Origin of the sequence: Paenibacillus melissococcoides (assembly GCA_944800085.1) — a bacterium.
Classification (GTDB): domain Bacteria; phylum Bacillota; class Bacilli; order Paenibacillales; family Paenibacillaceae; genus Paenibacillus_B; species Paenibacillus_B melissococcoides.
Map to the genome: position 1 here is coordinate 493,198 of CALYLO010000001.1, position 57,671 is coordinate 550,868.

46 protein-coding genes and 1 pseudogene (2 of these 47 only partly in view) are annotated in these 57,671 nt (G+C 57.0%); 39 read left to right on the forward strand and 8 right to left on the reverse strand.

Annotated features, from left to right (window positions below):
- The 7 genes from OCY70_RS02340 to OCY70_RS02370 form a co-directional block, all read left to right on the forward strand.
- Nucleotides 1-37 carry the end of a sensor histidine kinase gene (locus OCY70_RS02340; RefSeq protein WP_213426148.1) on the forward strand. 1,709 nt of this gene lie to the left of the window's left edge, so 37 of the gene's 1,746 nt are visible here — the last part of the coding sequence; the start codon falls outside the window, past its left edge; the stop codon is at nt 35-37.
- The gene (locus tag OCY70_RS02345; protein WP_213426149.1) at nt 34-1,650 is read left to right on the forward strand and encodes a response regulator transcription factor; all 1,617 of its coding nucleotides are present in this window, start codon (nt 34-36) and stop codon (nt 1,648-1,650) included. Before OCY70_RS02340 ends, OCY70_RS02345 begins: the two co-directional genes overlap by 4 nt.
- Before the next feature lie 248 nt (nt 1,651-1,898).
- Complete coding sequence (locus OCY70_RS02350; RefSeq protein WP_213426150.1) at nt 1,899-3,227, forward strand: extracellular solute-binding protein; 1,329 nt, start codon at nt 1,899-1,901, stop codon at nt 3,225-3,227.
- Nucleotides 3,228-3,396: 169 nt separating this feature from the next.
- On the forward strand, nt 3,397-4,281 hold the full coding sequence (locus OCY70_RS02355) for a carbohydrate ABC transporter permease (RefSeq protein WP_213426151.1): 885 nt from the start codon (nt 3,397-3,399) through the stop codon (nt 4,279-4,281).
- Complete coding sequence (locus OCY70_RS02360) at nt 4,274-5,107, forward strand: carbohydrate ABC transporter permease (protein WP_213426152.1); 834 nt, start codon at nt 4,274-4,276, stop codon at nt 5,105-5,107. Before OCY70_RS02355 ends, OCY70_RS02360 begins: the two co-directional genes overlap by 8 nt.
- A gap of 44 nt (nt 5,108-5,151) precedes the next feature.
- Entirely contained in the window at nt 5,152-6,534 is a 1,383-nt protein-coding gene (locus OCY70_RS02365; RefSeq protein ID WP_249724425.1) for a sulfatase-like hydrolase/transferase, read from the forward strand.
- 160 nt (nt 6,535-6,694) lie between these two features.
- Nucleotides 6,695-8,020, forward strand: coding sequence for a glycoside hydrolase family 125 protein (locus OCY70_RS02370; RefSeq protein ID WP_213426153.1), 1,326 nt, complete (start codon nt 6,695-6,697; stop codon nt 8,018-8,020).
- 411 nt (nt 8,021-8,431) lie between these two features.
- Here OCY70_RS02370 and OCY70_RS02375 read toward each other — a convergent pair whose 3' ends face one another.
- Nucleotides 8,432-10,486 carry a methyl-accepting chemotaxis protein gene (locus tag OCY70_RS02375; protein ID WP_213426154.1) on the reverse strand — a complete coding sequence of 685 codons (2,055 nt, stop codon included), beginning with the start codon at nt 10,484-10,486 and terminating at the stop codon, nt 8,432-8,434.
- 470 nt (nt 10,487-10,956) lie between these two features.
- Between OCY70_RS02375 and OCY70_RS02380 the strand changes: the two genes are divergently transcribed.
- Entirely contained in the window at nt 10,957-11,433 is a 477-nt protein-coding gene (locus tag OCY70_RS02380) for a chemotaxis protein CheX (RefSeq protein ID WP_213426155.1), read from the forward strand.
- 82 nt (nt 11,434-11,515) lie between these two features.
- Nucleotides 11,516-12,292, forward strand: coding sequence for an SDR family NAD(P)-dependent oxidoreductase (locus tag OCY70_RS02385; protein WP_213426156.1), 777 nt, complete (start codon nt 11,516-11,518; stop codon nt 12,290-12,292).
- Between the two features lie 126 nt (nt 12,293-12,418).
- Here the strand turns inward: OCY70_RS02385 and OCY70_RS02390 are convergent, their stop codons facing one another.
- Nucleotides 12,419-12,673 carry a DUF2573 family protein gene (locus OCY70_RS02390; protein WP_213426157.1) on the reverse strand — a complete coding sequence of 85 codons (255 nt, stop codon included), beginning with the start codon at nt 12,671-12,673 and terminating at the stop codon, nt 12,419-12,421.
- 341 nt (nt 12,674-13,014) lie between these two features.
- On the opposite strand from OCY70_RS02390, the gene OCY70_RS02395 reads away from it, so the two are divergent.
- The 7 genes from OCY70_RS02395 (at nt 13,015) to OCY70_RS02425 (ending at nt 22,055) form a co-directional block, all read left to right on the forward strand.
- Complete coding sequence (locus OCY70_RS02395; RefSeq protein ID WP_213426158.1) at nt 13,015-14,298, forward strand: DEAD/DEAH box helicase; 1,284 nt, start codon at nt 13,015-13,017, stop codon at nt 14,296-14,298.
- A gap of 185 nt (nt 14,299-14,483) precedes the next feature.
- A complete protein-coding gene (locus OCY70_RS02400) occupies nt 14,484-15,977 on the forward strand; it encodes an ABC transporter substrate-binding protein (RefSeq protein WP_213426159.1) in 1,494 nt (497 codons plus the stop codon).
- 127 nt (nt 15,978-16,104) lie between these two features.
- The gene (locus OCY70_RS02405; RefSeq protein WP_261944645.1) at nt 16,105-17,514 is read left to right on the forward strand and encodes an ABC transporter substrate-binding protein; all 1,410 of its coding nucleotides are present in this window, start codon (nt 16,105-16,107) and stop codon (nt 17,512-17,514) included.
- A gap of 331 nt (nt 17,515-17,845) precedes the next feature.
- Nucleotides 17,846-18,205: a hypothetical protein gene (locus OCY70_RS02410; RefSeq protein WP_249724428.1), complete on the forward strand. Its 360-nt coding sequence runs from the start codon at nt 17,846-17,848 to the stop codon at nt 18,203-18,205.
- A gap of 149 nt (nt 18,206-18,354) precedes the next feature.
- Nucleotides 18,355-19,761 carry an ABC transporter substrate-binding protein gene (locus tag OCY70_RS02415; RefSeq protein WP_213426160.1) on the forward strand — a complete coding sequence of 469 codons (1,407 nt, stop codon included), beginning with the start codon at nt 18,355-18,357 and terminating at the stop codon, nt 19,759-19,761.
- Between the two features lie 267 nt (nt 19,762-20,028).
- Entirely contained in the window at nt 20,029-20,814 is a 786-nt protein-coding gene (locus OCY70_RS02420) for an ABC transporter ATP-binding protein (protein WP_213426161.1), read from the forward strand.
- Nucleotides 20,802-22,055, forward strand: coding sequence for an ABC transporter permease (locus OCY70_RS02425; RefSeq protein WP_261944562.1), 1,254 nt, complete (start codon nt 20,802-20,804; stop codon nt 22,053-22,055). Before OCY70_RS02420 ends, OCY70_RS02425 begins: the two co-directional genes overlap by 13 nt.
- 84 nt (nt 22,056-22,139) lie before the next feature.
- On the opposite strand, the gene glpX is transcribed toward OCY70_RS02425, so the two are convergent.
- Nucleotides 22,140-23,156: a class II fructose-bisphosphatase gene (gene glpX, locus OCY70_RS02430; RefSeq protein ID WP_213426163.1), complete on the reverse strand. Its 1,017-nt coding sequence runs from the start codon at nt 23,154-23,156 to the stop codon at nt 22,140-22,142.
- A 253-nt stretch (nt 23,157-23,409) separates the two neighbouring features.
- On the opposite strand from glpX, the gene OCY70_RS02435 reads away from it, so the two are divergent.
- The 4 genes from OCY70_RS02435 to OCY70_RS02450 all read left to right on the forward strand — a co-directional run bounded on the left by OCY70_RS02435 (nt 23,410) and on the right by OCY70_RS02450 (nt 26,084).
- Nucleotides 23,410-23,583, forward strand: coding sequence for a GapA-binding peptide SR1P (locus OCY70_RS02435; RefSeq protein WP_197258928.1), 174 nt, complete (start codon nt 23,410-23,412; stop codon nt 23,581-23,583).
- Nucleotides 23,573-24,469, forward strand: a complete 897-nt coding sequence (locus OCY70_RS02440; protein WP_213426164.1) for a phosphoenolpyruvate protein kinase — start codon at nt 23,573-23,575, stop codon at nt 24,467-24,469. Before OCY70_RS02435 ends, OCY70_RS02440 begins: the two co-directional genes overlap by 11 nt.
- 115 nt (nt 24,470-24,584) lie before the next feature.
- Nucleotides 24,585-25,238, forward strand: coding sequence for a helix-turn-helix transcriptional regulator (locus tag OCY70_RS02445; protein WP_213426165.1), 654 nt, complete (start codon nt 24,585-24,587; stop codon nt 25,236-25,238).
- A gap of 24 nt (nt 25,239-25,262) precedes the next feature.
- On the forward strand, nt 25,263-26,084 hold the full coding sequence (locus OCY70_RS02450) for a pyruvate, water dikinase regulatory protein (RefSeq protein ID WP_213426166.1): 822 nt from the start codon (nt 25,263-25,265) through the stop codon (nt 26,082-26,084).
- Nucleotides 26,085-26,396: 312 nt separating this feature from the next.
- On the opposite strand, the pseudogene OCY70_RS02455 reads toward OCY70_RS02450, so the two are convergent.
- Nucleotides 26,397-27,189, reverse strand: a pseudogene (locus OCY70_RS02455) (Gfo/Idh/MocA family protein).
- Nucleotides 27,190-27,271: 82 nt separating this feature from the next.
- Nucleotides 27,272-28,567, reverse strand: coding sequence for an aminotransferase class I/II-fold pyridoxal phosphate-dependent enzyme (locus tag OCY70_RS02460; protein ID WP_213426167.1), 1,296 nt, complete (start codon nt 28,565-28,567; stop codon nt 27,272-27,274).
- A gap of 248 nt (nt 28,568-28,815) precedes the next feature.
- Between OCY70_RS02460 and OCY70_RS02465 the strand changes: the two genes are divergently transcribed.
- Nucleotides 28,816-29,601: a helix-turn-helix domain-containing protein gene (locus OCY70_RS02465; RefSeq protein WP_213426168.1), complete on the forward strand. Its 786-nt coding sequence runs from the start codon at nt 28,816-28,818 to the stop codon at nt 29,599-29,601.
- 77 nt (nt 29,602-29,678) lie between these two features.
- On the opposite strand, the gene asd is transcribed toward OCY70_RS02465, so the two are convergent.
- Together asd and OCY70_RS02475 are read right to left on the reverse strand one after the other, a co-directional pair.
- Nucleotides 29,679-30,497: an archaetidylserine decarboxylase gene (gene asd / locus OCY70_RS02470; protein ID WP_213426169.1), complete on the reverse strand. Its 819-nt coding sequence runs from the start codon at nt 30,495-30,497 to the stop codon at nt 29,679-29,681.
- 162 nt (nt 30,498-30,659) lie between these two features.
- Nucleotides 30,660-31,748, reverse strand: coding sequence for a YheC/YheD family endospore coat-associated protein (locus tag OCY70_RS02475; RefSeq protein WP_213426170.1), 1,089 nt, complete (start codon nt 31,746-31,748; stop codon nt 30,660-30,662).
- Nucleotides 31,749-31,942: 194 nt separating this feature from the next.
- Between OCY70_RS02475 and OCY70_RS02480 the strand changes: the two genes are divergently transcribed.
- The 18 genes from OCY70_RS02480 (at nt 31,943) to OCY70_RS02565 (ending at nt 57,303) form a co-directional block, all read left to right on the forward strand.
- The gene (locus tag OCY70_RS02480) at nt 31,943-33,091 is read left to right on the forward strand and encodes a glycosyltransferase family 4 protein (RefSeq protein WP_213426171.1); all 1,149 of its coding nucleotides are present in this window, start codon (nt 31,943-31,945) and stop codon (nt 33,089-33,091) included.
- A gap of 142 nt (nt 33,092-33,233) precedes the next feature.
- A complete protein-coding gene (locus OCY70_RS02485) occupies nt 33,234-41,594 on the forward strand; it encodes a WIAG-tail domain (RefSeq protein WP_261944563.1) in 8,361 nt (2,786 codons plus the stop codon).
- A gap of 537 nt (nt 41,595-42,131) precedes the next feature.
- Entirely contained in the window at nt 42,132-42,941 is an 810-nt protein-coding gene (locus OCY70_RS02490) for a glycosyltransferase family 2 protein (protein ID WP_249724431.1), read from the forward strand.
- A 4-nt stretch (nt 42,942-42,945) separates the two neighbouring features.
- Complete coding sequence (locus OCY70_RS02495) at nt 42,946-44,145, forward strand: glycosyltransferase family 2 protein (RefSeq protein ID WP_249724434.1); 1,200 nt, start codon at nt 42,946-42,948, stop codon at nt 44,143-44,145.
- A gap of 117 nt (nt 44,146-44,262) precedes the next feature.
- The gene (locus OCY70_RS02500) at nt 44,263-44,994 is read left to right on the forward strand and encodes a sugar phosphate nucleotidyltransferase (protein WP_213426173.1); all 732 of its coding nucleotides are present in this window, start codon (nt 44,263-44,265) and stop codon (nt 44,992-44,994) included.
- Nucleotides 44,991-45,983 (forward strand): dTDP-glucose 4,6-dehydratase, encoded by a 993-nt coding sequence (rfbB, locus tag OCY70_RS02505; RefSeq protein ID WP_213426174.1) that lies wholly within the window; start codon nt 44,991-44,993, stop codon nt 45,981-45,983. The genes OCY70_RS02500 and rfbB overlap by 4 nt, the downstream gene beginning before the upstream one ends.
- 77 nt (nt 45,984-46,060) lie before the next feature.
- The gene (locus OCY70_RS02510; RefSeq protein WP_249724436.1) at nt 46,061-47,107 is read left to right on the forward strand and encodes a GT-D fold domain-containing glycosyltransferase; all 1,047 of its coding nucleotides are present in this window, start codon (nt 46,061-46,063) and stop codon (nt 47,105-47,107) included.
- 24 nt (nt 47,108-47,131) lie between these two features.
- Nucleotides 47,132-48,508, forward strand: a complete 1,377-nt coding sequence (locus tag OCY70_RS02515; protein ID WP_213426175.1) for a glycosyltransferase family 2 protein — start codon at nt 47,132-47,134, stop codon at nt 48,506-48,508.
- A 162-nt stretch (nt 48,509-48,670) separates the two neighbouring features.
- Entirely contained in the window at nt 48,671-48,958 is a 288-nt protein-coding gene (locus tag OCY70_RS02520; RefSeq protein ID WP_261944564.1) for a nucleoside-diphosphate sugar epimerase, read from the forward strand.
- Between the two features lie 19 nt (nt 48,959-48,977).
- Nucleotides 48,978-49,316, forward strand: coding sequence for a restriction endonuclease subunit S (locus OCY70_RS02525; protein WP_213426177.1), 339 nt, complete (start codon nt 48,978-48,980; stop codon nt 49,314-49,316).
- Between the two features lie 6 nt (nt 49,317-49,322).
- Nucleotides 49,323-49,622: a hypothetical protein gene (locus tag OCY70_RS02530; RefSeq protein WP_213426178.1), complete on the forward strand. Its 300-nt coding sequence runs from the start codon at nt 49,323-49,325 to the stop codon at nt 49,620-49,622.
- Nucleotides 49,623-49,627: 5 nt separating this feature from the next.
- Nucleotides 49,628-49,918: a hypothetical protein gene (locus OCY70_RS02535; RefSeq protein WP_213426179.1), complete on the forward strand. Its 291-nt coding sequence runs from the start codon at nt 49,628-49,630 to the stop codon at nt 49,916-49,918.
- A 221-nt stretch (nt 49,919-50,139) separates the two neighbouring features.
- Nucleotides 50,140-51,279: a CgeB family protein gene (locus OCY70_RS02540; RefSeq protein WP_213426180.1), complete on the forward strand. Its 1,140-nt coding sequence runs from the start codon at nt 50,140-50,142 to the stop codon at nt 51,277-51,279.
- Between the two features lie 94 nt (nt 51,280-51,373).
- A complete protein-coding gene (locus OCY70_RS02545; RefSeq protein WP_249724438.1) occupies nt 51,374-52,915 on the forward strand; it encodes a glycosyltransferase family 4 protein in 1,542 nt (513 codons plus the stop codon).
- A gap of 151 nt (nt 52,916-53,066) precedes the next feature.
- Nucleotides 53,067-54,221 carry an ABC transporter ATP-binding protein gene (locus tag OCY70_RS02550; protein ID WP_261944565.1) on the forward strand — a complete coding sequence of 385 codons (1,155 nt, stop codon included), beginning with the start codon at nt 53,067-53,069 and terminating at the stop codon, nt 54,219-54,221.
- Nucleotides 54,214-54,927, forward strand: a complete 714-nt coding sequence (locus OCY70_RS02555; protein WP_213426182.1) for an ABC transporter permease subunit — start codon at nt 54,214-54,216, stop codon at nt 54,925-54,927. Before OCY70_RS02550 ends, OCY70_RS02555 begins: the two co-directional genes overlap by 8 nt.
- 7 nt (nt 54,928-54,934) lie before the next feature.
- A complete protein-coding gene (locus OCY70_RS02560) occupies nt 54,935-56,317 on the forward strand; it encodes a GldG family protein (RefSeq protein WP_261944566.1) in 1,383 nt (460 codons plus the stop codon).
- Nucleotides 56,314-57,303 carry a DUF4340 domain-containing protein gene (locus OCY70_RS02565; protein WP_213426184.1) on the forward strand — a complete coding sequence of 330 codons (990 nt, stop codon included), beginning with the start codon at nt 56,314-56,316 and terminating at the stop codon, nt 57,301-57,303. Before OCY70_RS02560 ends, OCY70_RS02565 begins: the two co-directional genes overlap by 4 nt.
- 48 nt (nt 57,304-57,351) lie before the next feature.
- Here OCY70_RS02565 and OCY70_RS02570 read toward each other — a convergent pair whose 3' ends face one another.
- Nucleotides 57,352-57,671, reverse strand: the 3' end of a protein-coding gene (locus OCY70_RS02570) for a ketoacyl-ACP synthase III (RefSeq protein ID WP_213426185.1). The gene runs 682 nt beyond the window's last position; only the last 320 of its 1,002 coding nucleotides appear in the window; its start codon lies off the right edge, out of view — the gene reads right to left on this strand; its stop codon occupies nt 57,352-57,354.

Sequence of the window (57,671 nt, forward strand, 5' to 3'; positions counted from 1 at the left end):
CCAGCCTTGGCGATACGGGGAGGGCAAGCCAGCATGAACAGGGATAGGATCAAAGTTTTGATCGTTGACGACGAGTTGATTATCCGCAAAGGGATACGAACTTCAATCGATTGGGAGGAGCTGGGAATCGAGATCGTCGGCGAAGCGAAGAACGGGCAGGAGGCGTTGGCGCTGTCCGGCTGTCTGGAGCCCGACATCGTCATGACGGATATCCGGATGCCGGTCATGGACGGACTCGCTTTGGCGGCGGCGCTGCGCGAACGGCAGCCGCATGTCAAGATCATTATCGTATCGGGCTATGATGATTTTGATTATGCGCGGCAGGCGCTCAAAATCGGCGTCAGCGAATATTTGACCAAGCCGGTCGGCGCCGAGGAGCTGACGAAGCTGATGCTCAAGCTGGGCGATCAGATTCATGAGGAGCGGGACCGATCGGATGACGAGCGGAACAAGGGCATGCTGCTGCGGGAGAGCCTGCCGTTCATCCAGAGCAAATGGCTGCTCCGGCTCCTGCAGGGAGAGGCGAAGCTCGATCAGGAGCTGCTGGACCGGGCGCGCCAGCTTCACATTACGCTCGAAGGCCCGGAATATGCCGTCGCCGTCGTCGATATTGACGATTATTTGCTCTTGATGGGGCAGGCGTCCGACCGGGAGAAGGAGCTGCTGATGTTCGCGCTATATAATGTAGCGGACGAGCTGCTGACGGAACGGTACCCGAGCGCCCTCTGCCAAATGGATGAAAGCTCGATCGCGATTCTGCTCAACGTCAACAGGAAGAACAGGCACCGGATTCTATCCGTGTGCGGGGAACTGAGCGACTCCATCCGCCGCTTCGTCAAAGTATCCGTCACCATCGGCGTCGGAAGCGTCGTTCCTGCGCTCCATCAAGTGAACGAGAGCATGAACGAAGCGCTTAGCGCCCTGTCGGGCAAGGCGTATCGCGGCAAAGGGCAGGTTATCCTCTTCCAGCCGGAGAAGCATGGGGACAAGGATGAACCGGTATTTGTCTCCGCCAAGGAGGAAGCCGAGCTGCTTCAATGCCTGACGGCGTTGGATACCGCCGGCATACAGGAACGGCTCGACACCTGGTTCCGGCATTTTGCGGAAGCGGGCGCATCCTATCCGCATGTCCGGTCGCTGTGCGTGAAGCTGATCGTGCTGGCGACGAATCATGTGGAGCAGATGGGGGTGCGGCGCAGCGAGCTGGAGCCGGCGCTGCTGCGGCCGTACGAGGAGGTTCACAAGTACGAGACGATCTTCGATCTGCGAAGCTGGGTCAGCCGCATCTTCGATTCCTTCATCGATCATCTTACCCGTCACAAGACCGGGCGCTACCGCAATATCGTCGCGGTGGCGATCCAGTATATGCAGGAGCATTATGCCCAGGATCTGAAGCTGGAGGACGTGGCGGGCCAAGTGTACGTCACCCCGAATTATTTCAGCCGCGTCTTCAAGGAAGAGACCGGGGAGCATTTCTCGGAATGGTTGAACAAGCTCCGGGTCGAGAAGGCGAAGCAGCTGCTGAAGGATGTCGGGCTCAAGGTATACGAGGTCGCCGAGCGGGTAGGCTATAATGACTATAAATATTTCGCGCATATCTTCAAAAAATATACCGGCATCACTCCGAAGCAGTACCGCAATGAATTGTAGCGGCAGGAGAAATGATGCAGCCGATAGGACAGAATACAATAAGGCAAGGCTGGCGGCGGCGCCGGCTTTGCCTTATTTTTGTCTTCCGGTGGGCTCCTCGGCCGCGATTCCGCAGGAGACGGGAAGAAGGTTAAAAAATCGGATAATTTGATATAATCCTCTACTTACGATCCGGGTCCGATTACCTATACTTAAGATGTAAACGGTCGCACACATAATGATTGCACAACTTAAAGGGGTGTACACAAATGAAAAAAGGCATCAAACGTTGGACCTCCATTCTGCTGATCAGCTGTCTGGCGGTAGCGGTAGCCGGCTGCGGCTCGTCCAAGCCGGCTGCGGAGACGGGCAAGGACGCAGGTCCGTCCGATCCGATTACGTTCATGCACATGTTCGATAAGAACGCCGAAGGCGGAGGGCTCCATCAAGCGGAGCTGCTCGACAAGTTCACGGCGGAGAATCCGGACATTCAGCTGGATCAAGAGATTCAGTCGCATGACAACTACGAGACGAAGATCAAGACGCTGGCCGCTGCCAACGAGCTTCCGGACGTGTTCTTGATGAAGAGCTCGATGGTCACGACCTTCGTCGAGAACGGACTGGTAAGACCGGTTGACGATCTGTTGGATAAAGATCCGGATTGGAAGAACGGCTTCGTAGACGGCGCGCTGGATACGTACCAAGTCGACGGACAAACATACGGCATTCAATTCTCGGGCGGACCGACCCATGTTATTTTTTACAACAAAGATTTGGTTGCCAAAGCCGGCTTCTCCGAATTCCCGAAAACATGGGATGACTTCCTGAAGCTGATCGATAACCTGAAAGCTCAGAACATTACGCCGATTGCCTTCGGCAACAAAGGCAAATGGCTGGCGAACTCCAGCTACATGTCGACGCTGGGCGACCGCTTCACCGGAACGCAATGGTTCGAGAGCCTCGCGAACCACAAGGGCGCCAAGTTCACTGACCAGGAGTTCGTGCAAGCGTTGGAATTGTTCCAGGATCTGGCCAAGCGCGGCGCGTTCAAAAACGACATGAACTCGATCGACAACAACCAGATGAAGACGCTCTACTATAACGGCAAGGCGGCAATGTTCATCGAAGGCGCCTGGGCGAGCAACGCGGTGGAGACCGGCGGCCCGCAAGAGATTCTGGACAAGACGGAATTGGCTGTCTTCCCGGCAATCGACGGCGCCAAAGGCGACCAGAACGGCGTATCCGGCGGCGGCGGATGGGCCTATGCCATCAATGCCAACATCGACGAGTCGAAGCTCGACGATATCGCCAAGCTGATGAAAACCCTGTCCGACAAGGAAGCGGCCAAAGTCATTCTGAAATACGGCGACATTCCGTCCAGCAAAGTGGACAACATCAACGAGCTTGATCTGTCCCCGCTCACCAAAAAAATGGTGAAGCTGCTTGAAACGACGAAATATGTTCCTATCTACGATTCCCGTCTCTCCCCAGGTCTGACGGAAGCGATGAACTCCGCGATGCAGGAAATGCTCATCGGGCAGCTGACGCCGGAAAAAGCGGCCGAAGTGATGCAAAAGGAATACGAGAACGAAATGTAATCCCGGCTTGGAAGACAAGCTGGCTCATAACAAAGATCCGAACAAGATACAAAGATAGAGATGCAGCAGTCGGATAGTAGACGGACGGACCCTTCTCCTGAACGCCATGTTCGGGAGGAGTCTGTCTTGTCTGCCGTTCTGCATATGCAAAAGAGAGGAGAGAGCCGTGATGAATAACTCCGCGATTCGGCCCAAGCGCTGGACATTTTTCGCCTATTTGCTGCCGAGCGTGCTGCTGTACGCATTCATGGTCCTTGTTCCGTTGGTGCTCGCCTTGCGGTACAGCTTCTATAAATGGTCGGGCGGACCGAAGATGGAATGGATCGGGCTCCGGAACTATGAGGTGCTTCTTCAAGATGCGAAATTTTGGGGCGCTTTTCTCAACAACTTAATTATTGTCGGCTTCAGTGTCGTCGGCCAGATCGGGATCGCGTTCATCATCGCGGTATTCCTGTTGAACAAATGGGTGAAGTGGCGCGAATTCCACCGGACCGTCATCTTTATCCCGGTCGTCCTGTCCTCGGTCGTCATCGGGTTCCTGTGGTCGATGATCTTCAACAATGACGCGGGACTGCTGAACTGGCTGCTGACTTCTCTGGGGCTCGAATCCTGGATCAAGCCTTGGCTGGACGATCCGAACGTCGTCATGTACTCCGTAACAGCACCGATTGTGTGGCAATATATCGGTTTCTACCTGATTATATTTATGGCTTCGATGCAAAGCATCAACGGGGAAGTGTACGAGATGGCGGAGATCGATGGAGCCACCGGCTTCAAGAAGACGATGTACATTACGCTGCCCCTGCTGAAGGATACGATGAAAATTGCCGTGATGCTCTGTATTGCGGGGAACATGAAGGCGTTCGACAGCATCTTCGTCATGACGGGAGGCGGACCGGGCAATTCCTCCACGGTCATGGCGCAATATGCATATGACACGTCGTTCAAAGCGTTCAAGCTTGGATACGGCAGTGCGATCTCCATCGGCATAATGGTGCTCAGCGTCTTCCTTATCCTGTTGAGCCGTCTGATTGGAGGGAAGAACAATGACTAAAACGATGCGGTTCATTCCGCGGTTCCTGATCAACCTGTTCCTGTGGATCATGTCGTTGTCCTGCATATTCCCGGTCATCTGGATGATCTATTCCTCGCTGAAAACCCAGCAGGAATTCAATCTGAATATTATTTCATTGCCAACGTCGCTCAATTTCCAGAACTATGTTGACGCCTTCCGCATCGGGAAAATGGATACGTATTTCGTGAACAGCGTATTCGTCACGGTGCTGACGGTCATCTTCACGGTCGTCCTGAGCTTCCTGGCCGCTTATATTTTGGCCCGCTTCGATTTCCCGGGGCGCAATCTGGTCTACTTCATGTTCCTGGCAGGGATGCTCATTCCGATTCACGGGCTGCTTATCCCGGTATTCGTCGAGTTCAAGACGCTGGGGCTGCTCGATCAGCGGATAACGCTCGTGCTGCCGTATGTCGCCTTCAACCTGTCGATGGGGATATTCCTGTTCGAGAACTTCATCAAATCGGTTCCGCTCGAGGTCGAGGAAGCGGCGGCGATTGACGGAAGCAGCACGACGCGGCGCGTGCTTACGATCGTGCTTCCGATGTGTCTTCCGGTCATCTCGACGGCCATCATTTTGTATTTCCTGGGCGCCTGGAACGAATTCCCGTTCGCGCTCGTGCTGATTAAGAGCCCGGAGCTGCGGACGCTGCCGGTCGGCCTGACGAATTTCAACGGACAGTTCACCGTGAACTATCCGCAGATGATGGCGGCGATGGTCATCGTCGTATTGCCGGTCATTTTGACTTATCTCGCATTCTATAAGAAAATTATGCAAGGAATGACGGCGGGGGCCGTCAAAGGCTGACGGCTCCCGTCTATCGAACATAATGAGCAGACAGGGGCGGATGAATGATGGACAAGCATTCCGCGCGGCGGCCGAATGTGATCGTGCTCGTCGCCGATGACCACCGGTATGAGTCGATTCGGGCGCATGGCAATCCCGAGGTGATGACTCCGACGCTGGACCGATTGGCCGAGAGCGGTGTCAGCTTCCAGAGCACGAACATCATCGGCGGGATGGACGGGGCGGTATGCTCGCCATGCCGGGCCTGCCTGAACACCGGCTCCTCGATATTCGGGGCGACGGTGAAGCAGGACTTGGGTGACACGGTGGAGAAGATGACGCTGTCTCCGGAGAAGCGCACCTTGGGCGAGACGTTCCGACGGCACGGCTATTATGCGTATGCGGTCGGGAAATGGCATAACGACACCGCCAGCTTCAACCGCAGCTTTGCCGGCGGCAACCGCATTTTCTTCGGCGGAATGAGCCATCATCGCGAGGTCCCTGTCTATGCCTATGATCCGACGGGAACGTATTCCTCCTCCCAACGCACCGTCGAGAGCACGTTCTCGACCGAGCTGTTCACGGATGAAGCGGAGGCGTTCATCCGAAGATATGACCGGGAGGAACCGTTTTTCCTCTATGTGGCCCATACCTCTCCTCATGATCCGCGGACGGCGCCCGAGCCGTACGCGTCGCAGTATGAGGGCGACCGCGTCGCCGTGCCCGGCAATTTTTTGCCGGAGCATCCTTTTGACAACGGAGAGATGCATATCCGCGATGAGGGGCTCGCGGGCCGGCCGCGCACGAAGGAAGAGGTTCGGCGCCATATCGCCGATTATTACGTGATGATCACCCATATGGATGCGCAGATGGGACGGCTGATGCAGGCGCTGGAGGAGACCGGGCGAATGGACGACACGATCGTCGTCTATACGTCTGACCACGGGCTCGCCGTCGGGCAGCATGGCTTGATGGGCAAGCAGAATCTGTATGAGCACAGCATCCGCATCCCGTGGATGGTGGCCGGGCCTGGCGTGCCGGCCAAGGGGCTGATCGGCGGACAAGTGTATCAGATGGACATTTATCCGACCTTATGCGAGTTGGCCGGCATTCCTGTTCCGGCATCCGTGGAAGGGCGCAGCATGGCGGACCTGATGCGCGGCGAAGCCGGCGCGGAACGGAGCACTGTCTATGCGCTGTACAAGGACACGCAGCGGATGGTGAAGGACGGCCGCTACAAGCTCATTCGCTACCGGAAGTCCGGCGTTACCGGCGAAGGTGCGGACATGGCGCAGCTGTTCGACCTGCTCGAAGATCCCGGGGAGCTGCGCAATCTGGCGCAGGAACCGGAGATGCGGCAGCATATTCGCCGTCTGGACGAGGCGATGCAGGCATGGATGAGACAGGTCGGCGACCCGTACGCGGACTCCTTTGCGATAAGCGGATGAAGTTCCGGAGCAGAGGGTAGCGGTAACCCGCGTTTGCATGTAAACTAAGAAGAGCCGCGGGCAGGACAAGGCAGAGGGACGGATTCGCTTGTCCCGCTGTCCATGCCGGCGCATATCATCCCATATATACATCAAGTGGAACAGGTGGAGGATACCCAAGATGGAACAATTCCGATTGCCCAAAATCGACGTGCCGAAGTTCGAGCTTCCCCAAGCGGTGAAGCAGGTGCTGGCGGAGGCCGAGCAGAAGCTGGCGCATCGCCCGAAGCTGTTGAAGCAGTTCAAGAACTGCTTCCCGAATACGCTGGAGACGACGACGAAGCTGCTGGAGGACGGCACGACCTTCGTGCTGACCGGAGACATTCCGGCGATGTGGCTGCGCGACTCGGTGGAGCAAGTCATTCACTATGTCCCGTTCGCCAAGGATGACGCCGATCTGCAGCGCATTATCGGCGGCCTGATCAAGCGCCATATGTTCTATATCAATATCGATCCGTATGCGAACGCATTCAATGAAGGCCCGAACGACTGGCACTGGGATGCGAATGACCAGACCGATATGTCCCCATGGGTATGGGAGCGCAAATATGAGCTTGATTCGATGTGCTTCACGATTCGTCTCGCTTATATGTATTGGAAAGAGACGGGGCGCACCGATATTTTCGATGCGAACTTCAAATCCGCCATGCGCAAAATCGTCGGCGTCTGGAAGACGGAGCAGCGCCATTTCGAGCAATCGCCGTACCGCTTCATGCGCGAGAATTGCCCGGATATCGACACGCTGCGCAACGACGGCCTTGGCATGCCGGTCAACTATACGGGGATGACGTGGTCCGGCTTCCGTCCGAGCGACGATGCCTGCGACTTCCATTACAATATTCCTTCCAACATGTTCGCGGTCGTCTCGCTGCGCCAGATGCAGGAGATTGCGAAGTACGGCTTCCGCGACGAAGCGTTCGTGAAGGAAATGCACAAGCTCGAAAAAGAGATCGAGCATGGCATTCAACTGTACGGCACTTACAATCACCCGACCTGCGGCAAAATGTACGTGTACGAGACGGATGGCTTCGGCAACTTCTGCCTGATGGACGATGCGGGAACGCCGAGTCTGATGTCGATTCCGTATCTCGGCTATGCGGACGCCGAGGATCCGGTCTACCAGAATACGCGCCGCTTCATCCTGAGCAAGGAGAATCCGTACTACTTCGAAGGCAAGGCCGCATCGGGGATCGGCAGCCCGCATACGCCGGACGGCTATGTGTGGCATATGGCGCTCTCGATGCAGGGCTTGACGTCGATCAGCGATGAGGAGATCGTGTCGCTCATCGCCACGTTGGAAGCGACCGATGCCGATACCGGCTTCATGCATGAAGGCTTCCACGCGGACGATCCGGCCATCTTCACCCGCCCTTGGTTCGCCTGGTCGAACAGTCTGTTCTCCCAGCTCGTGTGGAAGGCGATGCAGCGGGGATTGCTGGACAAATAAAGGACAAGCCGAAGTTCATGCGATACGGACAAGGGGAGTGTCTCACAGGCACTGCAAAATGATGGAGATGACGAGGTAACAGAGAATGTGGTGCGGGAAAAACGGCTGCGCGGAAAACGGTGGAAGATGGATGAAGCAGTGAAGTGCTGCGTGGATGCATCCATTTCTGCTCTTTCAGCCGCTCTTTGATGAAATTCCTGCAAAATTACATGATGTTCATCGTTTTTTATCTTTTATCGATTGGATAGTCAGAAATTGATGCCGTTTTGCAGGATTTCCTGTAACGGAGTACACATCATAAAGGAAAAGTGCATTTTTGCAGTTTTTCGGCGAGTCGAGCTTTGAAAATCAGGGGGGCTGTCTCACTGTAGTGAAATACTACTTTTGGGACACCCCCCTTGCTGCGTTCTCTTACATTTTATACCGGCTTATCATCTCGTTCAGCGTTTGCGCCATTTGATTCAGCTGCTCCGCGTTCTTCAGCAGTGTGCCCATATCGACCAGCTGCTGATCCGTGAACTTCACCAGCTTCGTGGCATGCTCCGCGTTCTTCTCGGCGATATGCGCGATTTCATTCACGGAAGCAAGCACTTCCTCGGAGCCGGCGGACATTTCTTCCGTCACCGCCGATGTATCCTGAATCTGGCCTGCGATATCCGTAATATCCGTTAAGATGCGTTCGAAGGTCGCGCCCGAATTTTGCACTTTTTCAATGCCGTCGGCGACGCTATCCCGTACGAGATCCATCGACTCCACGGCTTTGCGGGCATCCATTCTCGTCTCCTCGATCAGATCGGAGATTTCACGGGCGGATTCGGCCGAGCGTTCCGCCAGCTTCCTCACTTCATGGGCGACGACGGCAAAGCCTTGGCCATGCTCCCCGGCCCGGGACGCTTCAATCGCTGCATTGAGCGCAAGCAGGTTCGTCTGCGACGCAATCTGGGTGATGACATCGACGATGTGGGCCATCTGCTCGGACCGCTCGCCGAGAGTCTGCACCAATCCCCCAGAATGCCTTACCGATTCATCGATCGTATTCATCTGCCGCACCGCTTCCTGGAGCAGCATATTCCCCTGCTTCGCCTGGTCGGCCGTATCCAGCGATGTCTCGGATATGCTGGTTGTGCTTTCGGCGATGCGCTGAATGCCGATAGCCATTTCTTCCATCGCCTTGGCCCCTTCTTCCGTGCCCCGCATTTGCGTGTCGGCGCCGCTGGCGACGATCTTGACGATCGAGTCGACTTCCTGAATCTGAGCCGTGCTTGCGGCCGTGTGGGCGGACAACTGCTTCGACGAATCGGCCAATGTATTCGCGGCGCTGCGTATCTCGCCGACGAGATGGCGGATGGAGGCTTGCATCACTTGCAGCGATTGCCCCAGTACGCCGACCTCGTCCTTTTTCCGCTGAATCGAGGCTGGAACCTCGCCCGTGAAATCCCCGGCGCTGATCGCCTTCAGATTGGCGACGACGGTCTGAATCGGCTTCGTAATGTTCAATGCCACCCCAAGCGCCAGCAGCACGGCTAACACGGCGCAGATCGAGCTGGTAATCAAATTGATCATTCCGATCTTGTCGGCTTCCCGCGTCAGCTCGCTTTTTTCCACGATGGACAAGTATTTCCACCCGGTTGCCTGGGACGTATACAAGTTGGTCATATAATCTGTGCCATCCACTTGAATCTCGAAATGATCCGAGGTTTTTTCTTTGATATCCGCAAATTCGGGCACGCCGATATCCGCGATATTTTTGGAGATCAGCTCCGGATTGCGGGGATCAGCGAGAATCGTCCCGTCTTTGGATAGCAGCACGACATAGCCGGTCTCCCGGATTTTGATGCTCTGAAGCTGTTCGGCCAGCTTGCCGAGGCTCGTATCCAGCCCGAGTACGCCCAGAGGCTTGCCGTTGGCGTCGTGTACGACCGCTACGCTGCTCATATTCAAATTGCCGGTTACCGAATCGACATACGGATCGGTAATGGTAACTTGGTCCGGATTCGACATTGCATTCGCATACCAAGGGCGGGTGCGCGGGTCATACTTGGCGGCCATTTCTTTTTCCGGCCACTGGACGTAACCGCTATGGGCAGCCCCCAAAAATACGGTAGAGGTGTTCGGATGCGTCTGGGCAAAGCGCTCAAATTCCCGATAGATTTCACTTTCAATGCCGCCGTTTTGAGCGAGTGTCGATTTTTTGTTCTCCGTCAGCTTCATGTATGAGGTGATGCTGTCATCAGCTTGATTGATGATCGGGCTGTCCGCCAGAAACTTCACATTCTCTTTCACCGTGTCGAAAAAAAGCGCCATTCGGCCGTCCACCTGCGCGACTTCGTTGGTCGTCGACGTCACGAATTCATCGGTGATTTCTTTGATCATACTATTATTAACAATAATGCCAATAATAGAAATCGGAATCAGGATCGTAACTAAAAAAGCAAGAACCAGTTTCATTTTAATGCTTTTTAACATAGCTGCCCCTCCTCTAAGATGCTTTCATAAATAGAATCGACATTATTTAAGGAAATTCGACATCCTCTCTATTCTATTTATCGCCCAAAAAAAGGTCTTTCTTAATACCTATTACAAATAGAAGGAAGTTTACTGCTGAATATTTTTTTTGCATTCGTATTTTCATATAGCGTTAGGTCTTTGGTCATAAACGTTAGCTTGAAAGGAAACAGCGGCATTCTCTTCAAAGCAGCGTCATTCGCGAGCATAAGCAAAAGCCATCGGCTTTGAGGCAACAATGAAGCTGTGTGATTAGTTCTTTATGCTCAAAAATATATAAATATACAAAATGAATGAAATTCAGAGAAATGTTTTAGTGATCGGCGCGATCGTTTTTAGTATAATAGTCATATAAAAGTGGGTATGTAGGACGTTCGAATGAGGTTCGGACATTACTCCCTTACTGTCGGAAAGGGGCGAAAGATACAAAGATGAAAGCCGAGTGGATTCATCCTTTTTTGCAATCGGCGTGCACGGTTATCGAACAAGTCGTGCAAGTCCGTCCGGAACGGGGAGAGCTTGAGATGTTATCTTGGAGCGGATCTCATGATTTACGCATCCAGATAGGGATGACGGGGCAATTATCGGGCCATGTCGCGTTCGGGTTAAATGAAGATGTCGCCATTAAGATGGCTTCCGCGATGATGGGAGGCTTCCCGCTGGAAGCGCTGGATGCCATTGGGGAAAGCGCGATTTCGGAGCTGGGGAATATGATTAGCGGCAATGCGACCACGTTGATGTTCAATCAAGGGCTGCGCGTCGATATTACGCCGCCTCAATTGCTGGTCTCCTCCAACTCGGGACCGATTCAACAGGCGATGGCGGTGCCGCTCATTATTGGAGATATCGGACGGTTTGATGTGCTCATGCATATCGGATATAGTGATAAGGTCAGTGTCGTATCCTGACGCATGATGCAAGGCCGGCCGCAAGCTGCAGCGTCAGGAATGACGGGCTGCAGGCGGGGCAGCGCCAAAGGAGCAGCAGGAAATGGATTTGAAAGGGAAAATTGTGCTCATTACAGGAGCTTCGAGCGGCATCGGGGCTCTGACCGCCCAAGCCGCAGCGGCCAAAGGAGCCGTACCCGTGCTGACGGGGCGCTCGCGGCAGAAGCTGGATGCCGCCGTTCTGGGCATAACAGCGGAGCATGCCGTCTATACGATGGACGTGACCAGCGATGATGACGTGGAACGTATCGTAACCGATGTCCTGGAGCGGTTCGGTCGAATCGATATCCTGCTCAACAATGCGGGGTACGGGCAATTCGACCGCGTCACGGACATGAGCGTGTCCCAGTTCGCCGGCATGATGGACGTCAACTATATGGGGGTTGTGCGCTGCACGAAGGCGGTGCTCCCGCATATGCTGGCACGCCGCGACGGCCATATCGTGAACGTGGCTTCCATGGCAGGCAAGATCGGATCTCCCAAATCTGCCGGCTACAGCGCGACGAAGCATGCCGTGCTCGGGTTCACGAATGCGCTGCGGATGGAGCTGGCGGGGACCGGGGTCGCCGTGTCGGCCGTCAATCCGGGGCCTGTCGATACGCCCTTCTTCGACCGCGCCGATCCGTCAGGCCAGTATGTGAATAATGTGCGCTGGTTCATCATGCCGCCGGACAAGGTCGTGCGCCATCTGATTCGCATCATGGAGACGCGCAGACAGGAAGTGGACCTGCCGTGGCTGGGAGCGCTGGGCATGCGCCTTTATTCTCTCTTTCCCCGCATATCCAATCGAATCGCGGCCCGATTGCTGAATAAAAAATAAGCGCCGCCAGGGGCGCCGGACGAATCATAGCCGGAGGGGCAAGGAATGAAGCAGGTCCGCTTATGCATTGCGTCGTTCGAGGCAGCATTGCATGGGCGGACTGGTCGCCGCAGCCGGCAAAGATCGTCAGGAATTGGAGCCGCTCTGGCGATGCGCCTCGTTCATTTGCTTAATCTCCTCGAACAGCGCCCGTATTTCCGCCTTTCCCTCCGGATGGGCATCATTCCAATGCCGAGTCAGGTTCGGCATCGTCTTATGCATCTGATTATACAGGGCCCACCGCTTCACCTTCTCGACGGTGACCGGATCGGAATGCCCCGTCAGCAGCTCGGCATATTTTTCAACTAACCGTTCGAATGCAGGTTGTGCAGCTTCACTCATGTTAGGTCCTCCTTTTTTTAACGATCATCATCCATGCCCCGACAACCATTCCGCGATTTGCGGCCGCTTCGATTGCCTCGATACCTTCATTTTATATTCCAGCATGTCACAAAATATAGACGATAATGCATCAAAACAGCCTCAGCTCCGTTTCGGGTGCTGTCCTATTTTTTTGCGCATAATCTGCATATATGGTGAATTGTACCACATTTTGCGGGCAGGACGGGCCCAACAGGGATAAAAGTTTGGTGCTGGCGGTTCTTTTCGCTATAATAGAGCCATGAATGCCGCAGTTAAGCGAGATACATACATGAACGGATGTCATGTCATAGAGAGGATCGATGCAGTTGAGCACCACGTTTGCTTCCTTGTCGATTACCGAGGAATTGTTAGCGAAGCTTCAAGCGAAAGACATTACCGCTCCGTCGCCCGTACAGGCGGAAGCGATTCCGGTTGCGCTGGAGGGCCGCGATATTCTGGCCCAGTCGCAGACCGGAACGGGCAAGACACTGGCGTATCTCTTGCCGGTATTGATGAAGATAGACGCCTCGCACCGAGGGACGCAGGCGGTGGTTATCGCCCCGACGCAGGAGCTGGCCATGCAGATCGTGCGCGAGGCGGAGTACTATGGCGAAGGAAGCGGGATTCACGTCGCCGCGCTCATTGGCGGAGCCGCCCTGAACCGCCAGGTGGAACGGCTGCGCGACAAGCCGCAGCTTGTCGTCGGCACGCCCGGACGCATCCGGGAACTGATTGAAATGCGCAAGCTGAAGATGCATGAGGTCCGAATGATCGTCGTGGATGAGGTCGACCATTTGCTGCAGAAGGGCGGAGCTCGCGATACGGACATGGCGATCCGCAGCGCGCTGCGCGATCGGCAGCTTCTCTTCTTCTCGGCGACTCTCCCTCGGGCGGTCCGGGAGCTGGCCAGCCGCTTCATGCAGGCGCCGGCGGAGATCGGAATCGAGCCGGACAAGCGGATGGCGGACACGATCCAGCATCTGTATGTGGCTGTGGAGCGCGACAAGATCGATATGGTCCGCCGTCTTATCCGGCTGTGGAACCCGAAGCGGGCGATCGCGTTCGTGAACGACTCGAACCGCATCGGGGAATGGGAGGCGAAGCTGGCCTATGTCGGCCTGTCGGTTGCCTCCCTGTACGGCGATGCGCCGAAGCAGGAGCGGACGGCCGTGCTGCGGCGTTTCCGCGAAGGACAGGTCCAGGTGCTCCTGGCGACCGATGTCGCGGCCAGAGGATTGGATATCCCGGATCTGCCGCTCGTCATCAGCATTGAGCCGGCGCTGGATGCGGAGCATTATATTCACCGCGCCGGCCGCACCGGACGGATGGGCCGCCAAGGCATGTCCGTCAATCTGATTACGCCGCAAGAGCGGTTCATTATGCGCAAGTTCGAACGCGAGCTTGGAATTACGATCGCCGAGCGCGTGTTCTACGAAGGGCGACTGCACGACCCGAACGCGAACCGGGGAGGCAAGCCGAACGGCAAGCCGCGCGGCGCGCGCGAGGGGGCTGGAGCCGCTAGAAAGGCGCAGCCCAAATCGGAGCGTCACCGGGATCGGAAGGACAAAGGCGCGCCGAAGTGGCTCAAGGACAAACGAACGTAACGATCGGGAAAAGGTCAGGCACCGCTGAATGGGCATCATTCGGCGGTGCTTTTGTGTTACAGGAGGAATTTGAACTCAAATCTAGCAAAAACATAACAAAAACATAAAGTTTCCTGTATATGGTTGAACGCCGCCAGGCCAACCGATATACTGAAATTTGGAAGGGAAAAGGAGGAGAAAAAATTGTGCTAAGGAAATGGAAGATTGCTCTGCTATTGACTCTGGTCGTTGCCATGATCAGCGGCTGCTTCGGCGAGAAGCCGGTGCTTGAGGAGCTGGGGAAGGACGGCAAGGGGAAAATCAAAGTTGTCTATTATAGCGAAGAGGCCTTTTACTCGGAATATGGCAATAGTTTTAACGTGAAATATCCGGATATTGAATTCGAAGTGGTAGATCAGCAAGAAATGCAACGGGAATTGCAGGATAAGGAAGATGCCGATTATCAGGAAGAAATGCAGAAGTTCCTGGACAAGCATAAGCCGGACGTATTGATGATTGATTTGCCGACGATGGAGAAAATGGCCCAGGAAGGGAAGCTCTATAATCTGGATGCCGTCATCGCCCAGGAGAAATTCGATCTGGAAGGCTTTATGCCGGGTCTCATCGATATGATTCGAGCCAGGGGAGGCGGCTCGCTCTACGGATTGGCTCCTAATTTCTACACGAATGTAATCTTCTATAATGCCGGGTTGTTCCGGGAGCATAATATCGAACCGCCGCGCAATAAAATGACGTGGCAGGAGCTGATCGATCTGTCGAGCCGCTTCTCGGGCATCGGTTCGGGCGAGAATCAAATCTATGGCTACTCTGAACGATACGGTTCTCTGGACAGTTTTCTTACCAGCATAGCGCAAGGCTCCTCGCTGCGCCTGTTCGACGCCAAAGGGGAAAAGCTCGTCTTCAATACGGATGGGTGGAAGCAGGCGATGAAGATGGCTTCAGACGCGATCCGGAGCAAGGCGGTCTATACTCAACCCATGGATGAGGGCAATGAACGTATGTATATGGGAGACGACGATCTCTTTTTCAAAGGCAAGGCCGCGATGATTATGAGTGGACCTTGGGTGATTTCCGAATTCAAGAACCGCATGATGTGGGATAAGGAAGCCAAGGAAATCGATTGGGGCATGGTAACCGCGCCTGTCGATCCGGCGAATCCGGATGAATCATCGTATGCGACGCTGCACGAGGTATTTGCTATCGCGGCCGATTCCCCGAACAAGCGGGCGGCATGGGAGTTCGTCAAGTTCGTGAACGGGCCGGAAATGGCCAAGGCGGCTTCCCGCTCTTCGCGGGGAAGTCTGCCGACACGGAACCAGTTCATGAAGGAAATCGACGGCAAAAGCACGGAAGCGTTCTATCTGCTTCGCCCGAAGGCGGAATACGAATCGATGTGGGGCGGACCGAACGTGAAAATCCCGAGCGATTTCTACATGGAATTCTTAAGCCTTCTGGGGAAAGAAATGAAAGCCGTGGTCGACAACAAGAAGACGGTGGAGGAAGCCGCCGCCGCCATCCAGGCCAAAGGAGAGGAAGCGCTGCAAAAGGGCAGAGAAGCGGAGAAAGCGCGCAAAGCGGCCCAAAAGGGCGCAGAAGGCGATAGCGGAAAAGCCGCGGAGGATAACAAAACCGAGGATTCAGGCAGTGCGGAGGCTGGCACATCCGAGGGGATTGACTAGCATAGAGCGCAAGACATAACTTAGGGCCGCTGACACAAGTTGGCGGCCTCTTTTATTTAGTACAGGAGGGGGACTAATTGGGGTGAGGAAATGGAAGCTTGCCTTGCTATTGACTCTGGCCGTTGCCATGCTCAGCGGCTGCTTCGGCGAAAAACCGGTGCTTGACGAGCTGGGGAAGGACGGCAAGGGGAAAATTAAAGTTGTCTATTATGATGAGGAAAACTTTTATCGGCAATACGGCAATTATTTTAATGTGAAATATCCGGATATTGAATTCGAAATCGTGAATCAACAAGAAATGTACCGGGAGCTGCAAGACAAAGAAGATGTCGATTATGAAGAAGAGCGAATGAAGTTTCTGGATAAGCATAAGCCGGACGTATTGATGATCGATTTGGAAATGATGGAGAAGCTGGTCCAGGAAGGCAAGCTGTATAATCTGGATGCCGTTATCGCCCAGGAAAAATTCGATCTGGAAGGGTACATGCCGGGCCTTGTCGACTTGATTCGGGAACGTGGCGGCGGTTCGCTGTATGGACTGGCTCCGTATTTCTATACTAATGTCATTTATTATAATGCCGAGCTGTTCCGGGACCACAACATTGAACCGCCTCGCAACAAAATGAGCTGGCAGGAGGTGCTCGACCTGTCGAGCCGCTTCGCAAGTGTCGGCTCGGGCGAAAATCAAATCTACGGCTACTATCAGCGCTATGGAGGAGGGGCTCAGGAACTGCTGCTCGATGTCGCGAAAGCCTCCTCGCTGCGGTTTTTCGACGCCAAAGGGGAGAAGCTCGTCTTCAATACGGACGGGTGGAAGCAGATGGTGAAGCTGACAACGGACGCGATCCGGAACAAGGGAGTATACACCCAAACGAGGGATGAAGGAGACTCCCGAGGATTTTCGTCAGACGACGATCTCTTTTTCAAAGGCAGGGCCGCGATGATCATGGATGGCCCATGGTTTATATCCCAAATCAAGAACCGTGCCATGTGGGATAAAGAGTCCAGGCCAATCGACTGGGGCATGGTATCCGTGCCTGTCGATCCGGCATCTCCTGACGAGTCTTCGTACGCGAGTCTCAACGAAGTCTATGCCATCGCGGCGGATTCGCCGAACAAGCGGGCGGCGTGGGAGTTCGTCAAATTCGTAAACGGGCCGGAGATGGCCAAGGCAGCCTCCCGTTCGATGGACGGCAACCTTCCGACAAGGAACCAATTCATGAAGGAAATCGACGGCAAAAGCACGGAGGCCTTTTATTCGCTGCGTCCGAAGGCGAAGCACGAATCGATGTGGGGCGGACCGAATGTGGATGTACCATCAAATTTCTACACGGATTTCCGAATGATCCTGAGCAAGGAACTGAAAGCCGTGATAGACAACAAGAAGACAGTGGATGAAGCCGTCGCCGCGATCCAGGCTGAAGGGGAAGCCGCGCTGCAGAAGGGCCGGGAAGCGGAGAAAGCGCGTAAAGAGGCCGAACAGAAAGCGAAAGGGGAGAGCGGTAAAGCAGAAGAAGAGAACCAAACAGAAGGCTAAGGCACTACGAAGGAAGGCTCATCCAAAGGGGATTAACATCGTAGAGTGCAGCACATGACTTTAGGCCGCTGACATAAGTTGGCGGTCTTTTTTGCACACGTTGTAATATGTCTTTCTTTTCATATTAATTTTACAATGATATCTGCCCGGCCTGATCGATATGCTTAGCGGAAAGGGAGACGGTTCGCTGTACGATTGTCACATCTAAGACTTACGGTTCGTTATACCAGGATAGAGAGCGTTGATGGCATGAGGCCAGCAAGAAATCATCTGGCACGGCCGCAAAATCCAGAAAGAGAGGCGAATGACTTTGAGAAGGAAGTGGAGGCATATGACGCTGCTGGCGATCGCCGCTGCGATGCTTAGCGGCTGCTTCGGAGAGAAGCCGGTGCTGGAAGAACCGGGGAAAGAAGGCCCCGGGACGCTGAAAGTGGTTTATGCCGATGAGGAAAGCTTCTACCTGCTGCGGCCGAAGGCCGGGGGCGGTTCCATCTGGGGAGGCTCAAACGTGAACCGACCGGATGAGTTCACTTTTGGCTTCCCGAGTCTGGTGAAAAAGCAATTACACGAAATGGTCGAGAACGGGAAGTCCGCCGAAGCGGCGGCGGCCTCCATCGAGAGCGAGGGCAACGCGCTCCTCGAGCAGGCGCGGGCGGCGCAGAAGGCGAAGGCGAATGCCGGGAAGAAGTAGACCCGATCAAGGCGGGAGCGGATCGCTTCCAGATTCCTTAATAGTTCTTAACATCCCCTATCGATTTGATTAAGATTTCCTTTATTTGGTTGAATGATGCGGGAACCGCCGATATACTTGCTTCTTGTAACGAAAAGGAGGAGAACGGATTGAGAAAGAAATGGAAGGTTGCCATACTGCTGCTTGCTGTGATTTCTTTGCTGGGGGGCTGCTTTGGCGAGAAGCCCGCGCTTGAAGAGCTGGATTCCGAAGGCAAGGGAAAAATTAAAGTGCTCTATTATGACGAGGGCAGCTTTTACAGCGATTACGGGAACAACTTCAATGTGAAGTATCCCAATATCGAGTTCGAGGTCATCAACACGGGCACAATCTATCAGGATATGCAGGAAAACGGGACGAGCTATGAGGAGGAATATCTCAAATTTATCGAGAAACACAAGCCAGATGTCATTATGACGGGTTCGGACAGCTTCGAGAAGCTTGCGCAGGAAGGGAAGCTGTACAATCTGGACACGGTGATCGAGCAGGAGAATTTCGATCTGGACGGATATATGCCCGGGCTCGTCGAGATGCTTCGGGAACGCGGCGGCGGCTCGCTATACGGCTTGGCTCCGTACTTTAGTGCCTCGATCGTCTACTATAACGCCGATCTGTTCCGAGAACATCAGATTGACCCCCCGCGCAATCAGATGAGCTGGAAAGAACTGCTCGAATTGTCGAGCCGCTTCGCGGGCCTCGGTTCCGGGGACGATCGGATTTATGGTTTGTCTGATGAATTCGGCCACGCCGACCGCATGCTTTTTCATGTCGCAAGCAACTCGTCGCTCCGGGTGTTCGACGCGAAGGGGGAGAAGGTCACCTTCAATACGGACGGCTGGAAGGAAGCGATGGAGCTGACAGCCAAGGCGATTCGCGGCAAAGCGGTCTATACGGTGTCTCTGGAGCCGGAAAAAGAAAATACGATGTATTTTTGGCAGACCGAGCAGTTCTTCAAAGGCAAAGTCGCGATGATGTTCGGATCGGGCTGGCTCATCAGCGATCTTCGGAACCGGCCGAAGCATGACAGCGACATCCAAGACATCAATTGGGACTTCGTTACGGCGCCCGTCGATCCGGCTGCGCCGGAGGAATCCGCCTTTACGGTGCTGGATTCTATCTATGCGATCGCGGCCGATTCCCCGAACAAGCGGGCGGCTTGGGAGTTCGTGAAGTTCGTGAACGGCCCGGAAATGGCGAAGGCCGCTTCCCGTTCCTTCCGGGGCCAACTGCCGACAAGAATGGACGCGATGAAAGAAGTGGACGGCAAAAGCACGGAAGCCTTCTATATGCTGCGGCCGAAGGCGTCGGGCGGTTCCGTATGGGGAGGCTCGAACGTGAACCTCCCGGACGGATTCCACATGGCCTTCTCGAACATTATCATTAAGGAATTGAAGGCGATGGTCGAGAACGGCAAGTCTGCGGAGGAAGCCGTGGCCGCCATCGAGACCGAAGGCAATGCGGCCCTCCAGCAGGCGCGAGAGGCGGCTAAAGCGAAGGAGCAGGCCGGGAAGAAATAAGCTGCCGCTTAGCAAAGGCGAATGACAGAAGGAGAGAAGGCGGAGTGACTAACAAGCGGAGGTCCGTCGGCAACTTCTTCTTCACGGATCTGCGAAAACCGTCGATGAAGCGGCCGCCGCCATCGAAAGCGAAGACAATGAAGCGCTGAAGATCGTATCCCGAGCCGGAGCCGAAGCTGCAGACGAAGCCTCCGTCAGCCCGCATAATGCCGATCTATTCGCATCCCCTCTCCGTGTCCGGTATAATAGGCGGTGAGGTGACGAAATATGGAATCTTTATTACATATTGAAAGGTTGACCGGCGGCTACAGTGTCGGCAGACCGGTTCTCCACGATATTAACTTCACGGTCGAAGCCGGGCAGATGATCGGATTGATCGGGCTGAACGGCGCCGGGAAGAGCACGACGATGAAGCATATTCTCGGGCTGCTTGAGCCGCAGTCCGGCAAGGTAACGCTGAAGGGACGTACGCTGGCGGAAGCCCCGGAGCAGTACCGGGCGGCATTGGCGTACGTTCCCGAGACCCCGCTGCTGTATGACGCCTTGACCGTGCGCGAGCATCTGGTCTGGACGGCCACCGCTTATGGGGTGGACAAGGCCCGATTCGAGCAGCGGGTGGCCGAGCTCGCGCAGTTGTTCCAGATGGAGCCGCATCTGGATAAGGCGGCTCAGCATCTATCCAAGGGCATGAAGCAGAAGACGATGCTGATGTGCGCATTTGCGGTTCGCCCTCCGCTCTATATCATTGACGAGCCGTTCCTTGGCCTTGATCCGCTCGGCATCCGTTCGCTGCTTCAATATATGAAGAGCGTCAAGGAAGAAGGGGCGGCGCTGCTCGTCAGCTCGCATATTTTGTCCACGATCGAGCATTATTGCGACGGCTTCGTCCTGCTGCACCAAGGAAGAGTGCTGGGCGCGGGCAGCCGGGAGGAGCTGCGGAAGCAGTGGAGCGGCTACTCCGGCCGGCCTGCCGAAGAACGGCTGGAGGATCTCTTCTATACGTGGGTGACCGACGTGCAGCAGGGGGGCGGTGATCGTCCATGGAACGGATAACCTCCCGGGAAGCGGACGGAACCGCGACGTTCGACGCGGGCCGGTTATGGAGGGAGCGCCGGCAACGGTTCTGGAGGCAAGTGCTCCCTTATTTAGGGTATGTTGCACAGAGCGGCCTGGCCATTGTGCTCGTTTTAGGATTTATAACCGGGACGGCTTTTTACGCCAACTTTTTAGAGCAAATCCCGTCCGGCTTCCCGGTTCGCGAACTGGTGCTGCTTCTGGTCGCGCCGGCGACGGCTTACATGACCTACCGCACGTTCCTCGAGCCGCCGGATCTGGTCTTCCTGCTGCGGGTGGAAGGGCGGTTGGCCGATTACATGAAGCGGAGCATCCGCTACAGTCTCATCCCGAGAATGCTGCTTCCGCTGGGAGTATGGACCGTGCTATGGCCGTTATATCATCGGGCGGACCCGGAGCCGAAGCATTTTGCGATGATGCTGGCCGTCATCATCCTGCTAAAGTGCGTCGCTGCCGTCGGCAGTTGGGGCGAACGGCAGATGAGCGATCCGTCTATTCGAGGAGCGAGCCGGTGGCTGCGCTATGCTTGGGTCTGGGGAGCGACGGCGAGTTGGCTGTGGCTGAGCGTTCCGGCGGCAGCGCTGATTACGGGAGCTGCGGGACTAGGCTATATCGGCTGGACGGTTACCCGGAGCAGGCTCCGTTTTCCATGGGAGCGCCACATCGAGACGGAGCGGGTTCATGCGAGCCGGGTATTTCTGCTTCTCTCGAACTTCGTCGATATCGCCGTCGCGGAAGAGCGCCGTTATATGCGGCCTTGGCTGAAGCGGTTCGGCGACCGCCATGCCTACCAGCCTCAAGCGGCTTACCGCTATTTGTTGGCGAAGACATTCGCCCGCAGCGAGCTGCTGGGCATTCTGATGCGGCTGGTCGTCATCGGCCTGCTCGCTTTATTGTGGGTACGGGATTCCGTCTGGAGTGCAGCGGCCTATGGGCTGCTCCTGCTCGTTATCGGAGCCCAGCTCCATACTTTGTTCACGTATCACCGGCATGACGTTATGGGAAGCATTTATCCGCTGCCGCCTCACGCCCGGCATGAAGCCGCGCTGCGGATGAGCACAGCCATCCATCTAAGCTGCGCCATCGTCCTGCTGATCCCGCTCTGGCTGGGCGCGACGGCCTGGAGCTTCAAGGGAGCCGCCGCGGCGGGCGGATTCGTACTCGTGCTGTTGTTCCGGCTCAAGCGCGCCAAGCGGCGGGCGGACGATGATGAAGCATAAAGACAACAATGAAGGGTATCCAGCGCTTGAGGCCGCAGACACCCTTCTTGCTTCGTGAATTCGGCCGCGGAGGAGCGCCGGCATCTATATCGCATCGGAGCGTCTGTCTGCCGAGGCAGACGCGACCTCCGGCAAGGCATCCGGCTGCAGGGAGCAGGGATCCATCGCGTGCAGCGTGCGGACGAAGCGCAGCGTTCCGGTCTTGGAGCGCAGCACGAGCGAATGGGTCTCCGCGTAATTGCCCGACGTGTTCCGCACTCCTTGCAGCACATCCCCCGGCGTGATCCCGGTCGCCGCGAAGATGACGTCGCCGCGTCCGCACAGATCCTCCGTATGCAGCAGCCGATCGGGCGGATGAACTCCCATCGCGAGGCACCGGTTCCATTCCTCTTCGCCGGCGGGCATCAGACGAGCCTGCATCTCTCCGCCCATGCAGCGCAGAGCGGCTGCGGCCAGCACGCCTTCCGGGGCGCCGCCCGAGCCGACATACAGATCGACGCCGGATTCCGAGAAGGCCGTGGCTAGCGCACCTGCGACATCGCCCGCCTCGAGCAGCTTCAGCCGGACGCCGGCGCGACGCAGGGCGGCGATCTCGGCGGCATGGCGTTCCCGATCGAGAATGGACACCGTCAACTCCGATACATCGCGCCCCAACACGGTGGCTGCCTTCCGCACCGTCCATTCGAGCGGATCATCCAGATGGAGATGGCCTCTGAGCCGCGGGCCGCAGGCCAGCTTGCGCATATACATATCGGGCGCATGGAGCAATTGCCCCCGGTCCGCTATCGCGATGACGGACAACGCTCCGTTCAATCCTTTGGCTACCAATTCCGTGCCTTCGACGGGGTCTACCGCGACATCCGCCTCCGAGCCTTCCCCGGATCCGACCGACTCTCCGATGGCGAGCATCGGCGCCTCGTCCATTTCCCCTTCCCCGATCACGACCGTACCTTGAATCGGAACCGAAGCGAACATGCTGCGCATCATGCGGGTCGCCGCGTCATCCGCCTCATCGGAACGCCCCCGGCCAATCCATTGCGCCGATGCCAGGGCCGCCGCTTCGGTCACGCGAACACATTCCAAACTTAATTGTCGATCCATACTTGTTCACCACTCCTGATTATGACGTATTAAATAATTAAATATTGTGTGTTATTAAATAATATGATATATAATATGGAAAAGCAATCCGTTATTTTGTCCAGTCAAACGAATTGTTGCAAGAATATGATGGATTATGCCGTCATATTTATAGGGTATCAGCCAGAAGCTTCCGCGATTACCGTCATTAATGACACCATAATGCTTCGCGTTCGGATACCCGTCACGATGACTGAGGAGAGGTGGATGTGTGATGGAACAAACCCAATGCAAGCCGTTATTGGGCGCTATTCTATGCAAACAATGCAACCGGTTTATCGCAGAGCAAGATACGGAGCGGGTAACGGTCTATTACATGGACTGCAAATCACATGGCTGTCACGAGGATGCGGCACCGGAAAGAGAGGTACAGCACCTTGAAGTCTAGTGCGCAGCCGGCATGGCATCAGGAAGCGGAATGGAGCGAGGGCGGGCAGGCAACGTATTTTCGCCTCATCCGCCGGACCGGTTCCGCGTGGGGACACATATGGGAAGAAGACAGATTAGGGCAGAGAGCCGCGTTCAGCCGCACGGTCATGCGCTGCTGGAAGCGTTCAGACATTCCGGTTGCGCTCAGCCGGGAAGCCGCCCACATCTTGCTCACCGCGGGCGCGGAGCCGCTCTTGACGCCGGAACGAATCCGGCTGGTGAGGGAGATGCTGCAGTCGGCCACTGCGACGGAGAGAGACGCCGCTCTTCACAAGCTGGTTCCGTTCATGACGTCGGAATATGAGTCCTTCATCAAGGCGGCCTCATCATCCCGCCCCGTGCATCTATATATCGTTCTGGCGGATGCCCGCTTGAAGGAAGCGCTGCCGAGCCTGACGGATATCGAGCAGCGGATGGAAGTGCTGCAGCGTCTGGCCGCAGAATCGGAAGGGCGCAGCCTTGATAAGCTGAATCAGCAGTGGTTCGTGCTGCGCCGCTGGAAGGAATGGCTTCTCGCGGACGAGGACCGGAAGCCGGCGTTCATCTCGGATGCCGTGCCGGATTGGATAGATATGCAGGCGGAGGCGCTGTTCCGGGCGGTCGATCGCTGCTACCGGACCGGCAGCAAAGCTCATGTCACCGTCATGCTCCCCTATCACCCGGAGGCATGGGAGAAGCATGTCCGTATGGCCCGGTCTGCCGCCGAGCAGATTATGGGCGAGACGGCCAAGCGAAGCGGTCCGTTAGTCGGCCTCTGGATTACGGGCGATGAAGCGGGGGTAGATGAAGATGAGCGGATTGCGGATGCGGATATCGTATGGAGATGTTCATTCTCCCCTTATTAAGCATGGAGACGATCTTCCTGCCCGGCAGCGAAGATCGTCTCTTCTGTTGGGCATTGATGGAAGCCGCCGAATTGCAGTACAATGTAGGGACTGAAGATGCGCATGAACATGAATCATGTCGAAGGAAAAGGGGGGATGCGCCATTCAACTTACGCCGCGCCAATCAGAAATCGTACAGCTCGTGCAGCGGTCCGCGCCGATTACCGGCGAGCAGATCGCCGAGCAGCTCGGGATCAGCCGGCCGACGATTCGATCCGATCTTTCCGTGCTTGTCATGCTGGGGTATTTGGATGCCAAGCCGAAGGTCGGTTATTTCCCGGGAAACATTACGGCAGGCGCTCCTAGCGAGCCACTGAACATTCGAGTACAGGACGTACAGAGCATGCCCATCATCGTCCGGGACACTTCCACTGTTCATGATGCCGTGGTCACGTTATTTTTGGAGAATGTAGGAAGCCTGATTGTAGCTGATGAGGAGGGGATGCTGCTTGGCGTCGTCTCGAGAAAAGACTTGTTGAAGGTAACGCTCGGCAATGCGGTGGCGGGCACAATGCCGGTCAGCTTCGTGATGACGCGCACGCCGCTGATTACCGTGAAGCCGGAGGATTCGATTATCGAGGCCGCCAAAAAGCTGGACGAGCATGATATCGATACGCTGCCCGTCGTTGTACAGCGCGGAGATGCGGCCAACGACAAATGGGAGGTCGTAGGACGGATATCCAAGACGACGATCCTGAAAGTATTTCTTCGCCAGGTGAAGGGCAGGTAAAGGAAGGGAAGGGGAAGCGCAAGCATGGGAGAATCGAGCCAACAATCTCCATACATTGTGACGGTATGCTCCGATTCGCTGGGAGATACCGCTGAATCCGTCGTACGGGCGGCCGCACGGCAATTCCATGGACAGGAAATTGTGATTCAACGGAAGAGCCATGTGAAGCAAGAGGACGAAATCAGAGCGTTGATGGAGCAGGTGAGCCGCGAAGGCGGCTTCGTCGCCTATACGCTGGTGCAGCCCGAGCTTCGGGAAATGATGAAAGAAGAGGCGATTCGGCTCGGCGTGCGAGCGGTCGATATTATGGGGCCGATGATGCAAGCATTCATCGATACGTTCAATGACTCTCCGAAGCGTCAGCCCGGACTGCTTCATACGATGGATGACGATTATTTTCGCCGCATGGAGGCCATCGAATTCACGGTCAAATGCGATGACGGGAAGGATACGACGGCGATTGCCGAAGCGGATATCGTGCTGATCGGCCCTTCCCGCACCTCGAAGACGCCGTTGAGCGTCTTTTTGAGCCACAAGGGTTACAAAGTCGCCAATATTCCGTTATCGCCGGAAGTGAAGCCGCCGCAGGAAATTTACCGAATGCCCGGCGAGCGCATCTTCATGCTGACGATGCCGGCTGAGCGGCTGCTTCGCATCCGGGAAGAGAGGCTGAAGAATCTGGGCCTTCCGCATAGCTCTATGTATTGCTCCGCCGAGCGGATACAGGAGGAGCTGGATTATGCGGCCATGCTGGCCGACAAATGGAATTGCCATGTTTTCGATGTATCCGACAAAGCGATAGAAGAGACGGCGAACGCCATTATCCGGCTTCTTCCGTCTTCATAACGGAAGGGGTTGTCTCATACGTAGTTTTCGCTACCGTGAGACAGCCCCTTCCTGCTTCTTACCGCCCGGCTTGCCGAAAAACTGTAAAAATGCAGTTTTCCCTGATGACGGTTATTCTGTTACAGGAAATTCTGCACAAAACTGCATCAATTTCAGCATCCCAAGGTGGATTGCAAGCTAAAATAGGCGAAAAGGATCGCTTTTGCAGGAATTGCATCAGAGAGCGGCTGAAATAGCGTAAATTCCTGTCTAACTGCAGGATTTCGCTGCCTCATCCATCTTCCGCCGCTTGGCCCTCAAGGTAGCCGGTTCTCACTCCTCTTCCACGACGACTGCTTCGGCAGCCAGGGCGTGGATAAGCGCCTGGGTCTCGCAGGCTTCCCGGCCATCGGTAAGGGGCCGGCCGCCGTGGGTGATGCAGCCGATAAAGTGCAGAACCGCATCCTCGAAGCCTCTAATCTTCCCCACGGAAGTCCAGGATCCCGCAGACTCGATGCGGCTGGCTCCGTTCTCCTCTACGGTCAATTCGGACAGATTGCGCACCCGGTGAGTGGACACGGGTCCGATCCGTTCGACCAGCTCCACATCAATGCCAGCCTGGCGGTGCATGGCTGCGAATAGGGACGGGCCTTTGCCGGCGGCGGGCGCGAACAGATGGTGAACATCAAGCAAATGCCCCGATCCAGGAGGCTTGCGCGGCCTCTGATGCCAGCGCTTCATAGCGCGGGGCGAACCTGCGGTTGAAGCCGACCATCAACGTGCGTCCCAGTTTCTTGTTCAGCTCCGCCAATGCCTCCGCCTGCTCCAGCGTGGCGGCAAGCGGCTTGTCGACATAGACATCAATGCCGCGCCGGAGCAGCTCCGCGACAATCTCGTAATGGGAAGCCGTCGAGCTGTGAACGAACATGGCGTCGCACTCTTCGGCGAGGCGTCCGAAGCTCGCATACGGCGCGATTCGATGCTGGGCGCATACGGTGAGGCGCTTCGCTTCGTTCGGCGTGTACGCGCCGACGAGCGTCCATTCCTCGGCGCGGCTGAGCACCGGCAAATAGGCCTTCTGCGCAATGCTTCCCAAGCCGACGATGCCAATCCGGGGCACTCTCATCTTGATGCTCCTCCCTTTTATGCCAAAGCCGGCAGCATATCGGCTGCCGGCTTCTTCGTCATCTGCGCAGATCGCGCAGCTTTTATTGGCTAATATCAAGCACGCCTTGATAAATGGTGTCGAACAGCTTCTCGAGATCCGCTTCCTCGATGCAAGAGAAGGCAACCCGCAGGTCGGTGTCGCCCAGCGCGATCGTTCCGACGCCATATGCGTCCAGCAAATGGGTGCGAAGCTGCTCCGCAGGCACGGTGTTCAGCTTGAGGCACATGAAGTATCCGGAGTTGAACGGATAGTAGCTCCATACATCCCCGTATTTCCCGCTGTCGAGCAGCGCTTTGACCTTGTTGGCCCGCGCCTTCATGATGCGGTACTTCTCCTGCTTCTGCGCTTCGAACTCCGGTGATTGCAGGGCATGGAGGACGAACGTCTGGGAAGGATGGGGACCGCTGGAAATGGTCGCGCGAATGATGCCCATCGTCTTCTGCTCCAACGCCGCGAGGAGCGCTTCCGATTCTGCCGCATAGGTAATGAACCCGACACGGAAGCCCCATACATACTCTTCCTTGGTCGCTCCATCCACCTTGACCGGCAGCACGTTCGGATGCAGGGAAGCGAGAGACGAGAAGAGGGACTCATGCATCGAATCCTCGAAGAACAAGCCGAAATAAGCGTCATCCGTGACGACAACGAGGCGCATGCCTGCTTCTGCCGCTTCAAGAATGGCCTTGACGATCGCTTGGCCCTCTTCCCGGCCCGGCGTATATCCGGTCGGATTGTTCGGGAAGTTCAGCACGACGATAGCTTTGCCCTTGTCGCAATGGGCGAACAGGGCATCCCGAAGTCCGGCGCTATTGAACTTCCAGTTGTCGTCGTACAGCGGATAGTAGACCATCTCGGCTCCGCGGCGGATGCTGAAGGTCAACTCGTAGTTCTCCCAGTTTTTATCCGGCATAATGACCACATCGCCTTCCTCGGCGAACAAATCGGCGACAATGCTCAACCCGTGCGTCAACGCATTGGTCGCGATCGGCATGCTGATATGCTTGTCAGCAAGAGAAGGATTCTCCTTGATCATCTTTTCTTTCCACAGCTTGCGCAGCTCCGGCTTGCCGGCCGGCGGCGCATACGGATAGATATCCTTCGGGTTGTAGGCCGACAGCGTCTCCTGGATGACGTCCAGGTGCATCGGGATGCCGCCTTCCGTCGCGATGCCAATCGTCGCGTTGAATTGCTTCGCCTTGCTCCCCGCTTCTGCGGATTGGCTTAATATGCCTTCCTTCGGGAAATAGATCTGGCGGCCGAGGCGCGAAAGCATGGCGTGAATGTTCGGGTTGTCTCTTTGAATCGTGTCATTCAATTGCTGAGCCAGTGGGTTCATTTCGTCCATCCTTCCAACATCATTCTAAATTGATTTTTCCTATTATATCATCAAATTTCCGCTTTCGTCACGGTTTGGGACGAAGATATCCGAATCAAGACGGAAGATTCGGGGCCGGCATGATTGTGTTCACGAAGCGATTTGTAGTAGAATAGTGCAAATGATAAAGGCGTTGAATGAGGTGCCGTAATAGTTAACTACGATAGAGAATTCCCGAATGGAATCCGGGAAGGAGGGAGGAACCATCCGTGTTGAACGCCGAACCGAACCGATACGTCATCAAGCCGGCCTGCGCGAAGATTACATGCGAGCCGAACTGGAAATGGCATAAGCGCGAGAAGGCGATGCCGAATTATGATCTCTTTTATGTGTGGAACGGAGAAGGAGAACTGCAGTTGAATGATGTATCGTATCATCTCAGCAAAGGCAGCTGCTTCCTCTTCCGGCCGGGCGACAATACGGTCGCTTCCCATAATGCGCAGAAGCCGCTGACCCTGACGTACATCCATTTTGACGTGGAAGGTCCCGTGGACGAGATACCCGAGCCATACCGCGTTCTGGAGGAGACCGTCGATTTTGAGCATCTGCTGGCCCGTTACGTCCGCTTGTTCCTGTCCCGCTCCTACGGGGCGGAGGAAGAGGCGAAGCTGGTCCTCAAGCAGCTGATGATTCACCTGCTTCGCATCGATCGCGAAGGAACCGGAGAACGGAAGACAAGCTATCATCTGTCCGAGGCGATTCATGAGATTGCCAACTATATCCGGCAAAATCCGGGGGCCAATCACCGCATTCAAGATTTGGCGCAGCGCGCCCAATTGTCGCCGCGTTATTTCTCGGTCAAATTCAAAGAGCTGATCGGTACCTCAGTGCAAACGTATATTATTAGATCCCGCATTGAACGGGCAGAGCATCTGCTGCATCATGCAGGGATGAATGTAACGGAAGTGGCGGATGCGCTCGGATACCGGGATATCTTCTTTTTCAGCAGGCAGTTCAAGCAGTACACAGGGCGAAGCCCTTCCGAAATACGCTGACGAAAATAAAAAAGGCCGCTTATCGCGAACGTTCCTTCGTTCATCGATAAGCGGCCTTTCTTCGGCTGCAGGGCATTTCAAGCTTCTCCTGTTCGCGGGCTGGTCCCTGCGTCCTGCAGCCGGCCCAAGCCTTCTCCCATCTTCACGGCGGATCCGACAGCCAAGTCGCTCCGCGGCTCGAACGTGCCGTTCTCCGTCAATAGAACAACGGTCGAGCCGAAAGCGAAGTAGGCAAGTTCCTGCCCCCGCTCGTACGCGGGAAGCGGCGCTCCGTCCGTATAGTGGATGCTGCTTACGTTCAACGCTCCGACCTTCACGACCGACACTTCGCCATGCGCATGGCGAAGATACGTAATCAACCGCTCGTTGCGGCTCAGCACGCGGGGCATGTGGCGCAGACCGAAGTCATTGACGGGGTATACCCGGCCCGGCACGTGCTCGCTCTCTACCAGCTTGCCGGTGACCGGCGAATGAATGCGATGGTAGTCAGTCGGGCTCAGATAGAGCACGAAGTAGTAGCCATGCATATATTTCTGCTGGTAAGGCGAACGGTGCAGCAGCTCGTCCAACGTATAATCCTGCCCCTTGACGTTCAGGATCGTGCCCTGCCGGATCGGCCCCATCCCGGTAATCAGCGCGTCCACCGGGCTAAGCAAAATATCCTCGCCGGCCGCAAGCGGCCGCATCCCCGGCTTCAGGCGGCGGGTGAAAAATTCGTTCAGCGTCCGGTATTCAGACATCGGCTTCTCCGCCTCGTCTACTTGTATGTTATAGGCCTTGGCAAAGGAAGGAATCCATCGGCGGCTCCATCCCGAGCTTGCCGCGCGCCCGGCTGTACGCGAGACCCATTTGCGCGAAGACAATTCGGTCAGCAGGCGCATCCATCGTTTCTTCATGATTGTTCATCACCTAGTGGCAGGTGCCCATTCTCCACGGAGCGGGACAGGCGTCCTGTATATTTGTATTCCGCAGAAGAGAGCGCAAACCGCTCTTCTGTGGACTATCTTGACACAGAACGCCTGTTTTTTCAATATGATAATCCATACGCTGCCGTCTGGCTAGCTCCGCAGGAAAGAAGCTCCGTAAGCGATGGGATTGCAATAAGTGGCCTCCCAGATATCGTGCAGCCCGGCCTCGCGGAAGCTGTAGCGTTGATCGCGCCCGTTGCATTCAATGAATAACGGCTTGCCGTCGGACGTCAACCCGATATCGAGTCCGACATCGGCCAGATGGCTCAAGCTGCGGGAAAGGCGGTTCACGATATGCAGAGAGAATGCGCTGACGCGCTCCACCACCTCCGCGACGGAGTAATGCGGTAAAGCGGCGGCAACCAGCTCTTCGAGCCGATGCACCGTCCCTCCCTGCGCAACGTTGGTAACGAAGGTATGCCGAGGCGCGACCCGGCCGACGATGCCGGTGATTTGCCACGCTCTGCTTCCGTCGCGTTGGACAGAGACCCGCAAATCAAAGGGACGATCGTGGTACTGGGCGAGCGGAAGCAGCTCCTGTACAAGATAGGGAGTCCGCCGCAGTTGGGCAATCACGAATCGCGGCAGCCTGCCGCCCGGGAGATTCGCCTTCCGCCACTTTCTCGCTCCGCTGGCTGTTCGTCTGGAGTAGACGATGGTCCAGCCGGTGCTGCTGCGCTCCAGCTTCATAATGCCGCGTCCGACACTGTTGTTGTCCGGCTTCAGCACGACTCCGCCGCAGTTGTCCATCATGGCCGCGACGGTGCCCGGCCGGGCAGGGGCCGTAATCGGCAAATGAGGAACGAGTGCGGGATCTTGCTGGAGCAGAACGTGGAGCTTCCATTTTCCGTACCGATTCACCTGATTGAAAATAACCGTGCCGCGGTTCACCATCGACTGGACTCGTGCATGCGCCCCGGCACGGAAATAGATCGCCCGGTTATGAATGACGGACGGGACGGGGATGCGCCGTCTCGCGTAGCCCGTACCGTCTCTTATATACGCGACGGCCTCCATCTGCCTCACATTCACATCTTCCACGCGCATGAAGCAGGGAATGACGCCGTGGCGCCTCCCGGCTTCCTCGTAGAAGGCAATGGCTTCACGCCCTGTCTTATTCCGCAGCAATCCCCGCAGCATGTTCGAATTGAACAGGATGCCGATGCGGTTGTCTGCCATGGAAGCACCTCCTCTGAACTACTGGTCCACTGACTGTCGCTGCTGTATTGTATGAACGCCCCTTCGGACGCGCATGGACGAGTGCAGACGGATGTTAGTCCAAATTACGGTTCCAGCTTGACCGGCGGCGGCTGGCAGACCTGTCCTGCCGCAAGCCGACATATCCGGCAATGCAATTAGAAAGGAGAAAGCTTATGCCCAAGGTTGCGATCCTAACGCCAGGATCTTATCCCTATCCGTCAGGTTCCAGCAGCTCGGTGGAGCGAGTCGTCGAGAATGTCACCGGTCTCGTATCGTCTCGTGCGGACATTCGCGTGTACGGCCGGAGATGGCCGGGGCAGGCCGAGTCGGAATGGGCGGGCGGCGTCAAAGTCGAACGGGTCGGACCGGTTCCCTTGCGGTTGTATGTGAATGAAGCGATGCCGTGCCTAGCTCAGTTCCAACCCGATATTATCCAGATCGAGAACCGCCCCCGCTACCTTCCAATCATAAAGCGGCATTTTCCGCATGCGAACATCTGGCTCCAGCTTCATTCCACCACCTTCATGCATAGACAGGCAATCTCGCCAGCCGGGCTTCGAAGGGCGCTGTCATCCGCCGATCGGATATTTGTGAACAGCCGCTATTTGGAAAGGCAGGTGATACGGGCATGTCCGGGTTGTCTGGAGAAGACGGCCATCAACTTGCTCGGGGTGGACGCCGAGCGCTTCCCTTCACGCTGGACCGAAGAAGGGATCCAACGTTACGTGGAAGGGAAACGGGCGCGCGGTTGGGAGGAGCGGGACATTGTGCTGTATGTCGGCCGCCTTATTCCGCAAAAAGGCGTCTGGGAGCTGCTGCAGGCTGTGCCGCGGGTCATCCGCGAGCATCCGCGGGCGCTGTTCGTCATTGTCGGAGGGGCTTCTTACGGATTGAACTGGAAGACGGCGTACGTGCGCCGTCTGGAACGATTCGCGCGTAAGTACCCGCATCATATCCGGATGGTGCCTTTTGTCCCGCATGAGGAAATTCCGGCCTGGTACGCGATGGCCGACCTTCTTGCCGTCCCGTCGCTCCGTCGGGAAGCGTTCGGTCTGGTCAATCTGGAGGCGATGGCTTCGGGAGTCCCGGTCGTCGCATCCCGGGTGGGGGGGATTCAAGAAATCGTCCGCGACGGAGAGACCGGGCTGCTCGTCACGCCGCACCGTCTGCCTGTTCGGTTGGCGTCGGCCTTCGTCCGGCTCTTGCGGGATCGGGAAGCGCTGCGGCGGATGGGAGAGGCCGCTGACCGGCATGTGCGCAGCACGTTCACCTGGGAGCAGACGGCGGAGCGCTGGGCCGCCTTCATAGACCGCTTCGGCTGAAGCGGGCCCTGCTCGTGGAACCGCTGGGGGATACTGTCCGTTCCTTGACATCTCATTCTCTCTATATAGGCGAGTGACGATATGGGTCTATGACGCATATGATGCTCTATATGTTGGGCATAGAACGGAAAGGAGAGAGCACATGAAAAGGAAAAATGAAAAGCGGACAACCAAGGGACAGAAGCCGTTAAAGAAATCGCCCAAAAAGCCGCTATACTTTGTCGACAATCCGAACCAGTCGGAGTTATCGCTGCTGGACCGTCTCAGTTCAACGAAAAAGCCGCCGGACGATTCCGAAAGGGCAAGCGTCAATGCGTTGGCTGCCTTGGAAGCCGTAGAACCGGAGGAGGAGATTTCGCTGCCGCCGATCACGGCTGTATCCGAGCGGGACCGTTGCGCCGACGGGACCGAGGAAAAACTGGAAGCAAAGACGGAGGCGGCGAAGGCCGAAGAGGATTGGCTGCTTCCCGAGACCCCGTCCGGAGCGGTTGAACCGGAAGGGCCCGAAGGGACAGATGAGCTGCCGACGCCGGGAAGGCTAATGTCCCGTCAAGGAGGGAGCAGCCGCCGCGTCGCGAAGCGGTATGCCGGTGCGGAACGTTCCCGGGCGGGCGAAGAGGACCGGCCATCGCGCAAGGAAAGCAAAGAAGAGCATCCGACCTATACGTCGGCATTCAGCATGCCGGGAACATTGCCGACCGGGCCTGCAGCGCGCGATGCTGCCGCCGCACGGCCAGGCGCGGACGAACCGGGCGCCCCGCCCTCTCCGCCGCCCTCTTCGCCAGCCGCTCAGCCTGAAGCGAATGCCGCCGAGACCCGCAAGGCGAAGGAGAAGCTGCTGGCCGAGAAGCGGAGTTCGGCTCGTTCAACCGCCTTTATCTATACCGATGATATCGCGGATGAAGCGGTGACGGAGGAGAAGCTGGCCGCTTATTCGATCAGCGGATCGAAGCTGCGGCGCGAGAGCATTGGGACCGACGTGCTGATGGACTATGCGGTTACATCCCTGAAAATCGCCGAGGAGGCCTTAACCGGCTCCAAAATTGCTCCCAACTCGATAGCCGGGGAGCATTTAATCCGCAATGCCGTGTCCGGGGGAAAGCTGCGCGATCGCTCGGTTACGGGGGAGAAAATTAAGGACGGCAGCATCACTTCGGAGAAGCTGGCGGACAAAACGATCGATTCATCCAAGATCGCGGAAGGCTCGATCCAGGCGAAGCATTTGAGCGAGCTGCTTATTTCGGGGAATCTCATTCAAGATCAAGCGATTACCGCGGAGAAAATCCGCAGCGGCGCCATTCGCACGGAAAATCTGGCGAACGAATCGGTCGACGCCTCCAAGCTGGCGCCCGAATCGGTTACGAACTCCAAGCTTCGCGCCGGGGCGATTACCGGCGACAAGCTGGCGCCGGGCTGCATCGACGCCCGCCATTTCTGCGAAGGGGCCGTTGAAGGCCGCGCTATCGGAATGCAGGCGGTGGAGGGCCGCCATATCGGCCCGGGGCAGATCGACAGCACTCATATCGCGCCCGGCACCCTCTCCGGTGCGATGCTGGAAGCGAAGAGCGTCACCAGCGAGCCGCTGGCCGACGAGGCGGTGCAAGCCCGTCATCTGGCGGAAGATAGCGTTCGCGAGGGTCATATCGGCCCCGGACAGATCAGCAGCCGCCATCTGGCCGACAGGGTCATTACGACCGCCAAGCTGGCGGATCAATCCGTCAGCACGATGAAGCTTGTCGAGCACGCGGTCACCTCCTCCAAGCTGGCGGATCAAAGCGTGCTCTCGACGAAGCTGGCAGATGAAGCGGTCCGTTCCCGGCACCTCGCCAAGCAATCGGTCGACGGACAGCACTTGGCTCCTGAGTCCGTCGAGTCGCTTCACGTTGCTGAGGAGGCAATCAATGAGACACACATTGCGCCCGGTGCGGTCAATGGTATCCATATCATGGCGGAAGCGGTTCACGGGGCTCATCTTGCCGATGATGCGGTGGAAGGCCGGCATGTAGCCGAACAGGCGATCGAGAGCCGGCATCTTGGCGAAGAGGCGGTCACTACCGCCAAGCTGGCTCCGGCCGCCGTCTCGTCCGAACAATTGGCGGATGAAGCGGTCATCGCCCGGAAGCTGGGGGCTGCCAGCGTCACGCCGGAGAAGCTTGCCTATGCCAGCGTGCAGCAGCATCATCTGGCGGAGGGAGCGGTCGGACCCGATGCTATCGGCCCGCAAGCGGTGCAGGAGGAGCATATCGCCATCGGAGCGGTTCGGTCGGGACATATCTATCCGCAGTCCATCCAGTCCACCGAGCTGGCTCCGGAGGCCGTCACAAGCGAGAAGCTGGCGGTAAATGCCGTCTGCGAGCGCCATATCGGGACGGGAGTCATTTATTCCCATCATCTGGCCGACCATATTATTACGTCTTTGAAATTGTCTCCGGAGAGCGTATCGACCGATAAACTGAGCGACTTGTCCATCACGACCGCCAAGCTGACGAACGGAAGCGTAACCGCAGACAAACTGGCGGAGAACAGTGTGACGACTGCACATCTCGCATCCGGAGCCGTTACGTCCGACACTCTGGCTGAGGAAAGCGTCCAGGCGCAGCATCTCGCTCCGAATTCGGTAGGGGCGGAGCAACTGCAGCCTGGGTCGGTCTCAGGGGCGGCAATCCAAGAAGGGGCGATTCGCGCCGAGCATGTTGTTCCCGGCAGCATAGGCTCGGTTCAGCTTGATGCAGCCAGCGTAGGCAGCGAGCACGTGGCCGAGGGAGCCATTCAGGCCATGCATATCGCGGACGGGAGCATCGGGACAGAGCATCTTGGCGATACGGCCGTTACAGGAGATAAATTGGCAGACGACAGCGTCGCGGCCCGGAACCTGCAAGCGGCCAGCGTAGAGACCGATCATCTGGCGGAGGAAGCCGTCACCGGCATGAAGCTGGCCCCCGGTTCGATCGGCTCTCACCACGTTCGGGAAGGGGCGATCCGGTCCGTCCATCTGGCATCGCACTCTGTCGGCGAGGATCAGCTTCAGCCGAAATCGATATCTGCAGGAATGCTGCAGGAGGACAGCGTAACTGCGGCCAGCATCGCTCCCCAGTCCATCTCGGAGAAGCATGTGGCGCTGGAAGCGATATCCGGCAAGCATGTTCAGGCGGAATCGATTCAGGGTTACCATCTGCGCAAAGGGACGATTACGATGGCGCATTTGGGGGCCGATGTGCTCACCAGCGACATTATTCCGGACGGCAGCCTGGCCGGAACCAAGCTTCAACCCCGGTCCGTGACGAGCGGGCATGTGACGGATGCCGCCATCCATGCCAGTCATCTGGCCGATGATGCGGTTCACTCCCGCCATATTGCGGTGCAAGTAATCCGTTCGGAGCATCTTGCCGCCAGCTCGGTGTCGGGCGAGCATCTCGCTTCGGACTCGGTCAGCGGCGAGGCGTTATCGGAAGGCGCGGTCGGCAGCGGCCATCTCTCGGCCGGCGCGGTGCGAAGCCATCATGTCGCCCCCGGAACGATTCAAGCCGAGCATCTGCAGAAGGACGCGATTACGGGCGAGCATATTCGGCAGGCTGCGATTACAGGACGTCATTTGCAGCCGGGATTGATTGACAGCCAGCATCTCCAGCCCGGCTTGATTGTCTCCGCTCATTTAAGCGAAGGAGCTGTGCTTCCGCATCATTTGCGGGAGCAGACCATCGGAGAACAGCATCTGCAGGCTGCAAGCATCCGTGCGGATATGCTTCAGGACGGCGCCGTGACGGAACGGAGCCTGAGCGACGGCTGCGTGACGAGCAACAAGCTGGATTCGGGCAGCGTCGGGCGTGAGCATGTGCAGCCCGAAGCCATTGGCAGCACGGAGCTGGCGGGCGGCGCGGTTCATTCGTCCCATGTGCAGCTTGGCGCTATCGGCAGCGTTCATATTCAGACCGATGCGATCGGAAGCGAGCAATTGGCGGACGGAGCGGTCGGCCTGTCGCATCTCAACGAAGAGGTCAAGGAGCTATTAACGACCGCGGCAACGCCGCCGCAGGCAGAGGCCGTTGTGATTCCGGAAGAATCGATCGAGACGGAGATGCTGCATGCCGGGGCCGTTACGGCCGAGAAGCTGGCTCATCAGAGTGTCGGCTCGATCCATTTGCAGGAGCAGGCGATCCATTCCTCGCATCTGGAGGAAGCGGCGGTGGAGGGGCGGCATATCCGCCAACAAGCGGTCGCCAGTGAGCATATCGGCGCCGGCGCCGTCCAGTCCGAGCATATTGCGAGCGGAGCCGTAGCCGGCAGCCATCTGGCCGCAGGCGAAGTAACGGCGCACCATATTGCCGAGGGCCAGGTAGCCGGCCAGCATATCGGTGCGGGCGTCGTAACAGGCCATCACATTGCGAAGGGAGAAGTGGCCGGCTGGCATATTGGCTCGGGCGAAGTAAAAGGCCGCCATATCGCCGAAGGGGAAGTGTCGGGATCGCATATCGGCGCGGGGGAAGTCACAGGGCGCCATATTGCGGAAGGCGAGGTGTCCGGTTCGCATATCGGCGCAGGCGAGGTCACCGGCCGCCATATCGCTGAAGGAGAAGTATCCGGCCAGCATATCGGAGCGGCTGAAGTCACGGGCCGTCATATCGCGGAAGGCGAGGTATCCGGTTCGCATATCGGAGCAGGAGAAGTCACCGGCCGCCATATTGCCGAAGGAGACGTAGCCGGCCGCCATATCGGAACGGGCGAAGTCACGGGCCGTCATATCGCGGAAGGCGAGGTAGCCGGGGAGCATATCGGGGCAGGAGAAGTAAAAGGCCGTCATATCGCCGAGGGTGAAATAGCGGGCCGCCACATCGGCGTGGGCGAAGTCAGAGGCGGCCATATCGCCGAGGGCGAGGTAGCGGGCCATCATATCGGAGCAGGAGAAGTCGCGGGCCGTCATATCGCGGAAGGCGAGGTAGGAGGCCATCACATCGGAGCGGGCGAAATCACCGGCCGCCATATCGTTGAAGGAGAAGTCACCGGCCATCATATCCGGGCAGAGGAAATCACGGGCCGTCACATCGCCGAGGGCGAAGTAGCGGGCCGCCATATCGGAACGGGCGAAATCACGGGCGGTCATATCGCCGAGGGCGAGGTAGCGGGCCATCATATCGGAGCAGGAGAAGTCATCGGCCGCCATATCGCGCAAGGCGAGGTGGGCGGCGATCATATCGGAGCGGGAGAAATCACGGGCGGTCATATCGCCGAGGGCGAGGTAGCGGGCCATCATATCGGAGCAGGAGAAGTCATCGGCCGCCATATCGCGGAAGGCGAGGTAGCCGGCGATCATATCGGAACGGGCGAGGTCAGCGGCCGCCATATCGCCGAGGGCGAGGTAGCGGGCCATCATATCGGAGCAGGAGAAGTCACAAGCCGTCATATCGCCGAGGGCGAGATATCCGGCCGTCATATCGGAGCAGGAGAAATCAGCGGCCGTCATATCGCCGAGGGCGAGGTATCCGGATGGCATATCGGAGCGGGCGAAATCACAGACCGCCATATCGCGGAAGGCGAAGTCGCGGGTTATCATATCGGCAAGGGTGAAGTAGCCGGAGAGCATATCGGGGCCGGAGAAGTAAAAGGCCGTCATATCGCCGAGGGCGAGGTAGGCGGTCATCATATCGGAACGGGTGAAGTCACCGGCCGTCATATCGCCGACGTTGGGATAGCCGGCCGCCATATCGGAACGGGCGAAATCACCGGCCGTCATATCGCCGAGGGCGAGGTAACGGGCCTGCATATCGGAGCGTGCGAAATCACCAGCCGTCATATTGCGGAGAGCGAAGTAACGGGCCAGCATATCGGAGCGGGCGAAATCACGGGCCGTCATATCGCGGAGAGCGAAGTAACGGGCCAGCATATCGGAGCGGGGGAAATCACGGGCCGTCATATCGCCGAGGGCGAGGTAGGAGGCCAGCATCTCCGACTGAGCGAAATCGCCGGCCGTCATATCGCCGAGGGCGAAGTAGGAGGCCGGCATCTCCGAGCGGGGGAAATCACGGGCCGCCATATCGCCGAGGGCGAGGTAGGAGGCCGGCATCTCCGAGCGGGGGAAATCACGGGCCGCCATATCGCCGAGGGCGAAGTAGGAGGCCAGCATCTCCGAGCGGGGGAAATCGGCGGCTGTCATATCGCGGAGGGCGAGGTAGGAGGCCAGCATCTCCGAGCGGGGGAAATCACGGGCCGCCATATCGCGGAAGGAGAGGTGGGCGGTGATCATATCGGTGCGTGCGAAATCACGGGCCGTCATATCGCCGAGAACGAGGTAGCCGGTCGGCACATCGGAACGGGAGAAATCACCGGCCGTCATATCGCCGAGAACGAGGTAGCCGGTCGGCATATCGGAACGGGAGAAATCAAGGGCCGTCATATCGCCGAGAACGAGGTAGCCGGTCGGCACATCGGAACGGGAGAAATCACCGGCCGTCATCTCGCCGAGAGCGAGGTAACGGGTCTGCATATCCGAGCAGGGGAAGTCACCGGCCGCCATCTCGCCGAGAATGAGGTAGCAGGCCGTCATATCGGAACGGGTGAAGTCACCGCCCGTCATATCGCGGAGGGCGAGGTAACGGGCCAGCATATCGGAGAGGCAGAAATCACGGGCCGCCATATCGCCGAATGCGAGATTATGGGCCATCATCTCGGAGCAGGAGAAGTCACCGGCCGCCATATTGCCGAAGGCGAAGTTGCGGGCCTTCATATCGGGGCAGGGGAAATAAACGCCTCTCATATCGGTGAAGCCCAGGTCACCGGCCATCATATCGGTTCGGAGGAAGTGACTGCTTGTCATATCGCCAAAGGCGAGATAGACGGTCAGCATATCCGAACGGGCGAAGTAATGGGCCGCCATATTTGCGAAGGAGCGGTAGCTGACCATCATATCGGTTCGGGTCAGGTAATGGGCCGCCATATTGCCGAGGGCGAGGTATCCGGCCGTCATATCGGTGCGGGCGAAGTAACGGGCGCTCATATTGCCGAGGGCGAGGTATCCGGCCGTCATATCGGTGCAGGTGAAGTAAAAGGCGAGCATATCGCCGACGGAGAAGTAGCCGGTCACCATATCGGTTCAGGCGAAGTAACGAGCCGCCATATCGGCGAAGGCGAGGTCACCGGCCATCATATCGGTTCGGGTGAAGTAACAAGCCGCCATATTGGCGAAGGCGAGGTCACCGGCCATCATATCGGTTCGGGCCAAGTAATGGGCCGCCATATTGGCGAAGGCGAGGTCACCGGCCATCATATCGGTGCAGGCGAAGTAACGAGCCGCCATATCGGCGAAGGCGAGGTGACCGGCCATCATATCGGATCGGGTGAAGTAACGAGCCGCCATATCGGCGAAGGCGAGGTGACCGGCCATCATATCGGATCGGGTGAAGTAACGAGCCGCCATATCGGCGAAGGCGAGGTGACCGGCCATCATATCGGATCGGGTGAAGTAACGAGCCGCCATATTGGCGAAGGCGAAGTGACCGGCCATCATATCGGTTCAGGTCAAGTAATGGGCCGCCATATTGGCGAAGGCGAGGTGGCCGGCCATCATATCGGTTCAGGTCAAGTAACGGGCCGCCATATCAGCGAAGGCGAGGTGACCGGCCATCATATCGGTTCAGGTCAAGTAACGGGCCGCCATATCAGCGAAGGCGAGGTGGCCGGCCATCATATCGGTTCAGGTCAAGTAACGGGCCGCCATATCAGCGAAGGCGAGGTGACCGGCCATCATATCGGTTCAGGTCAAGTAACGGGCCGCCATATCAGCGAAGGCGAGGTCACCGGTCATCATATCGGTGCGGGAGAAGTAACGAACCGCCATATCGGTGAAGGCGAGGTCGCCGGCCATCATATCGGAGCGGGTGAAATAACGGGGCGCCATATCGGCGAAGGCGAGGTCGCCGGTCATCATATCGGAGCAGGCGAAGTAATGGGCCGCCATATCGGCGAAGGCGAGGTCGCCGGTCATCATATCGGTGCGGGTGAAGTCACGAGCCATCATATCGGTGAAGCTCAGATCACCGGGCAGCATCTCGGAGCAGATGAAGTCACGGGCCGCCATATCGGTACGGGCGAAGTCACGAGCCGCCATATTGGCGAAGGAGAAGTTACCGGCCAACATATCGCGGCGGGGAGCATTCGGGCCGAGCATTTGGAAGAGGGGGTCTTGGATTCGATTGTGCTCCAGCCTGGAACGGTTACACCGGAGACCTGTTCCTTTGTTCCCGTGCGGACTTCGATGCCGCGCGCCGGAGCGCTGCAGCAATTCGGGATGAGCGCATTTCTGCTTCAGGGGGAGACAGACCGGGTAGACGTCCGGATTGCCTTCGATGAGCCGTTCCCGAATAATCAATATATTCTTGTCGCGATGACCAACCACCCGGAATGCCATGCCGTGCTGAAATCGCAAGCAACGCACAGCGCCGTACTGGAGATACACCGTAAAGATCCACAGTCGCAGCCGTTCGGCTGCGTATCCTGGATTGCGATCGGCTAGCTTGCTGCCGATACGCCGGTGAAGCAAGGAAGGGGGGTGTCTCACAGGCACTGCAAAATGATGGAGATGACGAGGTAACAGAGAATGTGGATGCGGGAAAAACGGCGGCGCAAACTGGTGGAAGATAGATGAAGCAGTGAAATGCTGCGTGGATGCATCAATTTCTGCTCTTTCAGCCGCTATTTGATGAAATTTCTGCAAAATTACATTGATGTTCATCGATTTTTGTCTTTTATCGATTGGATAGTCAGAAATTGATGCCGTTTTGCAGGATTCCCTGTAACGGGGTACACGTCATAAAGGAAAGCTGCCGTTTTGCAGTTTTCGGCGAGTCGAGCTTTGAGAAGCAGGGGGGCTGTCTCACTGTAGTGAAATACTACTTTTGGGACACCCCCTTTTTTTGCGCATCCGGGGCGATCCGCCGGATTATATGGAAGGAAGCTGGCCGAATGTGTACATGAGCCGTTACACTCTGGACTATGCCTCATACAATGGGATGTAAATACATGTGCAATTTGCCCGGGAGGGAGACGTGCAATGGCTCATTCCAAAAGATATCGTTCTGCGCGAACGCGTACCCGCCGGCAGGTACGACGATATCGAATCCATAGTTCTTCCGATCCCTTGGTGTCGGTGATCATCCCGGTGTTGAATGAACGGCGGACACTGGCCCGTGTCATTACACGGGCGGCACAGGTGCATCCGGCCACAGAGGTCATTGTCGTCGCGAACGGAACGACGGACGGCTCAGATCGCATCGCAGAAGAGATGGGAGCCCGCGTCCTTCGCTTTGGGATTCCGCTTGGCCACGATAAGGGAAGAACCGTTGGAGCCCGAGCCGCGGCGGGACGCATTTTGCTGTTCATCGACGGCGATATCGTGCTGCCTGCGTCAGAATTGCGCCCGTTCGTTCACGCGGTGAACAACGGCGTCGATGTCGCTCTCAATAATTATCAGGGGCCTGTCCAGAAGCATGATGTACACGGCGTTGTCCTGGCAAAGCACGCATTGAATGCCATGCTCTCCCGGCAGGATCTGGGGGGAGCTTCCTTGACTGCCGTTCCGCATGCGTTGAGCCGCCGGGCGCTTGACCTGATCGGTGCCGACGCGCTGTCCGTCCCGCCGCTAGCGCATACGATGGCTGTCGTATACGGACTGGATGTCCACGCGGTGCATACGGTTGACGTTGGCCGCATGAACCGGATACGCGTGCGGGGGCTGGGCGAGGATCCGCTGGAGCCGCTGATATGCCAAGATCATTTGCAGGCGATTCGCTGGCTGATGGAACAGCGGGGCCCCCGGGGCGGCCACTCGGATTTGACCAGACAACGGGAGCGGGTGACATAATGCCATGAGAAGGAAGAGATCCTTCCGCAGAACAAAGAACGTTATCCGGGGACTGCGCCGTTCCGCGCGCCGACGCCAGCCGATCCGGGGAAGAAGACAGGGCTCCCGCCAGCTGCCGGCAGGCCGCATGATAAGACGAAGCCGGCTCCGAAAACGCGGACATAAGCAGCTTCCGCAATGGAAGATACAGCTTCCTGAGCCGCGGGCAAGAGCAGCATGGCTCCATGCTGCCCAGGATGCGGGAAGGCGGCATGGCGACGATTATGCCGCATTGGGCGGACAGGATACGCACAAGGACATCGTCCGCTTCATGCAAAGCCGGTTCACCGAGTTCCTGGCGCCATATCGGCTTGCTCCCTTATCCTACCCGGAAGTCAGGGAGTTGGCGGAAGCGTACAGGGCTGGATTCACGACAGGAAGGTATCAAAACGGGAGGGAAGCAGTCCTGATTCCGACCACAAGGCCGATCGATGTCATCGTGTGCGCCCAAAATGAAGAAGACAGCATCGCAGGAGTGTTGAAGGAGCTCGGGCGCTTGCCGCTAACCCGCACCATCGTCGTGGTGAACGGATCCTCGGACGGAAGCTTGCTGGCGGTGCAGCAAGCTTCGGAGGACGCCTGCATCGTTCACTACACGGAAGCGCTTGGCCATGATGTCGGCCGCGCTATCGGGGCGAGTCTGTCTCAAGCGGAGATTTTGCTGTTCGCGGATGCCGATATCCCGATTGCCGCGGAGGAACTGGGCGCTTTTATATGGGGATGCGACAATGGCATTGATGTGGCTCTGAACGACATCAGTCCGTTCCTCGGCCCCTTCTACAACCGCGATGGAATTACGTACTGCAAGGAGTGGCTGAACCGCAGTCTGGGACGCCCCGACTTGCATGCCAACTCGCTGACCGCTGTCCCCCATGCCATTACCCGCCGCGCGCTGGATACCGTAGGCGTTCACAATTTGATCGTCCCTCCCAAATTCCAGACGCTTGCCTTGGTCCGGGGCTTGCGGATCGAAGCGGTGCATGCGGTCGATGTTATCGGAAGGAACCGGATACGCCGCACGAATGTAGGCGCATCGAATCCGGTCGCCGAGCTTATTATCGGGGATCATGTGGAGGCCTTTCATTCCCTGTGGGAGGAAAATGCGTCATTTTTCAGCGAGACGCACCAGCGCGAGCGGATTGCCGAGAGGAGAAACGGAGGATAATCTCAATCCACCGCCCTGCAGCCATCCATTAGCCCTTTCGTTATTGGAATACAATCTCGAAGCCGTACCGCCGACGAAGCGGCGGCTTCCCCAACTTGGCTACAAGGAGGAAATCGAGTGAAAGGAATTATTTTGGCGGGAGGCACAGGAACCCGTCTATATCCGTTGACGAAGCTCATGAATAAGCATCTGCTGCCCGTTGGCCGGCATCCGATGGTTAGCTATGGCATCGAACGTCTGCGTGCGGCGGGCATTACGGATATTATTATGGTAATCGGGAAAATGTCAGCATCCTTGTTTACAGACTATTACGGAAGCGGACAGTCCTTCGGCGTCCAACTTACCTTCGCTATTCAGGAGGAAGCGGGCGGCATCGCCCAAGCACTCTCGCTGGCGAAGCCGTATATTGCACTAGGCGAGAAATTCGTCGTGTTGCTCGGCGATAATTTGTTCCGCGACGATCTGGCTCCGTATGCAGCGGCATTCCGCGAACAGAGGCCCGGCGAGGCGCGCATTCTGCTGCGGGAAGTGTCTGACCCCAAGCGTTACGGAGTGCCTGTCTTCGACAGCGCCGATCCGAAGCGGATCGTCCGCATTGAAGAGAAGCCGGAGGAGCCGTTATCATCGTATTGCGTCACGGGCATTTACATGTATGATACCGATGTCTTTTATCACATTGAAGCGATTGTGCCATCCGAGCGCGGGGAATTGGAGATTACAGATGTCAACAACCGGTACGCGGCCGCGGGCAAGCTGCAATACGATGTGCTTGGATCGTGGTGGACGGATGCCGGTACGTTCGAGTCGCTGCATGAAGCAGCTCAAGAGTTGAAGGAGGTCGAGTTATGAACCGGCTTCTCGTAACCGGAGGCATGGGGTTCATCGGCAGTAATTTCATTCTCTATATGCTGGACCGACATCCGGACATCCGCATTACGAATCTGGATGCCCTTACTTATGCAGGCAATCCGGATAATTTGCAGCATATTGCCGATAGCGGAGCCTATCGCTTCGTACGGGCCGATATTACGGATGCGGCGGCTGTGGAACAGATAATGGAGGAGGGGGCCTTCGACGCGATCGTGCACTTTGCGGCCGAATCCCATGTCGACCGGAGCATCGCCGATCCGGAATCATTCGTCCGCACCAATGTGCTGGGCACGTTCCGGTTGCTGGAATCTGCGCGGCGCCACAGCGTTTCCCGCTTTATTCACGTGTCGACCGACGAAGTGTACGGGACGTTAGGATCGACCGGCTTTTTTACGGAAGACTCCCCGCTCATGCCGAATAGCCCCTATTCCGCCAGCAAGGCCGGTTCAGATATGCTGGCACGCTCCTATGCCCGCACGTATGGCATGCCCGTCATTATTACCCGCTGCTCGAATAATTACGGTCCGCGGCAATTTCCGGAGAAGCTTATCCCTACGATAATAACGCAAGCCATTCAAGATCGGCCGATTCCCGTCTATGGAGACGGTACTCATGTGCGAGATTGGCTCTATGTCGATGATCATTGCGCGGCCATCGACGCGGCGCTGAGGCATGGGCGGCCGGGCGAGGTCTATAATATCGGCGGCCACCAGGAGCGCACGAATCTGGAGGTTGTCCGGATGGTGCTGAACGAGTTGGGGAAGCCAGAATCGCTGATTGCCTTCGTCTCGGATCGCCCGGGACATGATCTGCGTTATGCGATCGATCCCCGCAAGACGGAACGCGAGCTCGGCTGGAGTCCGAGCGTTAGCTTGGCCGACGGAATGAAGCAGACGATTTCCTGGTATGTGAACAACCGCGCATGGTGGGAACGCGTGCTGTCCGGAGCGTATTTGCACGGAAGATAGTTGTCTGATTTCGCTGCCGAAGCCGGCACGCTATCCTATCCGCCATGCAGATGAAGCCAGGAAGGGAGGGGACACGAATGGCAAAAATTGCGCTTCGCCGCCGGCGCATTTTCCGTATGAGGAAGCTGCGGGCTATCCGTAAGGGACGCCTGTTCCGCAGAGCGTCGCGCCTGTATCGCAAGAGGGAGCAGACTTCCGGGGAACGGCCGGTACGGGTAATTAAGCGCAGGCATCGGCCGGCTGCGGCGCCGGCAGCCGACAGCCCGCTGGAGATGCCGCCTGACCTGGAGACCGAACGTCGGCTCATTTATGAGGACGGGTTCCGCAAAGGCAAGTATGAGGGAGGGGAGCGCATCCTCGCCCGGCTGCTTCCCGGCAAGACCCTGCTTCCGGATATGACGTTGGAGCACGTCATCTCTTTGGGAGTGGAGCAGATCCGCCATTTGTTGAAGCCGCTGATGGGGGTGGCGGAGGTGTTCCAGGAGCTGGAGACGGCACTGCGGGAGCGGACCCCATGCTCGCTCGTGCGGCTGGGAGACGGAGAATTGCTCGCATTGGCTCACGATACGGTGATGAGCGCGGAATTAGTCCGGAGAGAGGGGACATTTCTCGAATATTCGGGCATGAGTATTCCGGATCACGCTCACCGGGATCAATTGGCGGAGGCCGTGCGGAGCGCATCGATCATCGGCGTGCCGGTGGCCCCGGAGCCGAACTTCCAGGGCCTGCTGTCCCCGGTTTTTCAAGCGTACGGCATCCAGATCGCGCCACGCCGGTTTACTGTCTCTACGATTAACTATTCGTTGGCCGAGGAAGGCTATCTTCCCCGGCTCATCCAAGGCCGGCGCGTGCTCGCCATCGGCAATACGGCCCCTTCGCTTGCCGCGGTTCTTGCTGGCAAAGGAGCTGTCATCGCCGGCGCGATCGCCCCGGTTAAAGGCATGAATGACATTCCTGCCGTTCTGCAGGAGACCGCGAAGCATGATTTTGATTTGGCCATCGTCTCTGCAGGCATTCCTGCAGTCATCCTGGTTCAACGCCTTGCCGAACAATCCGGCAAGGTCGCGATTGATTTCGGACATTTGGCGAATCTCATTATAGACGGCAATATGCAATTAACTTAACTCGAATGAAGGAGGTGCGCCGAGATGCCACGATTGCGTTCCCCCCGTAACATCCGCCGTATGCGCGCAGGCAAGCGGCGAGTCCCCGCATCTTCCATGCGGGCAGCATCCGGCCGGAGCAGACAACAACGATACGATCAGGGGTACGCCTGCGGCTATGCGGAAGGATTGCGGGCCGGGCAGGCCCAATACGGAGTTCCCTTCGAAGGCACGAGCATCATCATCCCGACGTTTAACAAGGCCGAACTGTTAGAGCAGTGTGTTGACAGCATTGAGACACATACGTCTCTCCCCTATGAGATCATCGTCGTCGACAATGCCTCGACCGACGGTACGGCCGCCTATCTCCACCGGAATACCGGGAAGCTTCGCTTCCATATCCATGAGTATAACCGCGGCTTCTCCGGAGCGGTCAATACGGGGATGATGATGGCGAAGGGGCAGACGATCTGCGTCTTGAACAACGATATTCTGGCGACCCCGAATTGGCTCAGGAACCTTCTTAACTGCCTGCAGAGCGATGAGAATATCGGAATGGTCGGCCCGGTAACCAATTTCATCAGCGGAGAACAGCAGATTGAGGCTCCTTATCAACATATTGAGGAAATGTATTCATTCGCAGCGGCACATAATGTGCCGAACGCGGGGAAATGGCAAGGAACGGATCGGCTTGTCGGGTTTTGCCTTGTATTCCGCCGGGAACTGTTCGAGGCGACCGGATATTTCGACGAAGGCTTCGAGATCGGCAATTTCGAAGATGAGGATTATGTGCTCCGCGTGCGCCTAAATGGGCGCAAGCTCGTGATTGCCCGGGATACGTTCATCCATCATTACGGCAGCGTAACGATGAAGGAGCTCGGGGATCAGTTTATGGTTATTAATGACAAAAACGCGGCCTTTTTCCGTGAGAAATGGGGGAATTCATTCAATCTGGTGCAGCGTGCGAAAGAAGCAAACAGGGACTCCGGTCTTAGCCGATGCCATGATTTCTACCCGACGCATGTCGCGGTCACGGGGTTGACAGATACGGTGTATTGGGTCGAGCATGGCACGAAATACCCGCTTGTCGGCCATATTGGCGTCCCGATCGTAACCGTCTCGCAAATCGAGCTGCGAGGCTGGCCGACAGGGCCGGCCATGGATGCGGGGACAGCCCGCGACAAGTGGCACCGGCAATCCGAAGCGGACGGGGTCATCGCAGACGGGGCCGTTTTCACGACCGAAGGGGGAAAATGGTACCAGCGTCAAGGAGCGGAGTACCGCGAAATCATCAGCGAGCATGCCCTTCGCAGATGGCAGCTGGAGAACCGGGTGCAGCCTCGGACGGATAAAGAGAGACGCGAACTGAAAGAGGGGCTTCCGATTATTCCGGCACCGGTTATCACCTCATTTCACTTGTAAGCAATGACGGCCCCGATGAGGCCGGTGCCGGAAAAGGCTGCGGGTTGAGGCAGTTTTGGGCGAGTAGCCCGTATACACTCGCCTGTGGCCCGCATATGTTAAGACAAGGAAGCGGAGTTAACACTTGTGCGCGATCCGTTATTTTGCCGGGGAGGAAGAAGCATGGATAACGTCGTGGACGAAATTATTATTCATATGTCCCATACGCATCAGCATATGGCCCGCGTTCTGGACGCGGAACGTCAGGTTGCGTTCCGGATGGCACAGCTCATTCACGCCCTGCCGGACGTTAATCCCGACTTTGCCGGCCTGAGCGGATTGAAGGTGCAATCCGCTGCTTTAACGAAAAATATCGTCGCTTACCTGAACGGAATCGCGGAGCTGGAAGAGGCGCTGGCCGAGCAGCTTGAACATGTCATCAAAGAATTGAACGACGATGGCGAAGAATGAATCGATAGGGGGGGACGGGTTGAGCAGAGAGCACTCCTATCATCTTATATTGGATGCCATAGCCAAGATGCAGTGGAATGTCGCTATGATTTTGGAAGCCAAAGCCGTGGAAGCAGAAAAAACGCGAAATTGGATGTTGAATCATTTGACGGAGTCCGCTTTTGTCAACCATAAAGAGCAAATCAGCGATCCGTTGGAAATTCATGACCAAATCGTTGAGGTCCTTGACGGATTGACCAAAATCCAGCTCAGTCTCGCCCGGAACATGAAAGCCGTTCTTGACCGGGGGGACTCGGGTTCGATGGGAGACGGGCTAGCGGACGGATCGTTCAGCGGAGAATTTGATTTGGGGAGATAAACGGTCATGAAGCATAGATCGCAGGAGGATGAAGTCAAGCTTGAAATGATCCAGGCCATCGTCCGCAGCCAGTCTGCCCTGGCCCGGATGCTGGAGAACCTTGCGGATGTCACCGAGCATGCGGAGGGCTCCGTCAAAGGAATCAAAGAGGATATCCGGCTGCTGTCGAACTATCAGCTGGCGCTGTGCGGCATGATCACCGGCTGGCGTTCCCGTTACAAGACAACCGGAACTCCTGCAACGCCCTGGTTCAATCCAGTTTATTTCGACAGAGCCGTACTTGACCCGAGGAGCACAGGAGGGTGAATCTATTGAAAAAGCGTTCAGGTACAGGGATATTGGGGCGCAAAACGGTGCGCAGCGGCCCCATTCGCGCCCGCAATGGGGGGGCGCGGCGCGAGGGAGTGAGCCGGCGTCTGTCCGGGCATTCCCGCAAGCTGCGGAAACGCGGAGTGCGAATAAACCGCCGGAGAAGGAGAAGAGGATCTCCCATATCCTACAAGCAGGGCTATGACGAATCTTATCAAACAGGGTTCAATGCCGGCTTTGCCAAAGGATTCGAGGACGGTCACCAGTTGGCCTATTCCGAACATACCGGATAAGGCGTATGAACAGTCAGATGCTTGCCGCACTCGGCAGCCGCTGGCTGTTTTTTGTTTGGTCCGGAAGCCCTTTTTGACCATGGATGGATAACCGTCCATGATGCATCTGCCGGAGCGGCATATGATGAATGGATGCCAGACTATCGATACAGTAGTTGCGAGACCGTGTCTACCGGATCGCAGCATTTGACTGGAGACGAATGTAAAAAAGGAGCGATTTCATGCGTACATCACGCTCACGCAGGCAGCAAGCCCGAATTCATACGAAATATCACTTCCGGCACAACGCCCGTCATCAAGGACGCATCGCAGGGTTCAATGATGGATTCCAGGAAGGCTATTTACGCGGGCGGGCGGATGTCATTATGAAGATGCCGAGGGAGCCGGTACCGATGCGGCCGCTCCATATCTGCTATGTGACAACCGGCAAAGGGTATCCCTATGCCCCGCTGGATGAAGGCATGCGTTCCACATGGCAGGAACTGGTCAGCCAAGTCTCCGTATGCGGGCCGCGGGATGATGTTGCGGCTCTTGCCGGCCACCAGCGGCCCGATTTGGTTTTTGCCCTGGACGGCATGGAGCTTCCGGTGGATCAAGTCGATGCCGTGCGGGCGCTTGGGATCCGGACTGCCTTATGGATTACGGATGATCCGTATTACACCGATATGATGAGCTCCATCGTGACGCACTATGACTATGTTTTCACCTTGGAAGCGAACAGCGTCGAGTATTACCGCTCGCTTGGCGCGAACGTGCACTTTTTGCCGTTTGGCGTCTATCCGGCCCAATTCCGCCCCCTGCGCAGCCCCGCCAAGGTGCGGCGGGCGATCAGCTTCATCGGCTCCGCCTATTGGAACCGGATTCGGATGCTAGAGCCGATTCTGCCTGAACTGATGAAGCGGGGCTTGGTTCTGTCCGGCTTATGGTGGGATCGATTGCCCCAATATCCTCAATACGCCCATCAGATCGAACTGAACCGCTGGATGGACCCGTATGAGACGTCAGAAACCTATAACGGCAGCAAGATCGTGATTAATATGCACCGCAGCCATGATGACGAGTCGGTTAACCAGAACCGGATCAATATTACGGCGGCTTCTCCGAACCCGCGCACCTTCGAAATCAACGCCTGCGCTACGCTTCAGCTTACCGACGTGCGAGCGGATATCTCCCAATTCTATACTCCCGGCGCGGAAATAGAGACCTATGCTTCTCCGGAGGAGATGCTTGCCAAGATAGACTACTATTTAAGCCATGAACAAGCGCGCAGGGAAATTGCGCTCCGCGCTTTGGCCCGGACGATGAGCGAACATACGTATGCTCAACGCTTGAACCAGGTGCTGGTCACCATTTTCGGTTAGAGCGGTATGTTCGCAGGACGGCGTCATCCTAGGCCATTCCATTGCTTCTGGAGGTGAAGGCATCCGTATCTCTTACGAAGAACGGGGCCGCGCAATGAGACCGACTATGATGTTATTTTCGCATATATGCAACCAAGATTATATTACCGGAGCGGAGAAGCATCTTCTTTTCCTCGCTAAAGAGTTAAGCACCTGGTATGAATGCGTGATGCTCGTGCCGCAGGAAGGGAGATTATCCGCCCTGGCCCGGGCGGCCGGCATCCGAAGCGAGATTATGCCCTGCCCGCTCATGTACTCTCTCGTCCGGCCGGGCGCCGATCTCCCGGAGGAGTGGGAGCATTGGAAGCGGGCACCCGAATTCGGGGCCATCGTCACTCTGCTCGAGCAAATTCAGCCCGACATCGTCTTGACGAATACGGCGGTCCACCCGCTTCCGGCCGCGGCAGCCGCAGCGTCGGGGATTCCCGCTCTGTGGGTCATCAACGAGACCATCGCCGACAATCCGCATACCGCCCTCGCGGCAGCGCTAATCAGCTCGCATGCCGACGGCATTATCGGCACGTCGGAGACGACGCTTCAACCAATCCGCCCTGCGGCGGGAGACACCCCGCTCTATTTACTGCCCCCATCCTGGAATCCGAACGCGCTTCAGCCCCGCTCCTGGCCCCGCTTCCGCCGCAGCAAAAGAAAAGCATTGGGGGTCGCGGCCGGACATGTGCTGATCGGATATATATCGGCTGCCATCTATCCGGAAAAAGGATTGGACCATTTTGTCCGGATGGCGCTTCAAGTGGCGGCTGAGCGGCCGTCTGCCCGCTTCCTCATCCTCGGAGAGCCGGCGGATCACGGTTACTATGAATCCTGTCTCGGCATGATTGCGAATTCTCCTTATGCCGACCGGTTCCGTTTCATTCGGTTCGAGCCGTCGGTGCAGCATGTATACCCGGCGATGGATATTGTCGTAGTGCCCAGCTTGCTGCCGGAAGGCTTCGGGTTAACGGCGCTCGAAGGAATGATATTCGGCAAGGCGGTGATTGCGTACGCATCGGGCGGATTGGCCGAAATCCAAGCGGCGACCGGGAATTCCGCATATTCGATTGAGACCGGAAATGAGGAGCGGTTGACGCAGGCCGTGCTTGATGCGACCCGCAGCTCTTCGGCATGGAAAAAGGCGGGCATTCGCAACGGAAAGAACGCCGTTCGCGTGTACGGTCATGCCGTATTCCGCGAGCGGTTGAAGAAGTTGCTGGTAAGCCATGTCCTTCACCATCGCCAAAAATACCAGGTCATCCAGGGGGAGGGTCCCGATGTGTTCGCCGCCGACCCGGATAGCGGCATATACCGCCGCGTGTCTCCCGGCATGCCGGAGCATGGTTCGCTGCTCTCCCGAGCACGTCGGATTCCCGCGGACATCCTATACGGCGCCGTTCCTTCCGCTGGCTCGCCCGGCGCCAACCTGCGGCGGTCCTTGTCCCGCCATCCGCATCCGCGCGGGAGGAGGCGGCCGAAGCGGGGCCGGCGCCTCCGCAGCCGCAGGCGTCATTGGTTCGGGGGGCTCCGAACCCGCAGACGGAACAGGAAGGGGACTCGTCTTTTCCGGATACGCCGGGGCAAGCGTGTTCGAAGAAAATATTAATCGTTCACGAAATAGACACATTTTTTTAAGTTTCGTTTCATTTCCGTTTAATCTTGCTTTAGATATAACGGATTATGATCGGGGAGATAGACTGGGGCGCGCCGCCAGCAGGCGGTGCGTCCGTTATCGCAAAGGAAACGGGAGGTCTACGATGTTAGAAGTGAACAACGTCAGCAAATGGTATGACGACCGCCGGGGCGTGGAAGATCTTCAGTTCGCCATCGAGCAAGGCGAGATAGTCGGCTTCCTCGGGCCCAACGGGGCAGGCAAGACGACGACGATGCGCATTATTACCGGGTATTTGAACCCCACTCGCGGGAGCATCTCGATCGGCGGCTTGACGATGGCGGAGCACGGCGCCCAGGCCAGAAGCAAAATCGGCTACTTGCCCGAAACCCCGCCCCTTTATCCGGACATGTCGGTGAAGGGGTACTTATCCTTTATCGCGGATCTGCGGGGAGTCCCTGTGCGGGAGCAGAAGCAGCGCATCGCGGAAATGCTGGACAAGCTGGGGCTGCGCGGAAGAGAAAAGCAGATTATTCGCAGCCTGTCCAAAGGGTACAAGCAGCGGCTGGGCTTGGCGCAAGCCATTATTCACAAGCCCGATCTGCTCGTGCTGGATGAGCCGACGTCCGGGCTCGATCCGAACCAGATTATCGAGATACGCGAGCTGATCCGCGAATTGGGAGAGCAGCATACCGTACTGCTCAGCACTCATATTTTGCCTGAGGTGAATACGTTGTGCAATCGGGTCCTCATTATTCATCAGGGCCGTCTTGTGCTGGATGAACGGCAGGATCGGCTTGGAGCGGTGATGGGACAGGCCTCCTCGCTGCAGCTGGAAGTGAAGGGACAGGAATCTGACATTATCTCTATTTTGACAGCCCTTCCCGAGGTAGCGTCCGTCGATGTCCTTGCTGAGGATAAAGAGCCTGCCGCCGAAGACGGTCCGGAGGAGAAGCGGGAGAATGGCGGTGGCGGGGCTGAAGCTCATGCCGGCGCGCATTCCGGCAGCATAGCTGCGGAGACGGAACCAGACTCCGGTCTGGAGGCGGAACCCGCGAATGCGGAGGAAGCCGGCGGCGGTATTGAAGCAGGGGAAGACCAGAACGGATCGCAGGCGGATTCCGGCGCCCAGATCGTTGCGCTGCGGGTCATCCCGGCGGAACAGACGGATGCGCGGGAGTCTATTTTTTTCGCGCTTGCGAAGGCGGGATATCCAATTCTCGAGATGAAGTGCGACGCGACCAGCCTCGAGGACGTGTTCATTCGGCTTACGACCGAGGAGGAGGTGCAAGATGCGTAGATTTCGAGCGATCTTCCGGAAGGAACTGCAAGCTTATTTCACCTCGCCAGCCTCTTATGCGGCGTTTGCCGTCTATGTGCTGATTTCCAGCATGATGTTTTATTTGAATTTCGTCATGTTCCAGCCTAGTATCATCGACTTCCGGCTTGTCTCGGGGAACGCGGTGTTCATGTATGTGTTCGTCATTCCCCTGTTGACGATGCGCTTGCTGGCGGACGAATTCCGCCAAGGCACGGATGAGTTGCTGTTAACCTCACCGGCCCGGTTAAGCCACATTGTGCTCGGCAAATATGCGGCGGCGCTTGTCGTCATGGTGCTGCTGGTCTGTCTCAGCCTGCTGTACCCGCTTATTATGTCGTTCTTCGGCCCGCTGGATTGGCCGGTTCTGATCACTTCGGTTCTCGGGATGCTGCTGCTAAGCGCAACGATGGCCGCGGTCGGCTTGTTCGCGTCTACTCTGTCTCAGCACCAGATGGTGGCGGCGATTGCGGGCGTGGTCATGCTGCTGGCCTTCTGGCTGCTCGATATGCCTGCATCCACCTCTCCGGAATGGGGAAGCTGGCTTGCGCCATTTGCCTTGAATTTGCGCCTGGAGTCATTCATGAAAGGCGTCATCAACGGGGCGGACGTTCTCTTTTTCCTGACGCTGTCCGCCGTGTTCATCGTGCTGAGTATTCAAGTGTTGGACAGAAAGCGGTGGAGGTAACATGAAGATGAAAACATGGCTGCGTCGTGGCAAAGCGGCAGTGATCTCGGCCGCGGTAATAGGGATTTTCGTATTGATGACTTATATATTCCAGTCGTTCTCGGGGTGGCAGTGGGACGTCACGAAGAACAAAACCTTCACGCTGTCGGAGCAGACGTTATCGACGCTGGCTTCCGTCGAGAAGCCGATCGCGATCAAGCTGTTCACGACCCCGAACGATGATGAAGTGCTGGTTCGCGAGGTTGCCGACATGGCGGAGGAATATGCCAAGCGCAACCGGAATATTTCCTTCAAGCGATATGATCTGTTGAAGGAGCCTTCGCTGGCGGAGCAGTACCAGCTGACGGCAAGCTCGATCGTATTCGAGCAGGGAAGCCAGCGGAAAACGGTCGGTTTATTTGAAATGTTCCAAGCCGGGCAAGGGTATTCCTATCAGTTCAGCGGCGAGGAAAAAATGACGCAGGGGCTGCGAAGCCTTGCATCAGACAAAAAATCCAAGGCTTTCGTATTAAGCGGGCATCAGGAAATGCCGCTGGCGCAAATGAATGTGCTGCGGACAAGCTTGCAAGAGGATAATATGGAGCTTGAGGAGCTGAACCTGCTGCAGAAGGGCAGCGTGCCCGAGGATGCCGATCTCGTGATGCTCATCGGCATGAAGCAGGATCTGAGCGATAAGGAAGCGGAACTGCTGCAGAAGTATGTGGAAGGCAAAGGAAAGCTGTATGTCGCGCTTGGGTTCAATGGAAAGATGGCAACCGAATGGCCGAATATTCATGGGCTGCTGAAATCTCTCGGCATAGAAAGCACGAACTCGGTCGCCGTCGAGCCATCCGATGGCTTGCTGTATGATCCGTTTACGATTATGCCGGATTATAACCAGCACGAGATGACAGAGAAGCTTATCCAGTACCGTATGATGATGACCTTGTCGTTAAGCATTCCGCTCAAGATCAGCGAGAACGATGCGTTCGAGGCGCAAGAAATTTTGCACACGACAGAAAAAGCATATGGAGAGACGGATATCCCGCGCCTCATTCAAGAAGGAAGCGAACGGGATGACAAGGATATCGCAGGTCCGTTGACGCTCGGAGCGGTCGTCCAGTCGAAGGACGGGCAGCCGAAGGCCGTCGTAATCGGCGGTTCCAGCTACATGGCGGATGCTTATATTTATACCCAGGGCAATCGGGACTTCGCGCTGAACAGCATCCACTGGTTGGAGGAGAATCAGGATCAGGTTACGATCCGGCCGCGCGAGAATGCCGCCTACCAGCTTGCGTATTTGACGCCGTCTCAGGGAAAAACGATTTTGTGGGTGAGCGTCATCGGATTCCCGGCCGTGCTGCTTCTTATTGGAGCGGGACTGTGGTGGAGAAGGAGACATGCGTCATGAAAAAGCTGATGCCGGCCGCTCTGCTGCTTATTGTCTTCGGGATACTGTATTGGTATGCGTCGTCCAATCATTTCTTTCTCAATACGGACAAGGAAGCGGAATCCGCGCCTGTCCTCGTGAAGGCGGAGGCGGAACAAGTAGACGCCATTGAATTGGATACGGATGGCAAGCCGCTGAAGCTGGTTAAGGTGAAGGAAGATTGGAAGGTGCAGGGGAATGAGGATTATCCGGTAAGCTCCTATACGGTTACCGATTGGATTGCAACGTTTACCGGGGTGGCAGGCCAAGCCGTGGTCGAAGAGGATGCGGCGGATATGGCCAAATACGGCCTTGATCATCCCGCCGCCGTGTACTCCATTACAGAAGGCGGTAACGTTCGCCGGATTGAAGTCGGAGGGAGCACTCCGGTTCCCGGAACGGTCTACGCCCGGACAGATGGTACGAACACGGTCTATCAAGTATCCGAATCGGACTTGTCGGGCCTGAAGCGCTCGGCCTTTGATTTTGCCCGGAAGGAACCGTTGACATTTGCGCTGGAGGAAGTGCGGGAATTCAAGTGGTCATCGGGCGGACAAGTCTATGATCTGAAAAAGGAGCCGAAAAAGGAAAATTCGGCTGATGAAGAGGAGACCTGGAGCTTAAACGGCGAGAAAATCACCCAAGATAAAGCATCCTCGCTTATCAATGCCTTCCGCTTCCTGATGATTGATCGCGAGCCGGAACGGGCCGATGCCCTGACGGGCTCCGGATCGAAGCAGGACTGGACGCTGACGATTACCCTGCAGCCGGAAGCCATTGACCCGGAACAGCCGCAAGAAAAACCGGTGACGAAGCGATATGGCGGATACATGAAGGAGGAGCATATGTGGATCATCCCGGATGGCGAGGGATGGGCCTATCCGGTCGATGAATCTTCCTTCCATGAAGCGGTTCAGACGTGGCAGGATGACGAGAAGCAGGATACACCCGAATCCAATCAGAAGTAAAATGAGACACGGCTGCCGTGCGCGGGAAGCCGTGTCTTCTTCTTGATCTCATTGCAATTCAGGCCAACGAAGCAGAAGCGCCGCTTGAGAGAAGCCTCCTCCGAAGCCGTACAGCAGCGTCATGTCGCCGGGCTTCAGCTTCCCTTCGGCCAGTGCGAGGGATATGGACAGCGGAATGCTTGCGGCCGATGTATTGCCATAATACGCGACGCTTGTTAATGTCCGTTCCATGGGAATGCCGCTTCGTTCACTAATCGCTTCAATCATCCGGAGGTTGGCGCTGTGCGGAATGAACCAGTCCACCGCATCCGCATTCCATTGAAGCAGGGACAGGATCTTTCCGATGCCTGCAGGGATTTGCTGCAGCG

Coding starts and splice junctions, on each gene's coding strand:
- OCY70_RS02420 (WP_213426161.1), top strand. CDS start 20,029: ATGGAATCTTTATTACATATTGAAAGGTTGACCGGCGGCTACAGTGTC.
- glpX (WP_213426163.1), bottom strand. CDS start 23,156: ATGGATCGACAATTAAGTTTGGAATGTGTTCGCGTGACCGAAGCGGCG.
- OCY70_RS02560 (WP_261944566.1), top strand. CDS start 54,935: ATGAAAACATGGCTGCGTCGTGGCAAAGCGGCAGTGATCTCGGCCGCG.
- OCY70_RS02490 (WP_249724431.1), top strand. CDS start 42,132: ATGGCTCATTCCAAAAGATATCGTTCTGCGCGAACGCGTACCCGCCGG.
- OCY70_RS02370 (WP_213426153.1), top strand. CDS start 6,695: ATGGAACAATTCCGATTGCCCAAAATCGACGTGCCGAAGTTCGAGCTT.
- OCY70_RS02355 (WP_213426151.1), top strand. CDS start 3,397: ATGAATAACTCCGCGATTCGGCCCAAGCGCTGGACATTTTTCGCCTAT.
- OCY70_RS02410 (WP_249724428.1), top strand. CDS start 17,846: ATGACGCTGCTGGCGATCGCCGCTGCGATGCTTAGCGGCTGCTTCGGA.
- OCY70_RS02555 (WP_213426182.1), top strand. CDS start 54,214: ATGCGTAGATTTCGAGCGATCTTCCGGAAGGAACTGCAAGCTTATTTC.
- OCY70_RS02475 (WP_213426170.1), bottom strand. CDS start 31,748: ATGGCAGACAACCGCATCGGCATCCTGTTCAATTCGAACATGCTGCGG.
- OCY70_RS02385 (WP_213426156.1), top strand. CDS start 11,516: ATGGATTTGAAAGGGAAAATTGTGCTCATTACAGGAGCTTCGAGCGGC.
- OCY70_RS02450 (WP_213426166.1), top strand. CDS start 25,263: ATGGGAGAATCGAGCCAACAATCTCCATACATTGTGACGGTATGCTCC.
- OCY70_RS02345 (WP_213426149.1), top strand. CDS start 34: ATGAACAGGGATAGGATCAAAGTTTTGATCGTTGACGACGAGTTGATT.
- OCY70_RS02540 (WP_213426180.1), top strand. CDS start 50,140: ATGCGTACATCACGCTCACGCAGGCAGCAAGCCCGAATTCATACGAAA.
- OCY70_RS02480 (WP_213426171.1), top strand. CDS start 31,943: ATGCCCAAGGTTGCGATCCTAACGCCAGGATCTTATCCCTATCCGTCA.
- OCY70_RS02520 (WP_261944564.1), top strand. CDS start 48,671: ATGGATAACGTCGTGGACGAAATTATTATTCATATGTCCCATACGCAT.
- OCY70_RS02515 (WP_213426175.1), top strand. CDS start 47,132: ATGCCACGATTGCGTTCCCCCCGTAACATCCGCCGTATGCGCGCAGGC.
- OCY70_RS02485 (WP_261944563.1), top strand. CDS start 33,234: ATGAAAAGGAAAAATGAAAAGCGGACAACCAAGGGACAGAAGCCGTTA.
- OCY70_RS02550 (WP_261944565.1), top strand. CDS start 53,067: ATGTTAGAAGTGAACAACGTCAGCAAATGGTATGACGACCGCCGGGGC.
- OCY70_RS02390 (WP_213426157.1), bottom strand. CDS start 12,673: ATGAGTGAAGCTGCACAACCTGCATTCGAACGGTTAGTTGAAAAATAT.
- OCY70_RS02405 (WP_261944645.1), top strand. CDS start 16,105: ATGCTCAGCGGCTGCTTCGGCGAAAAACCGGTGCTTGACGAGCTGGGG.
- OCY70_RS02365 (WP_249724425.1), top strand. CDS start 5,152: ATGATGGACAAGCATTCCGCGCGGCGGCCGAATGTGATCGTGCTCGTC.
- asd (WP_213426169.1), bottom strand. CDS start 30,497: ATGAAGAAACGATGGATGCGCCTGCTGACCGAATTGTCTTCGCGCAAA.
- rfbB (WP_213426174.1), top strand. CDS start 44,991: ATGAACCGGCTTCTCGTAACCGGAGGCATGGGGTTCATCGGCAGTAAT.
- OCY70_RS02495 (WP_249724434.1), top strand. CDS start 42,946: ATGAGAAGGAAGAGATCCTTCCGCAGAACAAAGAACGTTATCCGGGGA.
- OCY70_RS02545 (WP_249724438.1), top strand. CDS start 51,374: ATGAGACCGACTATGATGTTATTTTCGCATATATGCAACCAAGATTAT.
- OCY70_RS02375 (WP_213426154.1), bottom strand. CDS start 10,486: ATGTTAAAAAGCATTAAAATGAAACTGGTTCTTGCTTTTTTAGTTACG.
- OCY70_RS02435 (WP_197258928.1), top strand. CDS start 23,410: ATGGAACAAACCCAATGCAAGCCGTTATTGGGCGCTATTCTATGCAAA.
- OCY70_RS02510 (WP_249724436.1), top strand. CDS start 46,061: ATGGCAAAAATTGCGCTTCGCCGCCGGCGCATTTTCCGTATGAGGAAG.
- OCY70_RS02360 (WP_213426152.1), top strand. CDS start 4,274: ATGACTAAAACGATGCGGTTCATTCCGCGGTTCCTGATCAACCTGTTC.
- OCY70_RS02445 (WP_213426165.1), top strand. CDS start 24,585: ATGTCGAAGGAAAAGGGGGGATGCGCCATTCAACTTACGCCGCGCCAA.
- OCY70_RS02425 (WP_261944562.1), top strand. CDS start 20,802: ATGGAACGGATAACCTCCCGGGAAGCGGACGGAACCGCGACGTTCGAC.
- OCY70_RS02350 (WP_213426150.1), top strand. CDS start 1,899: ATGAAAAAAGGCATCAAACGTTGGACCTCCATTCTGCTGATCAGCTGT.
- OCY70_RS02380 (WP_213426155.1), top strand. CDS start 10,957: ATGAAAGCCGAGTGGATTCATCCTTTTTTGCAATCGGCGTGCACGGTT.
- OCY70_RS02460 (WP_213426167.1), bottom strand. CDS start 28,567: ATGAACCCACTGGCTCAGCAATTGAATGACACGATTCAAAGAGACAAC.
- OCY70_RS02395 (WP_213426158.1), top strand. CDS start 13,015: ATGCAGTTGAGCACCACGTTTGCTTCCTTGTCGATTACCGAGGAATTG.
- OCY70_RS02565 (WP_213426184.1), top strand. CDS start 56,314: ATGAAAAAGCTGATGCCGGCCGCTCTGCTGCTTATTGTCTTCGGGATA.
- OCY70_RS02530 (WP_213426178.1), top strand. CDS start 49,323: ATGAAGCATAGATCGCAGGAGGATGAAGTCAAGCTTGAAATGATCCAG.